This is a genomic window from Hydrogenoanaerobacterium saccharovorans (genome assembly GCF_016901815.1).
Classification (GTDB): domain Bacteria; phylum Bacillota; class Clostridia; order Oscillospirales; family Ruminococcaceae; genus Avimicrobium; species Avimicrobium caecorum.
Genome location: NZ_JACSNR010000002.1, coordinates 1 through 56923, shown reverse-complemented (window position 1 = coordinate 56923; position 56923 = coordinate 1). Strand labels below are relative to the sequence as shown.

The window sequence follows — 56923 nt, the reverse complement described above, 5'->3', positions numbered from 1 at the left end:
AGCGTCCCACCGAGGTGGAGATCGAGGCAGAGGACCGGCATGGCAAGACCTTCCGCATGACCGGACATGACCTGCTGGCCCGTGCCTTCTGCCATGAAACCGACCATCTGGACGGCAAGGTATTCAAGACCATCGCCATCGAGATGCTGGACGAAGAGGATCTGTGAGCATGAAGATCGTATTTATGGGAACCCCGGATTTTGCAGTGCCGTCGCTGCAGGGGCTCATCGACGACGGTCATGAGATCCTGGCGGTCTACACCCAGCCCGATAAGCCGGTGGGCCGCAAGCAGGTACTGACCCCGCCGCCGGTCAAGGCACTGGCGCTGGAACACGGCCTGCCGGTCTACCAGCCCACCAAGATGCGGGACGGCACCGTAGCGGCCCAGCTGCGGGAACTGGCTCCCGATCTCATTGCGGTGGTGGCCTATGGGCGCATCCTCCCCAAGGAGATCCTGGAGATTCCGCCCTATGGCTGCATCAATGTACATGGTTCGCTGCTGCCCAAGTACCGGGGCGCCGGCCCGATCCAGTGGTCGGTGATCAACGGCGAAGCGGAAACCGGCATCACCACCATGTATATGGGCGAGGGGCTGGATACCGGCGATATTCTGCTGGTGCAGCGCACTCCCATCGGCCCGGAGGAAACCGCCGGGGAACTCTTTGACCGGCTGGCTCCCATGGGTGCGGACTGTCTGAAAAAGACCGTCCGGGCGCTGGAGGAAAAGCGCATTACCCCGGTGAAGCAGGACGAACAGAAGGCCACCTATGCCCCCATGCTGGACAAGACCATGGCAGAGCTGGACTTCACCCGTCCGGCAGCCGAACTGCACAACCTGATCCGGGGACTCAACCCCTGGCCCGTGGCCTATACCCACTATGGCGACAAGAAGCTCAAGGTCTTTGCCGCCCGGGTGGAACAGGGCAGCGGGGAACCCGGCACCGTGCTGGACGCCGACCGGTTTGTCATTGCCTGCGGCGAAGGAGCCCTGCGTTTTACCGAAGTACAGCTCGAGGGCAGCCGCCGTATGAGTGCCGAGGAATTTCTCCGGGGCAAGAAAATTTTTGTTGGCAGATCGTTAACAGCCAATTAATATCCGCACGGTATGATGATTCCATTCCCCTGGAACTGGAAATTCCCCGCCCTCTGCGGGACCAGCCATGCGGGAGGAACTATTTTACTGGGAGGAAATCTTCTATATGTTCTGGTACATTGACCCCTATTATTTTATGCTGATTGTTCCGGCTATGCTCATTGCGCTTCTGGCACAGGCCCGGGTCAGCAGCACTTTTAACCGGTACAGCCGGGTATACAGCCACCGCGGCATCACCGCCGCCCAGGTGGCACGCAATATCCTCGATGAAAACGGCCTGTATGATGTACAGGTCCAGCGGGTAGCGGGCAGCCTCACCGACCATTACGATCCCCGTTCCAATGTGGTACGGCTTTCGGATTCGGTGTATACTTCCACTTCCATTGCTGCCATCGGTGTTGCCGCCCATGAGGTGGGCCATGCCATCCAGCATGCAACGGATTATGCCCCGCTTACCCTCCGCAATGCCATTATTCCCGTCACCAATCTCGGCTCCCGGCTGTCCATTCCGCTGATCATTGCGGGTCTGCTCTTCTCGGCACAGCCGCTGGTACAGATCGGAATTCTGGCCTTTTCGCTGATGGTGGTGTTCCAGCTGGTAACACTGCCTGTGGAATTCAATGCAAGCAACCGCGCCATCCGAACTCTGGCTGCGGACGGTTATCTGGATCGGGACGAACTCGCCGGTGCCAAAAGCGTACTGGGAGCTGCTGCCATGACCTATGTGGCTGCCCTGATCACAGCTGTGGCTCAGCTGCTCCGTCTGATCCTGCTGTTCGGCCGGCGGGACAGGGACTGACATGAACGCAAATCAATCAAAGCAACAATCGAATACCCAGGCGAAAGCGACCCGGGGTGCGCGGAAGGAAAAACCATCTGCGCGCCTTGTGGTCGCTTACGCTCTTTTACAGATGATGCGCCAGTCTGCCTACTCCAATCTGGTGGCAGAATCCCGGTTCGATACCCTGGATTCCCCCAGGGACCGGGCCTTTGCCTCCACGCTGTTCTATGGCGTACTGGAACGGCAGATCACCCTGCGGCGCATTGTGGCCTCCTATTGCCGCAAACCCGTGGACAAGCTCGACCCCGAGGTATTGTGTGCCCTTGAGATGGGGCTCTATCAGCTGCTCTTTCTGGACAGTGTGCCCGAACGGGCCGCTGTGAATGAGAGCGTCCTGCTCACCCGCAAGCTGGGCAAGCAGAGCGCCAGCGGCTTTGTCAACGGCGTACTGCGGGCCTTTATCCGGGACGGCAAACCCCTCTGCCCGGGCGCGGAGAAACTCTCGCCCCTGGAGCGGCTCTCGGCGGAGGCTTCGGCTCCCGAGGAGCTCTGCCGGCTGCTCATGGAGCAGTACGGCGAGAAGACAGCCCGGCAGTTCCTGCTGGATTCGCTGGAACCGGCGCCGGTCTTTGTCCGGGCCAATACCACACGCGTCACCCCGGAAAAGCTCCGGTCAGAACTGGAACAGGCCGGCACCGGCGTGGAGGAAACGGTCCTCCCGGCCTGCCTGCGGCTGGAAAAGCCCGGCGATGTCACCGCCTATGCCGCATTCGGCGAGGGACGGTTCCATGTGCAGGATCTTTCCAGCCAGCTCTGCTGCCAGGCACTGGATGTCCGTCCGGGCATGCGGGTGCTGGACGCCTGTTCGGCCCCCGGCGGCAAGACCTTCACCCTGGCGGAACAGATGGAAAACCAGGGCGAAGTGGTGGCCTGCGACCTCTATCCTGTCCGGGTGGGTCTGATCCAGTCGGGTGCGGAACGGCTGGGGCTCTCTATTGTCCATCCCCGGGTGATGGACGCCTCAGCGCCTGATGAGGGCATCGGCACCTTTGACCGGGTGCTGTGTGATGTGCCCTGTTCCGGACTGGGCATTATCCGCCGCAAACCGGAGCTCAAGTACAAGCCGGTGGCGGAGTTTGAAGGGCTGCCCGGAGTGCAGTATGGCATTCTCACCGCCTGTGCCCGGCTGGTAAAGCCCGGAGGTGTGCTGGTCTATTCCACCTGCACCCTCAACCGGAAGGAAAACGAAGAGGTAATCCGGCGCTTCCTGGGGGAGCATCCGGAGTTCGAACCCTATGCAGTGACGAAAGACGGAGGATTTTTCCGCACTCTGCTGCCTGAGACAGACGGCAGTGACGGATTCTTCTTCTCCGCAGTAAGGAGGATCTCGTGAGCGAGGAGCTGCGCATCGACATCAAATCCATGACTTTGCCGGAACTGACTGCCCTGATGAAGGATTGGGGAGAACCGGGGTTCCGGGCCGGGCAGCTCTTTTCCTGGCTGCATGAAAAACGGGTGCGGGACTGGTCGGAGATGACCAACCTCTCGGCAGCCCTGCGTCAGAAGCTGGCGGAGCGCTGCACCCTGACCCAGCTGACCGTACTGCACCGGCTGGTATCGTCCATTGACGGCACCCAGAAGTACCTCTACCGGCTGGCGGACGGCAACTGCATCGAAACGGTGCTGATGAAATATAGGCATGGCAACAGTCTGTGCATCTCCACCCAGGTGGGCTGCCGCATGGGCTGCAACTTCTGTGCCTCCACCCTGGGCGGCCTGGTACGGCATCTCACGCCTTCGGAAATGCTCGAGCAGGTCTATGAAACCGTGCGTCAGAGCGGCGAGCGGGTGGACAGTCTGGTACTTATGGGCATCGGCGAACCCCTGGACAACTATGACAATGTCATCCGGTTCCTGCGGCTGCTCACCGATCCCAAGGGATACAATCTGGGACAGCGGCACATCTCCCTGTCCACCTGCGGACTGGTGGACCGCATCTACGATCTTGCCAAGGAGGATCTGGGCATTACCCTGTCCATTTCCCTGCATGCGCCGGACAACGAAACCCGCAACAAGACCATGCCGGTGAACCGCCGCTGGCCGGTGGAACAGCTCATGCAGGCCTGCCGGGATTACTTCAAAACCACCGGACGGCGTATCTCCTTTGAGTATGCGCTCATCAAGGGGGTCAACGACAGCCCGGCAGATGCCCAGAAGCTGGCAAAGCTGCTGGACGGCATGATCTGCCATGTGAACCTGATCCCGGTGAACCCGGTCAAGGAACGGGGGTATGACCGCACAGCCCAGCAGGATATCCGCCGGTTTGTGGATACGCTGGGACGGCTGGGAGTCAATGCCACAGTGCGCCGGGAGCTGGGAAGCGACATCAATGCCGCCTGCGGACAGCTGCGGCGGCAGTATGAACAGGGAGAGGAGGCAAAGGCGTGAGGGGATTCGGAAAAACAGACCGGGGACTCTGCCGGGAGATCAATCAGGACAGCTTCAGCTTCTGCCAGATCTCGGATACGCTCTGTTATGCAGTGCTCTGTGACGGAATGGGCGGCGAAAATGGAGGCAATGTAGCCAGTGAACTGACTGTTCGGGACATTGGCCGGGAGCTTTCCGCCGCTCTGGGTTCCGATGCAGAGCAGAAGGATCTGCGCACCATTATGGAACAGGCCATCTCCCATGCCAATCTGGTGGTGAACCGGGCTGCCCGGGATACCGAAGCGCTCCGGGGAATGGGGACTACGGTGGTGCTGGCAGTGGCAGAGGGCAATACTGTGACCATTGCCCATGCCGGAGACAGCCGGGCCTATCTGATCCATGGGGAGGAGCTCTCCCAGCTCACCCATGACCACACTGTTGTGCAGATGCTCATGGAACGGGGCGAGATCACCGAAGAGGAGGCGCTCAGCCATCCCCAGCGGCACTATATCACCCGTGCTGTGGGAGTGGACTGCGAGATCCGGGTGGAATTTTCCCAGGCAGAACTGGGCGAAGGGGACGCAGTGCTGCTGTGCAGCGATGGCCTTTACAACTATGCCGACCCGACCGATTTCCCCCGGCTGGTGCGGGAAGCACTGGAATCGGGGGACGCTTCCGGGTTCATAGACGCTGCCAATGCCGGCGGCGGAGGCGACAATATCACCGCCGTGATCCTGTCCGGCGATGCAAAGGAGAAGATCGATGGATAAGTATATCGGCAAGCGTCTGGATGGACGGTACCTGGTGGATGAACTGGTGGGCATCGGCGGCATGGCAAATGTCTACAAGGCCACCGATGTATCCAATGGACGCATTGTGGCGGTGAAGATTCTCCGGGACGAATATGTGCAGAATGGAGAACTGCTCCGCCGCTTCAAGAATGAATCCAAGGCAGTGGCACTGCTCTCCCATCCCAATATTGTCCGGGTGTATGATGTCAACTTCTCTGACCGGGTGAATTACATCGTGATGGAGTATATCGACGGCATCACCCTCAAAGAATATATCGAACACAAGGGTGTGCTGGACTGGAAGGAAGCTGTTTACTTCACCATCCAGATCCTGCGGGCTCTGCAGCATGCCCATGACAACGGCATTGTCCACCGGGACATCAAGCCCCAGAACATCATGCTGCTCAAGGACGGCTCCATCAAGGTGACCGACTTCGGCATTGCACGGTTTGCCCGCAGCGGCATGCACACCATGACCGATAAGGCCATCGGCTCGGTGCACTACATAAGCCCCGAGCAGGCCAAGGGCGATGTCACCGACAACCGGGCGGATCTCTATTCGGTGGGCGTCATGCTCTATGAGATGCTCACAGGCCGGCTTCCCTTTGAAGCGGAATCGGCAGTGGCAGTGGCGATCAAGCACATTGAAGAGGTTCCCAAACCGCCCCGGGAATGGAACCCGGATATTCCGGCGGGCCTGGAATCCATTGTGATGCGGGCCATGCAGAAGGACGCCGCAGACCGGTATGCCTCGGCAGCGGAAATGCTCCGGGACATCGACTCCTTCAAGAAGGACCCGTCCATATCGTTTGAATACAAGTACCGCACTCCTTCGGAATCCGCCCATGAGGCACGGATTGAAAAGGAGGTCAGCGGAGTTCAGCAGGCCAGCCATGAGGAAGGCCGCCATTCGGCCCGGCAGGCCAAAGCAGGAGGGATCGCAGCCGTGTTTTCCAACCGGAAAAAGGATAAAAAATCGGAGCGGAACGGATCTTCCCGTTCCCGGAACAGTTCTTCCCAGCGCCGCAGAGTGGCACGGGAAAATGAGGAACTGACCGAAGAAGCCCGCAAGAATACCACTTCCAAACGGGGCGAGCGCCGGGGTCTGCTCACCACACTGGTGGGTGTAACCTGTGCCTTTGTCATCGGTTCGATGATCTTTGTGGGCACCATGCTGCTGCTCAATAACCCCTTCGAACGGGTGGAGGACATCAAGGTGCCGAACCTGCTGGGTCTGGACTATGAATCCATCAAGGACAGCGCGGAGTATGCGGACTTCAATATCGTCGTCAAGGAGAGCGGCTATAATGCCGAATATCCGGTGGGACAGATCTATGACCAGTCCCCGTCCGAAGGGCGTACCGTCAAGAGCGGCGCGACCATTGAGGTCAAGGTGAGCCAGGGCACCGAACTGGGCACCATTCCGGTGGTGATGGGCAAGGACCCGGATACCGTGGAAAGTGCTCTCCGGGCAGAGGGCTTTACCCAGATCACCCGGTCGGAGGTCTACAACAATGTGGTGCCGTCCGGTCTGGTGTGCGGCATCAATCCCGGCGAGGGCAGTGAGGTAGCCACCTCCACCCCCATCAGCCTGCAGATCAGCCAGGGCCCCGAAACCAAGACAGCTGAAGTCCCGGATCTGGGCGGCCTGTCGCTGGAGAAGGCCAGAACCAAGCTGGAAGAGGCCGGCCTCAAGGTGGGTGAGATCACCTATCGCTCCAGTGAGAGCAGTACCGATACCGTCATCGGACAGGACCCTGTCTTTGGCTCCCAGGTCAGCGAGGGCAGCTATGTCAACCTGACCCTCAGCTCGGGTGACCGGGATATCGGCAGCGTTCAGCTCTATATCACCCTGCCGGAGAACGGCTCTGCCACTATGACCGCCACCGCGGTCCAGGATGGCAATGTGGTGATGGAGCGTCAGGTGCAGCCCAACCTCACCAATGTGTGGAAGCCCACCCTGACCGGCTATGGCACCGCTGAGGTGGAGATCCTGCTGGATGGCGAGCACTACCGCACCTATGAGGTGGACTTCGATGAAGGCACCTCCACCCAGATCGACTGAGGCGGCAGAGTATGACAGAAATGACAGAGAAAACAGAAACAGCCACAGTCCAGGGAAGGATCATCCGGGCCCTGGGCGGGTTCTACTATATCGATACACCGGAGGGTCTGGTGGAGTGCCGGGCCCGGGGTGTGTTCCGCAAGGAGGGCGTCACTCCCTATGTGGGGGATCTGGCCCGGGCGGAACTCACCGGGGAAGGCAAGGGCTATCTGATTGAACTCCTGCCCCGGAAGAACTTCCTGATCCGCCCGCCGGTGGCAAATATCGACCTGCTGGTACTGGTGGTATCCACTGTCAGCCCGGCGCCCAACCGCTTTGTGCTGGATAAGATGCTGGCCGTGGCGGAACACAAGGGCATTGAGCCCATGCTGGCAGTGACCAAGAGCGACCTGCGCCGGGACCCGGAACTTCTTGCGGACTACCGCAAGGCAGGATACCGCTGCCTGGAACTCTCCTCGGCTACCGGGGAGGGCGTGGCAGAACTGCGGGAACAGCTCACCGGAGGCCGTCTGGTGGTGTTCAGCGGCAATACCGGCGCCGGCAAGAGTTCCCTGCTCAACGCGCTGGAACCCGGCCTGAGCCTTGCCACCGGCGAGGTCAGTGAAAAGCTGGGCCGGGGCCGGCACACCACCCGCCATGTGGAGCTCTATCCGGTGGGCGGCGGTTTCCTGGCGGATACACCGGGCTTTTCCTCGGTGGAACTGGAGAAATTCGCTGTGATCCGCAAGGAGGAGCTTGCCGGATGCTTCCGGGAATTCCAGCCCTATGTGGATCAGTGCCGGTTCGGGGACTGTTCCCATACCGGAGAGAAGGGCTGCGCCGTGGTGGAAGCGGTGCAGCGGGGCGAGATTGCCTGCAGCAGGTTTGAAAGCTACTGCACCCTCTATGAGGACGCAAAAAAACTCAACGACTGGGAACTGCCCGGTTATCGTCAGAAAGGGTGAGGAAGATGCCGCGCTGTGTGATTTTTACCGCAGGGGATCAGCATGGAATCGAAAAACATGAGATCGGCCTGCGCCATGATGACTTTGTGATCTGCTGTGATGCCGGTTACCGGCTGGCTCAGTGTCTGGGGGTGCGTCCCGACCTGCTGCTGGGGGATTTTGACTCCTATACCGGCGCGCTGCCCGAGGATATTCCGGTGCAGCGGTACATCCGTGACAAGGACGACACCGACACTGTGATTGCCGTCCGGTATGCGCTGGAACACGGCTATGACAGTATCCTGCTGGTGGCAGCCACCGGCGGGCGGCTGGATCATCTGCTGGGCAACCTGCAGATCCTGGCCTTTATTTCCGAGAAAGCTCCGGGAACAGCGGCAGAGATCCTCGGTTCCCATGAGCGGGTCTGGCTGCTGGATGGCGGGAGCCTGTCCATTCAGGGCAAGCCGGAGAGCACCTTCTCAGTGCTGTGCCACAGTGACCGGGCCGAGGGTGTGACCATCCGGGGCGCCCGGTTCGGGCTGGAAAATGCGGTGATGACCAACCGTTTCCCGCTGGGCATCAGCAACCGCATCGGAGAGGAACGCATCGCCACCATCTCGGTGGAGAAGGGCATTCTCTTTGTGATCTATCCCAAGGAGGTCTGAGCCCATGAAGCGTATGCTCTGCCTTCTTCTGGGGCTTTGCCTGCTGCTGGGCGGCTGTGCTGCCGGCAATGAGGAGAGTTCTTCTTCGGAGCCGGAGAGCCAGGTGTCCGCGGCGGAACCGGCAGCTGAGGGCATCACCGAGGAAGAAGCGGTGGAACGGGTGCGGGAACTGCTCATCTCGAACAGCCAGAAGCTCTGCACCACCGATGAAAACATCGCCATGCTCCAGAACAGCCAGTTTACCTGCGAAGGGACCGTCACAGTGGAGGACACCGAGTGCTGGCTGGTGAAAAAGGGAACCGGCAGCTATGCGGTTTCCAAGGACGGGGAACATCTCTATGAGTGGCAGGAGGTCACCGGGAGCTATGCCCCGATCCAGTGAATTGCAAAAAAGGGAGAGAAACCAGATGGTTTCTCTCCCTTTTTTGTTGTGTGTAAGACAGTCAGCGCAGGCCGGCTTCTCTGACCGCGTCTGCCAGCGAGGGCAGACCGGCAGGGGCATCTGCACGGAAGGCATAGCGGACCTCTCCGTCCGGGGCGATGACAAACAGCCCGGGGTACTGCAGGGGATTGCCCGAGTCCTCTCCATGCACCAGACCGGCTTCCTTGGCCTTGGCAACCGTTTCAGCGACAATGGGATTGCGTCCCAACTCTTCCCGGTCGGCGGCGCTGCCCAGGCCCAGAACCTTGTAGAGTTCGCCCTCCACATCGCAGATCACCGGAACGCCGTCAAAGCGGTCCTGGAGCGAGTGGATGTAGGCGGGATAGGACTGTACGCCCACTACCAGATCAAAGCCGGGGTTTTCCAGAGAGCGGTACTCCCGGATCAGATTGCCCAGCTCATACTGGGAGAGGGTGCAGCCGAAGAACCGGTGTAGTGCCAGAACCAGCGGACGGCTGCCCAGCAGGTCATAGAGATTCGATACATTGTCCCGGCCCACAATCTGGATCGGGAGATTCGGCAGTTTATTCATAATGGGTTCCTCCATTCAAAAAGACTGGGTCAGCAGGGTTTTCCGGGCGGTGCGGCACCGCCGTTTGAGTTGTCCCAAGTATAGGCTTTTTGAAGGGGAAAGTCGGTGACTGAGTCACGGAGGGGGGTCAGATCCCCAGGGTGCCCAGCAGCAGGCCGGAGGCCGCACCGATGCCCCAGAGCAGCAGGAGTACCAGCAGGGTCTGGCGCAGGCTGCGGCTGGTGCGCAGCAGGGTGACCAGTCCCACACCGGTGGCGCTGCACAGCCCTGCCAGGGCAGAGCTGAAGCGCAGGGTCCCCGAGAGATAGAGTTCGGTGAGCAGCACGCTGGAGAAGCAGCCGGGGATCAGTCCCACCAGCGAGGCAATCACCGGCTGGAAGGGGCCGGTCTGCTGCAGGAAGCCGGCAAACTGTTCTTCTCCCACCAGAGCGATGAGGATTCCGATGCCGGCACTGAACAGGAAGATATAGACGAAGATCTGCAGCGTATGGGTGAGGGCTGCCATCCAGATGCCCTGTTCCTCCTCATGTTCCTCGTGGCAGTCCACGGCGGCGGCCTTGCCGGTGAATCCGCCCCGGAGCGGGGCAGGCAGCAGCCGGGTCACCACCAGATCCAGCAGGAGCCCCACTGCCAGCGCAATGCACAGCTTGATAAGGATCAGCATTGCCAGCTCAGGCCAGCGCTCCGGCACAGCCAGCAGCATGGGAATGGCCTCATCGCTGGTGGCAATAAAGACAGCCATCAGGGTTCCCAGCGTGATGACCCCGCTGCCGTAAAGGCTGGCTGCCATGGCAGAGAATCCGCACTGGGGAATGGTGCCCAGCAATGCGCCCACAGCCGCGCCCCAGCGGCTGCCCTCCGCCAGCAGGGCTTCGATCCGGCTGCCCCGGGTGCGTTCGATCCATTCGATGAGCAGATAGGCCAGGTAGAGGAAGGGCAGCATTTTGACGCTGTCCAGCCCGGCATCCAGCAGTATATCCAGCATAGTATCACTTCTCCTGTTGTTTATTCGTGCCATTCCGGCAAAAAGAACACCCCGCGTCAGACAGGGTGTTCTTTCAAGGGTTCATGTTCAGTTTGGGGGAAGTCAGACGGGATTATTCTTCGTCCTCATCGTCGCGGCTGCTGCGGCGATCGTCCTCCTCATCTTCGTCCCTCTTCTCGTCTTCGTCCTGATCCTGATCCTCCTCATCCTCGTCCTTCTTGTTGACATCGTGGTCGCCGTCGCAGACAGGCGGGATATTGGAGGGTTTGTACCAGCCGGTGGCGGTGGTTTCACAGTCGTCGCCAGCCAGGTCACCAGTGATGGTGCAGTACTCCAGAACCTCTACATCCGGGTCATCCTGGAACTGGACCACTGCCAGGTTCTGATGGATCGGGCCCATGATGTTCTTGTAGATGATCGGCGGGGCGTAGGAGTAATAGCGGATCTGTTCGGGAATATCGTAGCCCAGCCAGCAGACGCCTACATAATAGGGGGTTACACCGATGAACCACTGGTTGTTATCGTTATCCGAAGTACCGGTCTTACCGGCTACCGGCATGGCGCTGAACTTCGCAGTGGTACCGGTACCATAGGTGCCGGTGGTAACGCCCTGGAGCAGGTGGTTGAGCACAGTGGCGCTCTCACTGGAGATTACCCGGTTGGAAATGGGGGTGTGTTCCAGGATCACAGTGCCGTCAGCTGTCTCCACACGGGTGTAGGAATAGGGCTCGGTATAGATACCGCCGTTGCCGAAGATCTGATAGGCTCCGGCCATTGCCAGCGGGGTGACGCCATCGGTCATTTCACCCAGTGCCATGGGAGCCAGGTTGATGTCCGAAAGAACCCGGCCGTTTTCCGTACGGCTCTCCACCAGGGTGGAGATGCCCAGCTTGTTCTTCAGGAAGTTGAAGCTCACCTGCGGGGTGATGATCTGCTGCAGCTTGACCGGAATGGTGTTGGTCGAGCGCTGGATCGCGATATTGACGGTGATATTGCCCAGGTAGGAACCATAGAAGTTCACCGGCCAGGTACGCTGTACACCGTTTTCTGTGATGGTAATGGGGGAATCCTCTACCAGCGAGGAGAAATGAATGATGTCATTTTCCACAGCCAGCGAATAGGATGCGATAGGCTTGATGGTAGAACCGGGGTGACGCACCGCGTCACGGGCACGGTTGAAGGTACGGGCACCGGTCTTGGTGCGGTCGGAACCGGCAATGGCCTTGATCTGACCATCCAGTCCCAGCACCACAAAGGCGCCTTCGGGATATTCCTCATTGATGACCGCCGGGAAGATGGTGGAATTGGTATCCACATTGAAGGCCTTTTCCAGATAGTCCTGCATCTCCACATCACAGGTGGTGTAAACACGCAGACCGCTGTTGTAGAGCAGGTCATAGGCTTCCTCTTCGGTATAGCCCTTCTCAGCCCCCAGATCTTCCAGCACATCGCTGATTACCTGTTCGGTGAACCAGCTCCAGTCGGTATAGGTGTTGACCTGACCGCCGGTATTCTCCGCGATCACCAGCTGGTAATTGGAGGCCTCTTCATATTCCTCATCGCTGAGGTATCCCTGTTCATGCATCAGATACAGACAGGTCTGGGTACGCTCTACCAGATTGTCGTAGTTGGTGAAGGGATTGTATTTGGTGGGGTTCTGGGTGATGGAAACAATCGAGGCACATTCTGCCACGTTGAGTTCGCTGACGTTCTTCCCATAATAGAGGTTGGCGGCAGCCTGTACACCGGCAGTATTATTACCAAGGCCGATGGTGTTGAGGTAAACCTCCATAATCTGTTCCTTGGAATAATGCTTTTCCAGCTTCATGGCACGAAGGATTTCCTTGACCTTTCGGATAATGGAGAAATCATCATCGTGTGTGACATTCTTGACCACCTGCTGGGTAATGGTAGAACCGCCGGGGGTACCCTCATAGATGGGGATCACCAGGTTGACAGCCGAGGCAATGGTGCGTTTCCAGTCCACGCCCTGATGTTCCCGGAAGCGCTTGTCCTCCAGGGCAATGGCGGCGTTGACCATATCTTCGGAAATGTCATCATAATCCACCCAGATCCGGTTTACATCGCCATGCAGACGTTCCATTTCAATGTCGTTGCCATTGGCGTCCTTACCATAGAGAATGGTGGTATAGCTCATCTGGGCCGCGTCGAGATCCACCACCGGTTCATCGGCGATATACTTGAATATGTACACAGTCAGCGCACAGCCGATGACACAGGCAGCAATAATTCCCAGACACAGAGCAATTCCCAGATTGTACCATACTTTCGGGAGCCGCTCCAGCCGGTTTGGTCTTGCGGATTTTGCCATGTTCAGAATCTACTCCTTTACAGGGATACCAGACAGGGCCTGCCCGGATATGAAAATACCAGGGATTTCCTGCCTGTACAGACCCGGGCACAACACTTCGGAAAAAGGCCGGAAAACAGCCGGTTCTGCCGGGTCGATCCAATCAACAGCAGACCGCTTTACGGCTCAGGATACCGGGGGTTCCGACTGAAATCCGGCAAAGGGTCATGCTGAAGCTATTATAGCACATAATTACATCAAAATGCTACAAAACTTTGAATATTCCCGGTTTCCGGCTGTATAATCGCCGAAACCAGGCACAAAATACAGAAAAAGGCAGACAGAGCCTGTCCGGTATGGACAGGGGAGAGATCCGCCGGAAAGGGAGGCAAGAGATCCATGGAAACACGCAAGCTCATTCTTTGCTGTGCAGCATCGGCAGCGGTATCGGCTCTGATCGCGGTGACAGCCACTGCCGCAGCCATCCGGGAAGAGGTGCAGCCGCCGCAGCTGCCGGAACAGTCCCAGCCCCCGGCTGTGCAGCCGGAATCCCAGGACCATGAATATATCCTGGGGGAATGGGAAGGACGGCTGGCAGTATACCGGACCGGGGAATCGGAACCGGATTCGGTGCTGGATGTCTATCTTGGTCTGCTGCCGCCGGCAGATGCCCAGGCACTCCGGGAGGGAATCCCGGTGGAAGACCAGACTGAACTGGACCGCCGGCTGGAAGATTTTATGAGCTGAGAGGGAATGTCACCGGACTGTAACCGCTTTTTCATCAAAAAAGGCTGAAATATTTTATACAATATGCTATGATATGCGCAAAGGAGAGAGAATATGGATTTCAAATTCGCGCATAACAGTATCACGGTGCTGGATCTGGAGAGGAGCATCGCATTTTACCGGGAGGCGTTGGGGCTGCGGGAAGTATCCCGCCGGAAATCCCAGGACGGACAGGCTACGCTGGTGAGCCTGAGCGACGGACAGAGTGATGTAAAGCTCGAGCTGGTTGCCCATGAGGACCGGCTGAACCCTTACGACCTCGGCGAAAACGAAACACACATTGCCTTTACCACCGAACATTTTGAAGAGGCCCGGGAACTGCATCAGCAGATGGACTGCATCTGCTATGAGAACCCCAAGAAGAACCTCTACTTCATCAATGATCCGGACGGCTACTGGCTGGAGATCCTGCCCTGCTGCTGAGTTCTGGCATAAAAAGACCAAAGGCGTCTGCCCTGTGTGGGGCGGGCGCTTTTTTGCTGCCCTGAAAAAGGAAAGTCAGCTGTCTGTGCCCTCCTTCTGGAACCAGGGCAGCTTCCCCTGGCAGCCCAGATCCCACAGGAACAGCACCGCTGCCGGGAGCAGCATAGCCCCCAGTGCCCCGCCCAGCCGCAGCCCGGCAAAGAGCGCCGCGGTGAGTACCAGCGGAGGCAGTCCGGCGCCGGCGCCCAGCAGCCGGGGTTCCAGGATGGCCCGGAGCAGTTCGGCAGAGCCGAAGAGCAGCCAGAGCCCCACCCCCAGGGCAGCACGGCCCCGGCAGAGCTCCCAGAGCCCCCAGGGCAGCAGGATCATACCGCTGCCGATGAGCGGAAGCAGGTCCAGCAGGGTGATGGCAAAGGCCGCTGCCAGCGGGTGTGCCACCCCCAGCAGCCACAGCCCGGCGGACAGCACTGCCAGCAATACCAGCGAGAGGATCGCCCAGGCCCGGAGCATCCGCAGCAGCACCCGGCTGCCGAAATAGCGCAGTTCCCCCAGAAGGGCAGTCAGCCCGGGCGGCACTTTGTCCCGGAGGAGCGCACAGAGCCGGGGATAGTCAGCAGCTACGCAGAAGCTGAGGATCACCGTGAATACACTGCCCAGCAATAGAGCGGGAAGCCTGGAGAGCCAGCGGGCGGTCAGGCTGGCAGCCCGGCTGGAAAGCCCCGAGAGCAGGCCGGGCAGGGAGCGCTCCAGCGCGGCGGCAGCCCAGTCCACCAGCGGCGCTGTGACCGGGGCATACCGGGCGGAAAACTCCTCCAGCCGGGGCAGGAGCAGTTCCAGAGCCGGAAGCAGGGAGGAATTCCACAGCTGGGGCAGCTGCCGGAGGAGCTGTGCGCCCTGTCCGGCGGCCCAGGAGCCAGCGGCGGTCAGGGTGAGCCCCAGCAGCAGATAGAACAGCGCCATGGTTCCCACTGCAGCCAGCCGCCGGGGACAGCCGGTGTGCCGGGAGAGGGCTTCAGCCATCGGGGCCATCAGGGCAGCGAGGAGCAGCCCCAGGGTGAGCGGCGCAAAGAGCCCGGTCATCAGCCAGACCAGTCCGGCAGCCACCAGCACGCCGGGCAGGATGCGCCGGAGCTGTCCCGGGGCATGGGTCGTCTGTTCCATCCGCATTCCTCCCTCCTGATAATCTGCTTTCAGTATACGGCAGTCCCCGCCGGGTTATGAGCCTTTCCCCGGGTTTCCGGTTTCAGGGGCTGTTTTTCAGCTGATGACAGTTTTTTGTGCTTTTTCAAAGTTTTGTCTTGCATTCTCTCATTTGTTATGGTATATTTGTGTTCATACGAAGCACAACAGTTTTTTGGAGGTGGACGCAATGGCGGAACAGAACAAGTTCCTGTTGGTAGATCTTTCGGTACTGCCGGAGGTTTTCACAAAGGTCGTGGAGGCCAAGCGCTATATGGCGCAGGGCAAGGCGAAAAGCTATTCCGACGCGGCTAAAATGGCTGGAATTTCCCGCAGCGCCTTTTATAAGTATAAGGATAAGGTATATCCCTACGAGAGCAATTCCCTCACCCGGGTGCTCACCCTTACGGTGACACTGGTGGATGAGCCGGGTATTCTCTCCTCGCTCATCACCGGATTGTATCAGATCGGGGCAAACATCATCACCATCAACCAGAATATCCCTGTGGACGGCGTGGCACCGGTATCGGTATCGCTGCGCATCGACCGGGAACGGGGCGATGAAGATGTGGTCAGCCATGTGCGCCAGATCGCCGGCGTTGTGTCGGTGCGCACTGTCAACGCATAGGGAAGGGGAGTTTTTACCATGAAAATTGCTATCGCAGGTTATGGCGTCGTAGGACGCGGCACCCATGAGCTTCTGCTGATGAACCGGGACAAAATCGCTGCCCGGGCCGGCGAGGAGATCGAAGTGAAGTATGTGCTGGACCCCAAGCCCCTGGAGGGCACTCCGGCAGAGCAGCTCAGGGCATCGGGCATCGAGGAGATCCTGGCTGATCCCGAAGTGAAGCTGCTGGTGGAGGCCATCGGCGGCGTGGGCCCGGCTTATGAATATGTGAAGGCCGCACTGGAATCGGGCCGCAGTGTTGTGACCCCCAACAAGCAGCTGGTGGCAGAAAAGGGCGCCGAGCTCCTTGCCATCGCCAGGGAGAAGAATGCGGGCTTCCTGTTCGAAGCCAGTGTAGCGGGCGGTACTCCGGTGCTGCACCCCATCAGCCAGTGTCTCTGGGCCAATGACCTGGACCTGGCAGCGGGCATTCTCAACGGCACCACCAACTATATCCTCACCAAGATGGTGCAGGAGGGCGCCGGTTTTGAGGAGACTCTCCGGGAGGCCCAGCGTCTGGGCTATGCTGAGGCCGATCCCACCGCCGACATCGAGGGCACCGATGCCTGCCGCAAGGCGTGCATCCTGGCAGATCTGCTCTTTGGCAAGCATACCGATCCGAACAAGGTCTTTACCCAGGGCATTACCAGGATCACAGCCGCCGATGTGGAGGCAGCCGGTCTGGTGGGCTGCAATATCAAGCTCATCGGTCAGGCCCGGCGCATGGCAGACGGCAAGATCCTGTGCATGGTGACTCCGGCTCTGCTCCGGAAGGAACACTGCATGGCAGAGGTCAACGATGTATTCAACGCCGTGATGGTACACGGCAACGGCGTCGGCGATGTGATGTTCTACGGACGGGGCGCCGGTGATCTGCCCACCGCATCGGCTGTGCTCTCGGATGTGATCGAGATCGTCCGGGGCGGCTGCCGGAATGCGGGCATCATTGGTTGGACTGACGAGGGCGACGCCCATCTGGCGGACCGCCGGGACTATGACATTCACGCTCTGGTGCGCATCAAGGGCATGGACTTTGCGGCGGTGGAGAAGCTGTTCAAGGACTGCGAGCCCATTTGGGAGAAAGACGGTGAAACAGCTGCCCTGGTGTACAATGTGAACGAAGGCGAGCTGGAAAAGATCCTGAGCGGACTGGATGCTGCCCCGTATATCCGTATGTTTGACTGCTGACAGGAGGCAAACGGCATGATTTGTGTGAAGGTGCCGGCAACAACGGCAAATTTCGGCGCTGGCTTTGACAGCCTCGGGGCGGCACTGGACTATTATAACTGCATCTGGATGGAGGAGTGGGACGGCTGCTGGATCGAGATCCTGGACGATACCGATGTCCCCACCGATGAAACCAACCTGATCTACCAGACGGCGAAGGCACTGTATGAGCGCTGCGGGCGTCCGTTCCGGGGACTGCATATCCGTCAGGAGAACCGCATTCCCACAGCCCGGGGGCTGGGCAGTTCCTCGGCCTGCATAGCCGGAGGACTGCTGGGCGCCAATGAACTGCTGGGCCGTCCCTGTGAACTGGCTCAGCTGGTGGATCTGGCGGCGGCAATGGAAGGCCATCCGGACAACTCCACCCCGGCGCTGCTGGGCGGCTTCGTGGCGGCAGCCATGGAGGGAGAGCATGTATTCTGGGCCCAGTGCCCCCTCCCCGAGGAACTGGGATTTGTGGCGGTGATCCCCGATTTTGAACTGAAAACCGCCGATGCCCGCCGGGCTCTGCCCGATCAGTATGTCCGGGCGGACGGGGTCTACAACCTGTCCCGGAGCGCCCTGATGGCGATCTCCATGGCCCAGGGCAAGCTGGAAAACCTGCGCATTGCCGCAGAGGACCGGCTGCACCAGCCCTACCGGCTGAAGCTGATCCCCGGTGCGGAGCAGGTTTTTGATTTCTTTGACAAACAGCAGGCGTATGCTGCCTATATCAGCGGCGCCGGTTCCACCCTGATGGGTCTGGTCCCGGCTGACCGTATGAAGGACATCTGTCAGGCTGCCCGGGCATTTCTGGATGCCCAGGGACTGTGCGGCTGGCAGGTGCTGGGACTCCGGGCCGGTGAAGGCGCCCGGATCGTGACCGCAGAGGAGGGAAGATAACATGGCACTTATTGTACAGAAATTCGGAGGAAGCTCGGTGGCAGATGCCCAGCGGGTCTCCCATGTGGCGGGGATCATCGCCAATACCTACCGCCAGGGCAATCAGGTGGTCGTAGTTGTATCCGCACAGGGCAAGACCACGGACCATCTCATCGCCCAGGCCCAGGAAGTCAATCCCAACCCGTCCAAGCGGGAGCTGGATGCCCTGATGGCAACCGGTGAGCTGGCTTCCATGGCTCTGATGGCTCTGGCGCTGGAGCGTCTGGGCATGCCGGCAATTTCCCTGTCCGGCTGGCAGGCGGGCATCCATACCGACAGCACCCATGGAGCTGCCCGGGTGAGCCGCATCGACACCGAACGGCTCCGCAATGAGCTGGATAAGGGCAATATCGTCATTGTGGCGGGATTCCAGGGCGTCAACAAGTATGAGGACATCACCACCCTGGGCCGGGGCGGTTCGGATACCAGTGCTGTGGCACTGGCAGCGGCCCTCAATGCGGATCTCTGTCAGATCTACACCGATGTGGACGGCGTCTATACTGCCGATCCCCGGATCGTGCCCAATGCCATCAAGATCGATGAGATCACCTACGATGAAATGCTGGAGCTGGCTTCGCTGGGCGCCAATGTGCTGCACAACCGCTCGGTGGAGATGGCAAAGAAATACAATGTGAATCTGGAAGTTCTCTCGAGCATGACCGGTGCCGAGGGTACGATTGTCAAGGAGGTTACCGACGTGGAAAAACTGCTGATCAAGGGTGTTACCAAGGATGTGAATATCGCACGGATCTCGGCGATGGGCGTTTCCGACCAGCCGGGTATCGCGTTCCGTCTGTTCTCGCTGCTGGCAAAGCACAAGGTCAGCGTGGACATCATTCTTCAGTCAGTGGGCCGGGACGGTACCCAGGACATCAGCTTCACCGTGGCTGCCAAGGACGCCGATGAGGTAGTCCGCCTGCTGGAGGAGCGCAAGGATACCCTGGGCCTCAAGAGTGTGATCTGCGATCCCAATGTGGCAAAGGTATCCATTGTGGGCGCCGGTATGGAAACCCATGCCGGTGTAGCTTCCAAGATGTTCGAGGCACTGGGCGAGGCCAACATCAACATCCAGATGATCGCCACCAGTGAGATCAAGATCTCGGTGCTCATTGCCGAGGAGGAAGCCAACAAGGCTGTGGCTGCCATCCACCGTGCTTTCTATGGTGAATAAGCCTCCGTATCGTATATTTGTAATATAAATATACGGTTTGGAATATACTGAAGGGCATCTTTGCCCTGTCCCGGGTCGGTCTCTGCAACTGCCGGCCTGGCAATAATCTTTTACCTCTCTCATAGCAAAAACCGTCGGAGCACGCTCCGGCGGTTTTTCTTTTGCCTGTGAACTTTGACGGGAGATAGGTATATTTTGACCCCTCCCCGGACAGAACAGATGCCGTCAGTCGGAGAGACCGGAGCCGGTTTGTTTTCGCCTGATGATGTATGCGGTGAAACCGGCAATAGCCGAGAGCATGGCGGTGATTCCGAACTGGATCAGCATGTCCAGCAGCAGGAAGCCCCGCCATTCGCTGTTGCGGAATACCTCCGCCATGGAAACAGGGCCGAGGGCGACCGTGTAAACGATCAAAGCCAGCGCCGCCGAAATCACCGGGGCGGCCCACAGAAGTTTCCGTTTTACAAGGAATATCGCTGCCACTGTCAGAACGGGGATTCCCCCGAAGATCAAAAGCTCCATACAGACACCTGCCGTTTCCCGTTTGGAATTTGTGTGACCTCTTACATCTATATCATCGCATACTTTGACCTGCCTGTCCCATGTGCGGGCCTTTTCTGTGCTCCCGCAGCGAGAAAACAGGAGCAGACTGGATAGAATTATATCCTGATTGTATATTCCATTCAGATTTATACAGGAACAGGGCGATTCCGGGCACAAAAAAGCCGCCCGGCAAACCGGACGGCTTTGAATGGCATTGGGGAAATCAGATGTGCAGGGGAGCGGTGGCAGCACCCAGCCACTTGCGCTCCTCCGGCTCCAGCATGGGCGAGAGCTGTTCGAACACATAGCTGTGGTACTGGTTGAGCCAGGCAACCTCGCTGCGGGAGAGCATCTTGGTTTCGATGGCCTGGGTGTTGATGGGGCAGAGGGTGAGGGGTTCGAACCGGAAGAACTGACCGAACTCGTCCGAACGCTTATCCCGGACAACGGTAACCAGGTTCTCGGTGCGGACACCCAGCATACCGGCCCGGTAGATTCCCGGCTCGATGCTGATGACCATGCCCTCTTCCATGGGCACACGGGCGTTGGCGAAGTTGGTGGGGCCCTCATGGTCGTTGAGGTAGCAGCCCACGCCATGACCGGTGCCGTGCTTGTAGTCCAGATAGTTCTCCCACATCACCTGACGGGAGAGAACATCCAGGCTCTTGCCGGTGCAGCCCTCCGGGAACCGGGCGGCGTGCAGCCGGATAAAGGCCTGCAGCACCAGGGTGTAATCCCGGCGATAGCTGCCCGGAACCTCACCCAGCGGAATGGTACGGGTAATATCGGTGGTGCCGCCAAGGTACTGGGCACCGCTGTCAACCAGCAGGAAGCTGCCTTCCCGCAGTTCCGCGCAGTGGTCAGCAGAGGGCGCATAGTGGACGATGGCACCGTTGGCTCCATAGCCGGCGATGGTGGCAAAGGAGAGCCCACGGAACTCGGGCTGAGCCGAACGCAGCTCATAGAGCTTCTCGCAGATGCTCCACTCGGTCAGGCGGCTGGTCTTGATGGCCTTTTCCAGCCACATCAGGAAGCGCACCATGGCAACGCCGTCATGCTTGTGGGCAGTGCGGATATGCTGCAGCTCCACATGGTTCTTCACCATCTTGAGATGCTCGACAATGTCGTCCTCCAGCAGGACACGGTCCACCCGTTCGCCCAGGTTATCATAGATGGCAGCATTGACTGTCCGGGCCGAGAAGCCGATCCGGCCCCGTCCGGGCAGTGCTGTAACCTTCGAGTAAATATCATCGCAGGGCAGGATCTGCACGCCTGCCTCTGCCAGCGAAGCCGCCAGGGAATCGGGAATGCGTTCCCGGTCGCCGAACAGGACTGCCTCGTCCTGACAGATCATGGCAAAGCCGGTGAACAGCGGGCTGGTATCCACATCGCTGCCGCGCAGGTTGTAAAGCCAGCAGAGGCTGTCCAGTGCGCCGACTACATAGTAGTCCAGACGCAGTTTTTCCATCTTTTCCCGCACCAGCTGCAGCTTCTTGCGGACCGACAGGCCAGCATAGTCCTCGGGATAGGCAAAGGCCATGCCGGAGGGCAGTGCCGGACGGTCCTCGGTCCAGAGCTGGTCCACCAGACGCAGATCGGTGCGCAGGGTGATGTCATTCACAGCGCACTTTTCCCGCAGTTCCAGCACCATGGCAGTGGAAGCCACCCGTCCGTTGAGGGCAATGGTGCCGCCGGAGGCTACCGATTTGAACAGATAGTCCGTCAGGGAAATCACACCGGCGTCCGAAGCCCGGAACAGGGTGACACCGCTTCCGCTGAGCTGGCTGGCAGCCTGCAGATAATAGCGTCCATCGGTCCAGAGACCGGCCTCCTGCTGGGTTACTACAACCGTGCCCGCCGATCCGGTGAATCCGGAGATCCAGCTGCGCTCCCGATAGTATTCCGGCAGATATTCGCTCATGTGTTCATCGGAATCGAACACGATATATGCATCAATGCCGTTTGCTCTCATCTTATCTCTGAGGGCGGCAATTCTCTCCTTGACAGTCATAAGTCAGACACCTCCATAACACTACTATGGTAGCATAAAAGTCTGTAAAAATCACGAACTTTTTTTGGAACAGACGCATTTTCTGACCGGGGAAAAATCTGTTTACACAGCGGACGGGAGTGTTGTATAATAGAAATTGATTCTGTCAAAACAGGGCAGACAGGTTCCCGGGCGGATTTCCCGCCGGAATCAGAGCAGAGAGAATGATCTTGAACAGGAGTTTTTTATGAGGAATACATCACTTTTGCGGCGGGCTGCGGCACTGGGCTGTGCGGCGCTGCTGACTTTCGGGCTGGCGGCCTGCGGGGAGAAGGAAGAGCCCCAGACTGAAACCCGGCTCTACCGGGACGGCACTTATACAGCGCAGTTTGATACAGCCGGTGCGGATGGCTATACCACCTATGCGGTGGTGGAGATCGCCAGCGACAAGGTGAGCGTCACCGAATTTGACGGAAAGAATGCCTCCGGGGCACTGCGCAGCGCGGATACTGAGCTGGCAGACTCCATGAAGGCGGGGGCTTCGGAGTACCTGACCTTTGAGCCGACCCCGGCGAACCTCTCAAAGAAGGCCATGGAGGGCTTTGCCGCAGCCGGCGGCGATCCGGACAGCATGGCACTGACCGCCGGCGGCCCGGAATATGGTCTGGGGCTGGCAGCGCTGGTGGATGCGGTGCTGGATGGCCCGGCAAAGGCGGATTCGGAGAGCGGGTCCACCCAGGTGGAGGTGCCCTACTATGCGGATGGCAGCTATAAAGTGACCGTCCAGGATTTCGACCTGAGCGGCTATAAGGAATATATCGTGCTGAAGATATCCGGCGGCGTGCCCACAGTGGAGGAATTCGATGCCGTGGACGAGGAGGGCAAGCTCCGCAGTGAGGATACCGAGATCAATCCCAAGGTGCCCTATTCCGAGTCGGTACCGGCCCTGATGGACTCCTTCAACAGCGCCAGGACGGTGGAGGGCATTGAAACCGTCACCGGCGCCACCGAGAGCAGTGACTGCTTCCGTCTGCTGGTGGAGCGGGCATTGGAAAACGCTCACCTGCGGTACAGCACCGATGATACTGTGGATGTGCTCGGCGATGGCAGCGGCCTCAAGGATGGGGTCTACAAGGCGGAGATGAGCGAGTTTGAAAACGGCTGGAAGGATTATGTCATTGCCCAGGTATGGCATGGCAATGTGGTGATCGTGGAGCTGGATTCCCTCAATGAGTCCGGCACCAAGAAGTCGGCGGATTCCTCCTTTGCCCAGTCCCTCAAGGACAATGACAAGGCTCCCGGCGACAGTGTGGCAGTCTATCTGGGCAAGATCGTGTCGGCCTTCAACCGGGCAGACGGGGATCTTCCCGCTATGGAGAATGTAGCGGGCGCCACCATTTCCGCCAATAACTTCAAGATCATGCTCGGCGAGCTGATGGGCGGCAATATGGTCACCGGCGATACTGAAGTGCGTGAGATCGCACCGCTCACCGCCGAGGAGCTCAGCGGGGAGGCCTCCTCCGAAGCAGAGGACAGCTCTTCGTCTGAGAGCAGTTCTTCGGCAGCCTGAGCAATACTGGAAACAACCGACGGGGGGCACAGGCAGCTCCCCGTTTTTAGTGAGAAAGGAAGAGGAATATGGAACAGGCAGCAGTGATTCTGAAAAAGGGCGAAGGCCGGACCCTGAAAGCCGGCGGCGCCTGGATCTTTGACAATGAGATCGACAAGGTGGAGGGCACTCCTGAGGACGGCAGTCTGGTGGAGGTGCGGGACTTCGATGGCTATGGCATGGGTACCGGCTTCTACAACAGCCGCTCCAAGATCCGGGTGCGCATGATGAGCCGCAAGGCCGGTCAGCCCATTGACCGGGACTTCCTGCGGATGCGGGTGCAGAACGCCTGGGATTACCGCAAAAAGACAGTGGATACCTCCAGCTGCCGGATCATCTTCGGCGAGGCGGATTTCCTGCCCGGCCTGGTGGTGGATAAGTTCTCGGATGTGCTGGTGGTGCAGTCGCTGGCTCTGGGCATTGACCGCATGAAGGAGGAGATCCTCAGCCTGCTGGTGGAAGTGCTGCGGGCAGACGGCGTGGAGATCCGGGGCATCTACGAGCGCAGCGATGCCAAGGTGCGGGAGCAGGAGGGTCTGCCCCGGCAGAAGGGCTTTATCGGGGCGGAATTCCCCACCCGGGTGCAGATCGTGGAAAACGGTGTGCGCTATGAGGTGGATGTGGAGGACGGTCAGAAAACCGGCTTCTTCCTGGACCAGAAATACAACCGCCTTGCCATCCAGCGGCTGTGCAGGGATGCCCGGGTACTGGACTGCTTTACCCATACCGGTTCCTTTGCCCTCAATGCCGGTATTGCCGGGGCTTCCAGCGTGCTGGGTGTGGACGCCTCCCAGCTGGCGGTGGATCAGGCCCGCATCAATGCCGAACTCAACGGGCTCTCTGACCGGGTACAGTTCCAGTGCGCCGATGTATTCGACCTGCTGCCCGAGCTGGAACGCCAGGGCGAACAGTTTGATGTGGTGATCCTCGACCCGCCTGCTTTTGCCAAGAGCCGGGCTTCGGTGAAGAATGCTACCCGGGGCTACCGGGACATCAATCTCCGGGGTATGAAGCTGGTGCGGGACGGCGGCTATCTGGCTACCTGTTCGTGTTCTCACTTCATGACCTATGAGCTGTTTACTCAGACCATCGCCCAGGCCGCCCGGAGCGCCCATGTGCGGCTGCGTCAGGTGGAATACCGCACCCAGGCCCCCGACCACCCCATCCTCTGGGCAGCGGATGAGTCCTACTACCTCAAGTTCTACATCTTCCAGGTCTGCCGGGAGAAGTGATCTGCCTTGCAGACCTCACAGGAAAGCTGTATAATAATGAAAGAATCTGTCGATTGGAAAGGTGCGGTGAAACCATGTACAGTCTGAAAAACAGGGCATTTGCCGGTATGCTGGCGCTTCTGATGCTGCTTTCGATGACCGGCTGTGCCGGGACGACCTCCGGGGAGGAATCCTCCGGCAGTACTGTTACACAGGAGGAATATGACGCCCTCAAGGAGCAGAACGAACAGCTCCAGGCGGAACTGGACGAGCTCAAGGGAGAAACCGATGGAGAAGCCGAGGACGGCACCGAACCTGACGCCTCCGGCGAAGGGGAGGATACCAGCGGGAGCAGCGCTTCCGGCAGTACCCCGGCGGACAACGCCTCCAGCTCTGCACCGGCTCAGACCTCCTCTGCCGCGCCGGTCCAGCAGACCGCCCCGGCCCAGACCAGCAATACCAGCAGCGGCAAGGGACCAATGTCCGGCTACAACATTGAGGTTTATGACTGGGAAACTCCCGCAACTACTTGTCTGGGTGAATCCTATAATGGCAAAGCCGGTTATGTACTGCGCGATGCCAGTAGCAATGTCGTAGGCATGGTGCCTTCCGATGTTGTGACTCAGTTGCTTCGTGCCAATGGACTGGGCATGGCCGAGTCGGAGGTTCAGTTCAGTTGGTTCGTTAATGCCTTCAATGAGTACCGTGGTGTAGAGAGTAGCAACGGTTCCAGTGATAGTTCCTCTGGATCCAATTCTTCTGGTTCTGGCTCCAGCAGTGAATATGATGAAGATGAGTACAGAAGTGAACTTTTCCGACTGATTAACGATGCTCGCAAAGATGAAGGTTTGGAGCCACTGAATGAAAACTCTACTGCGATGGAATTCGCACAGATTCGTGCTGAGGAATTGGCAGAAAAATTCTCTCACATACGGCCAGATGGTTCAACCATGACGTACAGTCATTACAATTTTGCTGAAATTATTGCAAAAGGCAGCAAAACTCCTAATGATGCAGTTAAATTGTGGCTTGACTCTTCTGGTCATAGAGCTGCAATTATGGCTGACTATTCTGCGTACGGCAATTATATGGGGGTTGGTGTCTATCGAGATGGAGGAATTAGCTATTGGGTAGTTGAATTTATTGGCTGGGACGCCAATGCCTAACTAAAGATAGAAAGCACCTCTCCGGGGGTGCTTTTTTCATATACAGGCAGCCTGTATGGGGCGGGGGATTTCCCGTCCGCACCGGCTTTGCAATCCACCATGAGAAATACTGCGCTTCCACCTGCCCCAATCCCCGAAAATCCCCTTGCCGGGCGGTTTTTGCAGGGTGGAGCCTGGGTTTTTTCATTGACAATATGGGTGCTATGCGGTATTATTATAAGGTATCGGTATGTCTATTTGCTGGGCATACCCCTGAAAATCAAGTCTGATACCGGCGGACAGCTCCCATAAGTACTGTGCTGCCGATAAATAGAGGAAAAGGTGAGGTTGCTTTCATGATTATCGAAAACAAGTATCGCTCCCGTGCCTGCGGCGAAGTGAGCGAAAGCGATATCGGCAAAGTGATCCGTGTGGCCGGCTGGGTGGAGAACATCCGCGACCATGGCGGCATCCGGTTTGTCGATCTGCGGGACCAGTACGGCATCGTACAGGTAGTCATTCCCGAGGACAGCATGCTCGACGGTGTCCGCAAGGAGACTGTTGTCACCATCGAGGGTGAGGTCACCCGGCGTGATCCCGAAACTGTCAACCCGAAGATCTCCACCGGTACTGTGGAACTGCGTGCCGCAAGCCTGTCCATTCTGGGCAAGGTCATGGAGAATCTGCCCTTTGAAATCAATGCGTCCACCGATACCAAGGAGGAAGTCCGCCTGAAGTACCGGTTCCTGGATCTGCGCAATAAGAAGGTCAAGGATAATATTATCCTGCGCTCCAAGGTGATCTCCTTCCTGCGCAGTGAGATGGAGCGTCTGGGCTTTACTGAGATCCAGACCCCCATCCTGACTGCTTCTTCCCCTGAGGGTGCCCGTGACTATCTGGTACCGTCCCGGAAGCATCCCGGCAAGTTCTATGCGCTGCCCCAGGCTCCCCAGCAGTTCAAGCAGCTGCTGATGGTATCCGGTTTTGACCGTTACTTCCAGATCGCTCCCTGCTTCCGTGACGAGGATTCCCGTGCGGACCGCAGCCCGGGTGAGTTCTATCAGCTGGACTTTGAGATGGCCTTTGCCACTCAGGAAGAAGTATTCGCTGTGGCAGAAGAAGTGCTGTCCAATACCTTCGCCAAGTTCTCGGACAAGAAGGTGGACAAGGCTCCGTTTATGCGTATCTCCTATGATGACGCTATGCTGCAGTTTGGTTCAGATAAGCCCGACCTGCGCAATCCCCTGCGCATCATCGACCTGAGCGACCTGTTTGTGGAGAGCGATTTCAAGCCCTTCCGCGGTCAGACTGTCCGTGCCATTCCGGTGCCGGACTGCGCCCATCAGCCCCGCAGCTTCTTCGAGCAGATGCTGGGGTTTGCTGAGAGCATCGGCATGAAGGGTCTGGGCTATGTAAAGGTCAATGAAGATATGACCTATGCCGGCCCCATTGACAAGTTCCTCAGCGACGAGCAGCGTGCTGAGATTGCCCGCCGCGGCAACCTCAAGCCCGACTATGTGCTCTACTTCATCGCGGACGCCAAGGATACCGCTCCCAAGCTGGCAGGCCAGATCCGCAATGAACTGGGCCGCCGCCTGAACCTCATTGATACCGACAGCTTCCGGATGTGCTTCGTTGTGGACTTCCCCATGTACGAGCTGGATGAGGAAACCGGTGAGATCGGCTTCACCCACAACCCGTTCTCGATGCCCGAGGGCGGTCTGGAAGCACTCAACACCAAGGACCCGCTGACCATCTATGCCCAGCAGTATGATATTGTCTGCAACGGCGTAGAGCTTTCTTCCGGTGCGGTGCGCAACCACGATGTGGATACCCTGATCCGTGCCTTTGAGATTGCCGGCTATCCCAAGGAGGTTATGATCTCCAAGTTCCCGGCTCTCTACAATGCCTTCCATTACGGTGCACCGCCCCATGCCGGTATGGCTCCTGGCGTAGACCGTATGGTGATGCTGCTCACCGGCGAGGAGAATATCCGCGAGGTTATCGCCTTCCCGATGAACTCCAACGCACAGGATCTGCTCATGGGCGCCCCCAATGAGGTAACCGAGCAGCAGCTGCGTGAAGTACACATCAAGCTGCGCAGCCAGCAGTAATTTCCGCTTCTCCAAAAGACCTTCCCGCATTCCGGGGAGGTCTTTTTTGTCGGAAGCGGGGTGAGTATGCTATAATAGACCCATTACATCCAAGGGAGGGCGAAAATATGGAGATCCGACTGGCAGAGAACGGCGACCTGTCCGGCTGGGTACAGCTGGTGGAGGCGATGCGCCATCTTTTCCCGGGGCTGGAAACCCCGGAGAGCGTGGAGGGCTATGCCCGGGACATTGCCGGAGCCATTTCCCGGCAGGAGGCGCTCTGCGCTGTGGAAAACGGAACGGTCTGCGGGGTGCTGGCCTTTTCCCGGGCGGAAAATGAGCTGGCTTTCCTGGCTGTTTCAGCGCAGCATCGCCGTCAGGGAATTGCCCGGAAGCTGGCAGAGCGGATGTTCCGGGAGCTGGACCCGGCCCGTCCGGTGAAGCTCATCACCTATCGGGCAGGGGTGCCCGAGGGGGAAGCCGCCCGGAGCCTGTACCAGCGGCTGGGATTCTGTCCCGGCAGGCTGGTGGAGGTGGACGGCAGTCCGGCACAGGAATTCCTGCGCCCGGCGGAAATTCCCGGTTCTGAAAGGAGTGAGGCAGAGTGAAATTCCTGCATTTAGGGGACCTGCACATCGGCAAACGCCTTAATAATATCTCTCTGCTGGAGGATCAGCGGTATATTCTCGGGCAGATCCTGGATATTGCCCGGGAGGAGCGGCCGGATGCAGTGCTCATTGCCGGGGACGTCTATGACCGCACCCTGCCGCCGGCTGAGGCTGTGACCCTGCTGGACGACTTTCTCACCGCCCTGGCCGGGGAGAAGATCCCGGTCTTTCTCATCAGCGGCAACCACGATTCCGCCGAGCGCCTGGCCTTCGGCGGACGGCTGCTCTCCGAGGGAGGAGTGTATCTTTCACCGGTGTATGACGGTGAGCTGACCCCGCACCTCCTGGAAGACGAGTACGGCACAGTGGCAGTGTGGCTGCTGCCCTTTATCCGTCCGGCTCATGTCCGGGCGGTGTACCCCGATGCGGAGATCACCTCCTATACCCAGGCGGTCCAGACGGCGCTGGCACAGGCTGCCCCTGCGGCGGACCGTCAGGTATTGGTGGCGCATCAGTTTGTCACCGGGGCGGCGCCGGGCGGTTCTGAGGAATTTGCCGTGGGCGGCGTGGAAAATGTGGATGCTTCGGTGTTTGATGCCTTCGACTATGTGGCGCTGGGGCATATCCATTCGGCCCAGGAGATCCGGGGTGCCGGCACCATCCGCTACTGCGGGGCGCCGCTGGCCTATTCGGTATCCGAGGCCGGGCAGGAGAAGAGCGTCACCATCGCCGAGCTGGGCAAAAAGGGTGAGGTGACAGTGCGCACCGTTCCGCTCAGCCCATTGCGGCGGCTGCGGAAGATCCGGGGCAGCTATGAGGAGCTCACCCGGCGCAGCACCTGGCAGGGGACAGCGGTGGAGGACTACCTGCAGGTGACCCTCACCGACGAGCAGGATATTCCCGACGCCATTGCCAAACTGCGGAGCATCTACCCGAATATCCTCGAGCTGCGGTACGACAATGCCCGCACCCGGACGTTCGGGGAGATCACTGCCGAAGCCGAGCCGGAACGCCGTACGCCTATGGAGCTGTTTGCGGCGCTGTATGAGCAGCAGAACGGCGCTCCCCTGAGTCCGGAACAGACCGGGCTGCTGGAGCGGCTGATCCGGGAGATCTGGGAGGAGGAAGAAGCATGAGACCACTCAGTCTGACCCTGTCCGCCTTTGGTCCCTATGCCGGGACAGTGACCCTGCCCATGGCAGACCTGGGCAGAAGCGGGCTCTATCTGGTCACCGGGGATACCGGCGCCGGCAAGACCACCATTTTTGACGCCATCACCTTTGCCCTCTATGGCGAAGCCAGTGGTTCCAACCGGGAGCCGGGAATGCTCCGGAGCAAGTATGCCGAGCCGTCTGCCCGCACCTATGTGGAGCTGGAATTTGCCTATGGCGACAAGACCTACCGGGTGAAGCGCACCCCGGCCTATGAGCGTCCGGCACTGCGGGGCGGCGGTGTCACCAGGGAGACTGCCAAGGCGGAACTCACCGGCACCGGCCTGACCCAGCCGCTGACCAAACCCACCGAAGTCACCCGGAAGATCGTGGAGATCATCGGGCTGACCAAGGAGCAGTTCACCCAGATTGCCATGATCGCCCAGGGGGACTTCCTGCGGGTGCTGCTGGCCTCCACCGAGGAGCGCAAGAAGATCTTCCGGCAGCTGTTCGGCACCGAGCGGTTCGGAAAGCTGCAGGAGCGCCTTGCCGCAGAGAAACGCGCGCTGGAAAACCGCCGCCAGACCGAGCTGACCGGACTGCGGCAGTATCTGGAGGCAGTGGAGTGTCCGCCGGAGAGCCCGTTCTATGGCGATCTGCTGCTGGCCCGGGCGGACGAGCTGCCCGCCGCTGAGATCCCGGGGCTGCTGGATCAGCTCATCGCCGGGGACACAGCGGAGACCGAAGCGCTGGATCAGGAGCTGAAACAGCTGGCAGAGCAGTCCAGCCGGATGGAGCAGCAGCTGGGAGCGGCCCGACAGCGTGCCGAGGCTCAGAAGCAGCTTGCGGCAGAGCAGAAGGCGCTGACCCTTGCCCAGGCGGAGGAGGAAGCGGCGCAGAAGGCCCAGCAGCAGGCCGAGGCGGGAGCGGAGCGGCAGAAAGCCCTCACCGACCGTCTGGCGGTGGCACGGGAAAAACTGCCCCGGTATGCCGAGCTGGAACGGGCCATGCTGGCGGCAGAGGAACGCGGCAGCGCCCTGAACCGGGCGGCGTCCCGGCTGGAGCAGATGCAGGCACTGGCGCAGTCCCTGACCGAGCGCCGGGGCAAGCTGGAAGAGGAGCGGGAATCCCTGCGGGGAACCGGGGAGACGCTGGCCCGTACTGAAGCGGCACTGGCAGAGCAGGACCGGCAGCTGGAGCACCTTGCGGCAGCCCACCGGCTCTGGAAGGCGGCAGCCGGGGCGGAGACCGAGCTCACCGCCGCCCAGCAGGCCTACCTGGACGCCCGGACCGCCTATGAGCAGGAGCGCCAGAGCTATGAGCGGGTTCACCAGGCCTATCTGGATGCCCAGGCCGGTGTGCTGGCGGGGACACTCCGGGAGGGGGAGCCCTGCCCGGTATGCGGCTCCCGGAGCCATCCGGTTCCGGCCCGGCTGCCCGAGCACGCCCCCACCCAGCAGCAGCTCCGCTCCGCCCAGAAGTCGATGAACAGCGCCCAGGAGGAGATGACCCGGGCCAGCACCGAGGCCGGACAGAAAAAGGCCGACCGGGATGCCCGGCGGCGGGAGCTGTTCGCCTGGCTGGGAACAGAGGAGATCCCGCTGGAAGCAGCCCAGGAGGAGATTGTCCGGAGTGGGACAGCCGCCCGGGTGGAACAGACCCGGCTCCGTCAGGAGAAAGCCCGTCTGGAGGCCTCCCGCACCCGGCTGGAAGTACTGGAAAAGCGGGAGCTGCCCCAGTTGGTGAGCCAGCTGGATCAGGCTGCCCGGGAGGAGAAGCCCGCGGCAGAGGAGCGGGTGCGTCTGACCGGGGAACTGGCAGCGGCCCGGGAGGGAGCGGACAAGCTCCGGGCCGGGCTGGAGCATCCGGGACAGAAGGAGGCCCAGGCGGAGATCCGGCGCTGGGAAGAGGAGCTGGAAAGCCTGCGTCAGGCGGCGGAATCCGCCCGGACCCGGCTGGAAACTGCCCGCACCGAGCGCACCGCCTGTCTGAGCCGCATCCAGACGCTGGAACAGCAGCTTGCAGGCAGTGATCCGGAGGAGCTGCCCCGTCTGCTCGAGGGGCAGAAGCAGCTCCGGGAGCAGACAGCGGCGCTCACGGCCCGGAAGGAGGAATGTGCCGGACGGCTGCGCAGCAACCGCCGGGCTTCCGAGGGCTACAAGAAGCACAGTGCCGACCTGGCGGCAGCCGAACAGGAGCTGGGCTGGGTGGGCGCGCTCAGCGATACCGCTTCGGGCACCATCACCGGCAAGGAAAAGGTGATGCTCGAAACCTTTGTGCAGATGACGACCTTTGACCGGGTTACTGCCCGGGCGAATATCCGTCTGATGGCGATGACCGGCGGGCGGTATGAGCTGGCCCGGCGGGAACAGGCCATGAGCCTGCGCAGCCAGAGCGGTCTGGATCTGGATGTGGTGGATCACTACAATGCCACCCGCCGGGATGTGCGTACCCTTTCGGGCGGCGAGAGCTTCCAGGCTTCGCTGGCACTGGCGCTGGGGCTTTCGGACGAGATCCAGTCCGCTGCCGGCGGTGTCCGGCTGGATACCATGTTTGTGGACGAGGGTTTCGGCTCCCTGGACGAGAACAGTCTATCCGAGGCCATCGCTGTACTGGACAGCCTTTCCGAAGGCAGCCGTCTGGTGGGAATCATTTCCCATGTGGATTCCCTCAAGACCCGCATCAGCCGCAAGATCCTGGTCACCAAACTGCCCTCCGGAGGAAGTCAGGCCCGGATCGTCACCGATGATCTCTGATTTCTGCACAGCTCCCTATGGTTGATTTTCATTGTGATTGTGCATAATTCCGAAAATTCGAAAATATATTCAGAAACAGCCGTTTTTGCCGCAGATCTTTGCGTCAGGCGGCTGTTTTTCCGTGTATGGTTGCAGAGGTTCTTCCTCTGACTTTGGCCTGTGCGAAAAGGAGGGAGTTACCCATGCAGCTCAGCACTGAATTCTGGGTCCAGATCCTGGCCTATGCGTGTTCCTTTGCGGCGGTCTACGGACGCCTGATGGTACGCATCCAGTACCTGGAACAGAAGATGGATAAGCACAACAATCTGGTGGAACGGGTCTATCAGCTGGAAGCCAGCGAGAAAAATGCCCATCACCGCATCGATGAACTGAGGGAGGAAATGCTTCGATGAATGAATTCTTTACCTGGGAACTGCTGGCTACCTATTCAGGAGCCTGTGTCGCCACCGGAATCCTGGTGGAATTCCTCAAGGGCCTGCTGCCCGGTCTGCCGCCCCGTCTGCTGAGTTACCTCACCGCGGCGGCAATCCTGCTGGCAGCCCAGCTCTTTACCGGCACACTCACCCTGTCCGGCGGCATGCTCAGCCTGCTCAATGCCGTACTGGTTTCCCTGGCAGCCGGCGGCGGCTATGAACTCTGCAAATCCGCTGTGGCAAGAGGCTGATCCCTTTTTTCTCCCTATGACTGTGTAAATCCTGGCTTTCCGGCCCAGACTGATTCTCGGTGACTTTGTCACGGACGAATCAGCTGCGGATGGATATAATAAAACCATAGACAACGAAACCAAGCCGCAAGGCATACATAGTCGAAAGGAGATAAAGGGTATGAGCGTTATTACCATTACTAAGGATAACTTTGAGTCTGAGGTTCTCAAGAGCCCCGTTCCGGTCCTGCTTGACTTCTGGGCTACCTGGTGCGGTCCGTGCCGTATGGTATCCCCCATCGTGGATGAGATCGCCGAGGAGTCGGACGGCAGTTACAAGGTGGGCAAGATCAATGTAGACGAGCAGCCCGAGCTGGCTTCCCAGTTCCGTGTAATGTCCATTCCCACTCTGGTGGTTATGAAGGATGGCGCAGTTTACAAGTCCTCCATCGGTATGCAGCCCAAGGCTTCCATCCTGGCTCTGCTGGACCGCTAAACAGCATTGCATCTGAAACACCTGTCGGATTTATACCGGCAGGTGTTTTTCTTTTGGGGAGAATGTGTTATACTGGTACACAGAATTTTTGATCTGAAACAGGAGGCTGTCTATGGACGCACGGGATATCAAGGAAATTGACTCGGAACAGCTGGAACTGATCCGGCAGATGGAGCAGTATCTCTCCTGCCCCTGCCAACTGATCCGTCCGGCAGATGAGGACGGCGATATTATGGAAACCTATTGGGAAGCCCGCCGCCGGGGTCAGCAGCAGGGCTTTGTGCCGGTGCTGGTGCGCTGTGACGACCTGCTGCTGGAGGGAATGCTGGAGCAGAGTGACCCGGACAGCGACGGAGAGGAATTCTCCCCCCGGGCAGTGGAGGAATACCGTCAGAGCCTGCTGAGCATGCCGGTAACCGGATCGACCATCGCTGTGATTCCCACGGGAGGACAGGAGCTGCTGACTCCCGGTGAGGCAGATGAGGCTGCCATGGACGAAGGCGGGGAGATCGAAGGCTTTAACTCCTACTGGGACGAACGCACCGGACGCACCGACTATATCCTGCTGGCGGAGATCCCGGTGAAGGAGCCCTGGCAGGCTATGGCCTGGCTGCCCATGGGCGGCTGGAACAACTGTCCGACCCCCTTTGCCATGATGATGACCGCCCGGCGCTGGTATGAGGAGTACGGTGCCTGGCCCGCGGCTGTGAGCCATGACATCCTGGAATTTGCGGTGGAGCAGCCGGTGCCCCGGGAACGCTGCCTGGAGCTGGCTGCCGAGCAGGGAATCTTCTGCCCCGAGCGGGTGCTCACCTGCGGGGAGGATGCCTCTCTGGGACGGCTGGCAGGCGATCTGATGCGTTCGAATATCTGGTTCTTTATCTGGGACTGAGTTCCCATGCAAAAAGAGCGTCCGCACCGACTGCGGACGCTCTTTTTATTATGTACAGGGATAGAGAAGATTGCCGGTCAGGACAGGCTCTGATAGAAGCCCCGGAGCAGTTCTGCCATCACTTCCGGCGAATCCAGGTTGGCTTCATGTCCGGCTCCGGCGATCCAGTGCAGCCGGGCCTGGGGCAGTTGTTCTGCCAGTTCCCGGGCAGCCTTGCGGTTGGCACGGTCCTTGCTGCCGCAGAGCACCAGCACCGGACAGCTCAGCTCCGGCAGCCGGGGACGGAGGTCCAGCTCTGCCATGGAGCCAGCCAGCTGACGCATGGCCTCCCGGCTGAAGCCGCTGCCTGCAAAGGCCCGTTCCGGCATCAGGCGGAACAGGAAATCCTGCAGCCGCAGCAGATTCCGGGGCATGGTGAGCGGAGTGCCGCAGAGCACCAGCGAGGCCACCCGCTCCGGATGGCGGAGGGCGTAGTCCATCGCCAGCACACCGCCCAGGGACAGCCCGCAGAGGTGCAGCGGTCCCGGTATGGAATCCAGGGCAGTTTCCAGGGCGCTCAGCAGGGCCGGATAGCGGGGGTCACCGGCTGCCAGCTCCGGCAGGGAGGGGCAGTGGACGGTGAGCTCCGGTTCCAGGCGGCGCAGTACCGGCTGCCAGGCCGATGGCGCCTGCCCAAGGCCATGGAGAAAGATCCAGGTCATCGCAATACCTCCTGTTTCAGGGGGAGATGGGGAAGTCAGACGGTGAGTTCCCGGAGTTTTTCCTTATCCAGAATGCGGATGCCGCCCCGGGACATTTCGATCATGCCCTCCTTGGCGAAGTACTTGAGCATTCTCGATACCACTTCCCGGGCACTTCCCATATATTTGGCGATCTGTTCATGGGTGAGGCTGATCCGGGGATTGCCGGTCTTGGAGAGCTCGTCCAGCAGGAAGATGGCCAGACGCTTATCAAACCGCATGAAGAGCAGCTGTTCCATAGCCCACATCACATTGGAAAACCGGTCGATCACCAGCGAATAGGTGAAGTTTTCGGCATAGATGTTCTGCTTGATGAGCTTCTGATACTGGGCCGAGGGGATCAGCAGGGCTTCGGTATCCTCCTCCGCCTCCACACAGACATCAAAGGTGATATTCTGCAGGATACAGGAGGCCGACAGCACACATACCTCCTGGGGTCCCAGCCGGTAAAGGGTGATCTCCTTGCCCTCGGACGAGAGCATGAATACCCGCAGTCCGCCGGTCTTGATGAGGACAACGCCGATACAGCTGTACTCCCCGTTGTGTATGATGTCCCCTTTGTGATAGCTCACCGGATAGAGGTTTTCCCAGAGGAACTCCTGCTGTTCCGGTGTGAGTTTATCCCAAAAGGTATAGGTGCATTTTGCGAGTTTCATATCCTGTTCTGAAAGCATGGGAATCACCTCGGTTTCAAAGGATTGGAATCTACCATTATTTTAGTATAATTTAGCGGCGTTTTCAAGAGCTGCCGCTGAATATAAAAACCAGGAGCCGGTTTCCTCGCTGGAAACCGGCTCCTAATTCGATCAAGGCCCGGGAGGCCTTACTTCTTCTTACGGATCTCCGCTACAATGCTGGTACCAGCCTGGGCTCCCTGATAAACCGCCTTGGCAATCTGGAGCATACCGCCGGTGCAGTCGCCTGCGGCATACAGCCCCGGTACATTGGTAGCCATCTTCTCATCCACCAGGATGCGGTTGCCCTCGGTGGCAGCGCCCAGCTTCTTGGCCAGGTCGGTGCTGCCGGCTACGCCTACGGCAACAAATACGCCGCTGATGGCCAGACTCTCGCCATCCTCAAAGGTGACCTTCTCCACAACGCCGTCGCCCTCAAAAGCTGCGATCTTCCGGGTATCCAGCTTGGCGCCTTCGGGCAGGACGCCGGTGAGCTCGGCGCCGTTGGTCAGGATGGTGACGCTGCCCACGACCGGCAGCAGTTCGCCGGCTTCATGCATGGCATATTCGCCGCTGCCCAGCACTGCCACATCCTTGCCGCGGTAGAAGAAGGCATCGCAGACAGCACAGTAGCTGACGCCATGGCCTTCCAGCTCCCGGAGGCCGGGAATGGGAGGAGTGGAGCGGGAAGCACCGGTGGACAGTACGACATAATCCGCCTCATAGGAGTTGGTCTTGGTGGAGACCATCAGCTTCTGACCGAAACCGATGCCCACAACCTCGTCCTCAATGTAGTTGACGCCGGCACGCTTGGCCTGGGCAATGCCCGCAGCCACCAGTTCCTTGGCATCCACCGGCTCTGCAAAGCCGTAGTAGTTCTCGATCTTTTCAGCCTTGCCCAGAGCACCCAGGCCGCTGCCGATGATGGTGGTCTCCACGCCGGCACGGGCAGTGTACAGCGAAGCAGATACACCTGCCGGTCCGTTTCCGATGATGATGACATTGCTCATAAGTCAGTCCCCTTTCTTGTACTGATTGTATTGTACCGCAGCCGGGAAGATTCTTTCCGTGATGCAGTCACATTTTATTTTCTCCCCAATGCCGGACAGCCGGCCCTGCGGGGATCAATCGCAGGAACCGGCTGTCCGAAGGTGTATGGTAAATTTACAGAGGAGATGGGTGTCAGTTACTTGACTTCAGCGCTCCACAGGCCGTGGAGGTTGCAGTACTCATAGGCACGCAGAGCCTTTTCGCCGTCAGCCAGTACAAACTCAGCCTTGGGCTCATCGGTGTGGGAGAGAACTCTCTCGTGACCGCCGAAGTTGGTCTCCAGATAGATCCAGGAGATCAGGTGGGCCTCAGTCATGGGATGAGCTACCTCGCCAACCTTGACAATGACCTTGTTGCCGTTTACTTCCACAACCGGCACATGCTTCTCACCGGCAGCGTCGGTGGAGTTGGCTACCAGCTCCATCATGGGTTCACCGCAGCATACAACCGGTACGCCGGAATCCACATACTTGGAGATGATGTTGCCGCACTTTGCACACTTGTAAAACTTCTTAGCCATAATTGCAACTCCTTTTTCTTGTTTGATGTATGGGTTTGAAAACTTGGTTCGGAATCAATAATGATAATCGTTATCACTGATATCAGTATAGCCCATCGGGGCAGCTTTATCCGTGACTAAGTCACAAAGACACCGACCGGTTCCGTGCGGCATGCCGCCGGGCCAGCAGTCCCGAAAGCGCTGCGCCAATCAGGGCACCCAGGGCATTGAGCAGAATATCATTGCAGTCGAAGCTGCGCCCGAAAAAGGGCTGGAGCAGCTCAATGGCGCAGGAGAGCCCCAGTCCCGCAGATGCCGTCCGCAGCCAGCCGGAGCCGGTGCGGTTCCCGGGGCAGAGAAAGCCGAAGGGCAGGAACATCAGGAGATTGAAGAGGTTTTCGCTGTCGAAGCGGCGATGGAAGTCCAGGCTCAGCCGGAAGCTGAAATTCACCGACCAGCGCAGCCCGGCGCTGGGCAGGCCGAACAGCAGGCGGTACAGTTCCGCAATCACCGGCTGGAACAGGGTCAGGCAGAATAACCCGGTGAGGTAGCAGGCAAAGAGCACCGACCGCAGCCGTTCCGGCAGGGGCAGGGCAGTTTTCCGCAGCCGGAAAGCCCAAAGCCCGCCGGCGAGCAGGGCAGTGGGCAGAGCCTGCAGGAAATAGCCTGGGTAAGTATCAAAGAAAAAATACGCGGCGGTCATATTTTCCGGAAAATACATAGGCGCCCTCCAAAGCAGAATGATCCTGTTTTCATTGTAGCATGAAAATATCATCTGCTACAAGAAACCGAAGATTTGCTCTTGACAGCGGCAGAGGGGATTGTTACTCTAAAAACAGAATTATATAAAGGAAAAGGGGTAGTACCATGGATATTTTTGAGGGAAAAGCAGCCGGATATGACAGCTGGTTCGATGAGAACCCGCTGCTGCTGGAGTCGGAGGCAGAGGCCATCCGTCAGGTGATGCCGGAGTTTCGCAATGGCGTGGAAATCGGCGTGGGAACCGGAATTTTCGCGTCCCGGTTCGGCATCGGCACAGGCGTGGACCCTTCGCCGGATATGGGTTCCTGGGCAGAGCGCCGGGGCATCCGGTTCGTGCAGGGCGAGGCTGAGGCGCTTCCGCTGGAAAATGCAGCCTATGATCTGGCTCTGATGGTGACAGTGGACTGCTTCCTCACCGATCCGGAGGCAGCTTTCCGGGAGATCCATCGGGTGCTCCAGCCGGGCGGAAAGTTTGTCATCGCCTTCCTGGACCGGGAAACCGAGCTGGGTGCCCAGTATGAGCAGTTCAAGATGGAAGACCCCATCTACTGCCATGCCACCTTCCATTCGGCAGCGGAGATTACAGCACTGCTGGAGCGCACCGGCTTCCGTCCGGAGGAGCGCCGTCAGACTGTCTACACCCTGGTCAACGAGAGCCAGCCGGTGAAGGAAGGCAATGGCGGCGGCGTCTTTGCGGTGATCCGTGCCGCCGCGCTGCCTGAGGAGGAATAAGGATGCTGAGCTGTCCGGTAAATGGATGGACCCTGTTCTCCTTGGAGGGCACCGAATCCCAGCTGCTCAGCTATCTGGACGACATTGCGCCCGAATGGCTGGACCAGGCTATCCATGGGCTGAAAACCCTGCAGCCCTTCTGCGTCAAGGGATTTCTGGAGCCCATGCGGATGATCTGTGTGGTCAGCTACTGGAACTGCCATGTCCTTGTGGAGGACGATGACCGTGATCCCCTGAACCCGGAGGAGGTGCTCCATGAGATCTCCCATACCAGCATGCTGGAGTTCTGCCGGCAGCTGCGGGACGATATCCGGGCCAATCTGGAACAGTGGGTCCGCTTTGTGGATTACCATGAGGAGGATCTGGAGGAAAAGCGGCTGCGGCTGGAACAGAAGCTGGCAGAGCTGGACACTCTGATTGCCGCCCGGGAGGAGTCCTTTGACGAGCGGCACTGCTTCCTGTAAGACAGGACAAGACAGAAAAAGAGCGCTTCCATTGGGGGTGGAAGCGCTCCTTTTGTTTTGCAGTATCTGAGTGGCCTGAACCGGGAATGGGGACCGAACTGTTTCCCGTATCAGTTCGGCAGGTCCGGCCCGCACAGACTTCCGGACTGGAGGAAGGAATTATGTACCGGAAGTCTGTGCCTCACTGCTCTGGGAAGCGGACGGGTCAGGAGCCGTACCCTGGTCGGGGCGTTCGCCGGGGTTCCGGCTGCCGCCGCGTCCGCCGCCCATGCCGCCACCGATGCCGTCAGCCCGGTAGCTGATGGTATCGAGGGTGACTTCGGCAGAATTGGAGCCGGCAGTCACCGTATAGGCCGCACCCTGTTCCAGTTCCGGAGAGCTGAACAGTACCGAGGAGAAGTTCTTGGTGCTGTCCCAGGAGAAGAGTTCCGTGCCGTCTGCGTCCAGAACGGTGATGGTACAGGGAGTGGAGTCCGGGCTGAGAGCGATCAGCATCGAGGCTTGGGTGGAGCTGTCTCCGAAGGTCTGCGCCATACCGACTGTGCCGGTAGCGGCAAAGGTACCGCCGGTGATTTCAGCTTCCCCATTGCAGTCCAGAGCCGAGTCAGCACCGCTGGTCGGTCCGGCTACATAGGTTACGCCGCCGGTGATCCGCAGATCGCCGTTGGAATCCAGACCATCGCCGTCCGCATCCACAGTCAGGGCGCCTCCGGAGATGGTGATGCAGGCTCCTTCGGTTACGGCAAAGGCGTCACCGCCCCGTCCGCCAAATCCGCTGGAGTCCGCTCCGCCTGCGGCATTGAGTCCGTCATCACTGGCTTTGACCGAAATGGTACCGCCGGAGATGTCGATGCTCAGGCCTTCGATCCCCTCATAGCTGTCCGCAATGGTGAGATCACAGTCGGTTATGGTAACGGCGTTGTCGGCATGGATGCCGTCGTCGCCGGTGGCGATGGTATAAGTTCCGCCGGAAATGGATATATCTCCATTGGAATGAAGGGCATCATCGGCAGTGTCCAGGGAGAAGGTGCCGCCGGTGATCATCAGCTGTGCCGAGGCTTTCAGACCCTTGGTGCCGGTCTCGTCTGAGCTGGTATCTGTTGTATCGGAAGCGGCGGGATCAGCAGCGGCATCGTCTGTGTTGGAGGGAGAATTGACCGATGCCGATGAAACACTCGTGGGAACATCTGTCCCCGCTTCGGAGCTCAGGTCGTCCGGCTGGTTTTCCGGAGGAGCAGAGGGCTGCGTGCCGGTTTCACGATCTGCGGGCGGCGTTCCGGTTGGACGACCCCCGCCAAAGGACTCTGTGGAAGTGTGTTCCGGCGCGTTGGCACTGCCTCCTCCGGTTTGGAGCGAGAAACTGCCGTTATCGACCTGAAGGATACTGCTGCTGCTGATCCCATCGCCTTCCGACTGTATTGAGAAACTGCCGTTTGCGATGTACACAAAGCCCAGGGAAGAATCATCTGTATTTTCTCCGTGGATGCCGTCCTTGCCGGACTGGATGGTAAGGGTACCATCGGCAATGCGGACGCTGTCCTTGCCGGACAGTCCCTGGCTGGCGGCAGTAATGGTATAGGTGCCGCTGGTTACAGCCAGGTCATCTTTGGATACGACCCCATGACCAGCCGGAGAAGAGATGGTCAGGGTGCCGCTGCCGTTGAGGGTGAGGTCACTCTTGGAAAAGACAGCGGCGTCAATGTTGTTGTCATCTATGGCGACATAACTGTCCCCGCTGGACAGGCTGTTTTCACTGTCCGGGGCAGTGGTGAGGAATACCTTGTCTGCCTCCCGCACATAGAGGGCGGCGGAGGTTTCATTGGTAATGCTGGCATTGTTTAAGACAATCTGCACCTTGTCGGTGTCTTCAGCGTCCACCATCAGCATGCCGTTTTCGAGGGTACCGGAGATTACATAGGTGCCCTCATCGGTGATGGTGATGGTGCTCCCGTCAATGGTGACCGCATCGGAATCACAGGAGGCAGTATCGCCTTCCAGTGTGATCCGGGCAGCGGTTTCAGCATCGTAGCCGGTTTCCAGATCCCGTGCGGTAAAGAGATCGGAAGCTGCCAGGCCAACCTGCAGGGTCTGGGTCTGGGAGGAGGAATCCTCCGCGGTGGTGGTAGTCTGACTGGAACAGCCGCTCAGCAGCAAAGCACAGCAGAGCAGGACTGTCAGGAATTTTTTCTTCATGGGTATCTGCGGCCTCCTTTTTTACAGCTCGCCGATGGCGGTTTCCTGCTTGGATACTGTGATCTCCAGGTTTCCGTTGCGGCAGCGCAGCCGGTCAATGAGTGATTTTTCCGTGCGGCTGTCCCGCAGGGTGATGTTGTAGGTCAGCCGGAACAGGCTGCCCATATTGGTGGTTTTCACCGAGGTCAGTTCATATTCCCGGGTGAATTCCCGCAGCGGCTCGTCAAAGACATCGCTGTAATCCAGATCCTCGGGGATGGTGATGTGCAGGGTCTTGTAGAGGGAAGCGCCGCCGTCGGCTTTGGCGCTCAGCATCCGGAAGAGCAGTTCGGCGCCGCCCAGCACCAGGGTGCAGAGCACGGCATAGCCCAGATAGCCCATGCCGGCGATGAGACCGGCTGCCATTGCCAGGAAGATGGCGCAGATTTCCCGGGCGGTGCCGGGAGCGGAACGGAACCGCACCAGGCTGAAGGTGCCGGCAACCGCCACACCGGTGCCCACATTGCCGTTGACCATCATAATGACCACGCAGACCACAGCAGGCAGCAGGGCCAGAGTGACCACAAAGCTGCGGGTATAGCGGGTATGGTACTGGTAGAGGGCAGCCAGGATCAGGCCGATGCCCAGGGAAACGCCCAGGCAGGTGAGAAACTCCGCCGGGGTAATGATGACGGTCATATCGGTATCGAACAGACCGCGGAACAGATTGTCAATCATGGAAAGAGCCTCCTCGAACAGATTGGTACAGGAACTTCTGATAGGCAGTTCCGTATTTGGAAAATGAAGTCTGGTAGATGTGGAAACGGGTCAGCACCGAGGTGAGCCATAATGGCAGACCGCCGGGGGTCTTGAGTTCCATCAGGGTGCAGCCCTCCGGAAGCAGCGAAACGCCGTAGATCTCCGAACCCAGGGAAAAATCCCGGTTCCGGCAGAGGATATTCTCATCAAAGGTGACCCGGAAATCGCTGCCGTCGGTCATGCGGAAGGCCTCCCGTTCATAGGAGAGGAAGGCAGTGGGCCGCAGGGGCGAATAATAGCTCCGGAAGTATTCGATCTCATCGGCGATCTGGGACTGAAGCGGCAGAGGGGTGTTCTCCCGAAAGCTCTGGAGGGCTTCCTGTTCGGGCAGCACCACCCGCCGTTTGTAGACCACCGACTGGTATTTCTTTTTCAGCTCCACAAACACCGGATCATCCGGACAGGCCGGCTGATAGCTCCGGATTCGCAGTTTTTCCTTATAGGCTGGTTTTTCCAGCGAACGGCGGATCAGACGGAAGGAGTCCGTATCAAAATAGACATTGCGGATGGTGGTGCGTCCATACTCATCCAGTTCCATATAGGGACTCATTGCCTGGAGGATCGCCTCCTTTTCCCGGGCACCGAGCAGGTATTTGATTTCATATCGCTGCATAGTGGTGATGCAGGCCATGGCGGGTCGCCTCCTTGTGTTTTTTGGAATGAGGTTATTATAGATCGCTAACCCTAACCAAACTTAAAATCAGGGCTTAAATTTACTTAAAATTCCAGTTCAGGGACAAAGCGGCCTGCCCAGGGGCAAAAAAACAGCCTGCTGACCAAAGCCAGCAGGCAGATAGATACTATGCAATACAGGATCAGTTCACCGGCAGGGTGACGGTGATCCGCAGGGAATGCCCGTCCTCGGTGGAGGCGGAGATCCGTCCCCGGTGGGCAGCGGTGATGGCTGCGGCAATGGAGAGCCCCAGCCCATAGCCTCCGGTCTGGGAGTTGCGGGAGCTGTCGGTGCGGTAGAACCGGTCAAACAGGTGGGCAAGATGTTCCCTTTCCATCACAGGACAGGTATTGTACACCGAGAGGTGCAGGTTTTTCCCCTGACGCCCCAGCTCCAGCGAAATGGTGCCGCCGGGTTCGGAGTATTTCAGAGCGTTGTCCAGCAGGATGGAGAGAAGCTGCCGCAGGGATTTTTCATCGCCCTTGTAGGAGAGCATCGGCTCGATCCGGCTGGTGAAGGTCTTTTCCTGGGTACGGGCCAGGGCCTGGAAGGAGCGCACCATCTCCTCTGCCAGATCCGAGATGGGGAATTCGATCATGGCAACGGGCGCCCGGTCCTCCTCCATCCGGGAGAGCAGGATCAGGTCGTTGGTGAGTTCTGCCAGCCGCCGGGTCTGGGTCTGGATGTCGGTGAGCCATTCATTCTCCCCCAGATCCATCGACAGGATCTCCGCATCGGCGTCAATGACAGTCAGCGGGGTTTTCAGCTCATGTCCGGCATCGGTGATGAACCGCTTCTGCTTTTCATAGCTTTCCGCCACCGGCTTGATGATCCGCCCCGAGAGCAGGATCAGCAGGAACAGCACCGCCAGCATACCGCCGAAGCAGACTCCAATGCCGGTGAGCATGAAGTTGCGGTAGGAATCCAGATTCCGTCCGCAGTCCAGGAAGATGATCTGATACCCCTGGTCGTTGGCGTGAACCAGGTAGCGGTAATCCCCCAGGAAGCCCCGGGTACTCTGTTTTTCCCAGATGGTGCGGGCGAATTCCATGGCAGTTTCGCTGTCAATGGCGGCGATCCGTCCGGTGTTGGTGGACAGGATCACCCCTTCTTCATTGAGCTGGACGGTGAAATAGCGGGTTTCGTAGGGGAGTTCCGGAGAGAACTGCCGGATCTTGTCCGGCTTGCCGGGAACCCGTCCCTCCAGGATAAAATCCTCGGATTTGGGAAAGACACCGCCGTTATCCTCCAGAATGGAGAGGGTGAAATCGGCATTGTCGGTGAGATTCTGCCAGCTGACCACCGCCATGGTTCCCATGATGACCGTCAGTACAATGAAGAGCGACAGCATGGACACTGCCACCAGCCGGATGCGCAGGCGCCGGATCATGCGATCTCCTCCAGACAGTAGCCCACATTCCGGGTGGCACGGATCTGGATATTGGCGCCCAGGGCCGAGAGCTTCTTGCGCAGGTAGGAGATGTAGACCCATACCACGCTGATCTCGGTTTCGCTGTCATAGCCCCAGATCTTTTCCATCAGCCGTTCAGCGGAGATCAGGTTGCCGGGATTCTGCATCAGCAGCTCCAGGATCTGGAACTCCCGGTTCGCCAGCCGGAAGCTGCCGGTGGGGGACGAGAGCTCGTAGGTGCGCTGATCCAGGGTGATATTGCCCATCTGCAGCACCGAGCTGGTCTGGCTGGACTGGGCCCGGGTCATGGCCCGGATGCGTGCCAGCAGTTCCCGGGAATGGAACGGCTTGGTGAGATAGTCATTGGCACCGCTGTCCAGTCCCAGCACCTTGTCGTCCACCTCCGATTTGGCGGTGAGGATCAGTACCGGGATCTTGCTTCCCCGGCTCCGCAGTTCCTTGAGCACTGTGATGCCGTCCTTTTTGGGCATCATGATGTCCAGGATCACACCGTCATAGTTATCCGCCGCCAGATATTCCAGAGCGGCTTCTCCGTCATATACTGTGTCCACCGAATAATTGCTTCGCTCCAGAATGGTGGCGAGCGCTTTGGACAGGGCTCTTTCATCTTCTGCCAGCAGCAGCCGCATATATATCCCTCCAGTCATCAGCAGTCTCCGGCATGGAGCTGGAATTTCCAGTTTCCAGTATATACCGTCCGCTTTAATTGTAGTTAAAAAGTGGATTTTCGGCTCTGATACCTTATTTTAGCACAGTTTCGCCGGGATGTCATGCGGTGCGGGGACAGCTTTCCTTTTGGGACGATCCGCTGTATAATGGACATAGACAGATGCCGCTGCACGGGCAAGGAGGAAGTACCATGAAACGAAAGCTGTTCTGTGAAATATCCCCGCTGACCTACCGCATCTCCACCAAAAAGGAGATTCTGATGCGGAAAATCCGGGATCTGCCGCTCCGGGGGAAGTTTGCCCGGGTCAAGCAGGAGGAACTGCTGCCGGTGCGGATCAAAAAGCACGCCTCCCTGATCCGGCGGCGGCTGGGAAATGTGGATATGCAGCTGCAGGAGAACAAGGCGGTGAACCTGAGCCTGGCAGCCCCCTGCATCGACCGGGTGCTGATCCGTCCCGGGGAGATCTTCTCCTTCTGGACGCTGGTGGGCGATCCCTCAGCCCGGCGTGGATTCCGGGACGGCCTGGTAATCGCCGGCGGCAAGACCGGCAGCGGCGTGGGCGGCGGCATGTGCCAGTTCACCAACCTGATCCACTGGATGGTGCTGCACAGCGACCTGGACATCATCGAACATCACCACCATGACGGCATGGATCTGTTCCCCGATTACGGACGGCAGATCCCCTTCGGCACCGGCACCTCCATCCTGTACAACTATCTGGACTACCGCTTTCAAAACAATACCGACCGCACCTATCAGCTCACCGTCTGGACGGACGGGGAGTACCTGCATGGGGAACTGCTGGCGGATCGTCCCCAGCAGTACAGCTATCACATTGAGTGCCGCAATGAGTTCTTCTCCCGGGAGGAGGACGGAGTCTACCGCAACAATGAGATCTGGCGGCACAAGATCGATGTCCATACAGGCGAGGAGGCAGAGGCCGTGCTGCTGCGCCGCAACCACGCCAAAATTGCCTATGATCCCGCCGGTCTGACGGTGGTGGATCTCAGAAAGGAGAAGCAGTCATGACCGATCCGCAGAGCTGGCAGAGAGAATGGGCCCGGCAGCTCCGGGAGGAGAACCGCTGGCGCCGTAAGGCGATGCACCGTCAACCCGGGGAATTGCAGGCCCGGATCGCTGAAAAAGTGCCGGAGACGGTGCGTGATACGCTGACTGCCGCCTTTGGGGCAGCGTTTTCCGCCGCGCTGGCGGGAGAACCTCTGCTGCGCCGCACGGCCTCCCCGAAAGCGGAGGTCCGCCGGCTGGCCCGGGCCGAGGAACAGCTCCGGACGCCGGAACGGTTCAGCTCGGTGCGGGGAACCGGACGCTCGGCGGTGCTCTCCGCTGCCGCGGCTTCGGCTGTGCGGGGTTCGGGGCTGGGACTGCTGGGCATCGGCCTGCCGGATATTCCGCTCTTTGCGGCGTCCCTGCTGCGCAGCCTGGGACAGATCGCCCGGGGCTATGGCTACATCACCTCCACCCGTAAGGAGCGCCGGATCATGCTGCTGGTGCTGGACGCCGCTCTCACCGGGGGAATGGAGTACCCGGCGCTTTCCGACCAGCTGGATCAGGTGCTGTCCGGGACAGAGCTGACCGGCCTTTCGGAACAGGAGCTGGCGGACCGGGTGGCCGGCAAGCTGGCGGAAGAACTGCTGGCAGCCAAATTTCTTCAGGGAATCCCGCTGGCAGGCGCTGTGGGCGGTGTGCTGGACAGCCGCCTGACCGCCCGTCTGCTGGACTATGCCGCCCTCAAGTACAATCGCCGGTTCCTGCTGGACCATCGCCCGGCCGGAGCCGCAGAACTGTGATTTTTACTCCGCCTTCCGGCAGGTTTTTCCGCCCCGGAAGGCAGTTTTTTCACCTTTACAAAGAACATATGTTCGTTTATAATAGAGGTAACGAAACGCCGGAAGGGAGGAAAAAGGCTCATGGGAAAGGAACGGGTGATCCTGCACTGTGACCTCAATAATTTCTATGCGTCGGTGGAATGCCGGTACGATCCCCGGCTGCGGGAAGTGCCCATGGCAGTGGGCGGTTCGGAGGAGAACCGGCATGGCATCGTGCTTGCCAAAAACGAGCTGGCAAAGCAGTTCGGCATCAAGACAGCGGAAACCCTCTGGCAGGCCCGGCAGAAATGTCCGGAACTGGTGGTGGTGCCGCCCCACTACGAGCGCTACTATGAGGTATCCCGGGCAGCCCGTGCCATCTATGCCCGGTACACTGACCGCATCGAGCCTTTCGGCATCGACGAATGCTGGCTGGATATGACCGGCAGCACCCTGTTGTTCGGCAGCGGGCGGGAGATTGCCGAACGCCTGCGCCGGGAGGTGCGGGAGGAACTGGGAGTGACCATTTCGGTGGGGGTCTCCTTTAATAAGGTATTTGCCAAGCTGGGCAGTGACCTCAAAAAACCGGACGCGGTTTCGGAGATCCCGCCGGACCGGTTCCGGGAGATTGTCTGGGGGCTGTCGGCCCGGGAGATGATCGGTGTGGGGGATTCCACAGCCCGGCGCCTGGAGTCCATGGGGGTGTACACCATTGGACAGCTGGCCCGGTTTGACCGGAAGCTGCTGGGCAAAAAGCTGGGCAAGCACGGCGATGCCCTGTGGCAGTGCGCCAACGGGGAGGATCGCTCGCCGGTGGCGCTGGAAAACGCCGAAGAGGAAGTGAAGAGCGTGGGCAACTCGGTGACCTGTCCCCGGGATCTGCAGACCGCCGGGGAAGTCTGGTCGGTGCTGCTGCTGGTGGCGGAGTCGGTCTCCCGGCGGCTGCGGGAAAAGCAGCTCTGTGCCGGACTGGTGACGGTCACCATCAAGGATAGCCGCTTTGGCTATACCGAACACAGCCGGCGCCTGGAATACAGCTGCCGGGATTCCACCGATCTGGCCCGGGCGGCGATGGAGGCCTTTCAGGAGCGGTACCGCTGGGATCGTCCGGTGCGGGCGGTGGGACTGCGTGCCACCGAGCTCACCGATGAGGGGGAGGCCGCCCAGATCAGCCTGTACAGCGGATTTTCCGAGGCCTGCCGCCGGGAGGCAGTGGAGAGCCGGGTGGACCAGCTGCGGCAGAAGTACGGCAGGGAGATCATCCGGCGGGCGGTGCATCTGGAGGAGGAACAGCGCAGCCATCGGTTCCATGGCAGCGATCCCGACCCGATGCCCACCTTCCACAGCCGGTAGAAAAATGCAGTCCGGTGCGGACAGCCTTGCAAAAGCGGCCCGGCTATTGTAAGATGGAAGGGTAAGATCCCGGCGGGCAGATCTGCCGGGCACAGGAGGGACAGCGGTATGGACGAGAAGATCTTTATCATCGGGTTCGGATTCATCGGGCGGTATCTGGCGCCCTGTTATGAGGCTCTGCTGGGGCAGCCCGGCCCGGGGAATGTACTGGCGGTCAAGGCCAGCACCCGGGGACTGGAGGAGCTGCGGCAGCAGTATCCCTACGCCATTTCGGTGGGGGATACCGCAGCTGTACTGGAGCGGGAGCATCCCAGCATCCTGGTGCTGTGTCCGCCGCCCACCGAGGTGCCGGGCATTGTCCGGGAGATTCTGGCGCCCTACTTTGAGCGGTGCCGCCGGGAGGGGAGAAAACTCCCGGTGATCTACACCTTTGCCCCCACACCGGCAGCGGACTGGTTCCGGGACGAGCTGGGGGAGGGGACACTGGCAGCCAAGATCCTGCCCAATGTGGTGGACCGCATCGGCTCCATCAACATGGCGCCCATCGGCACCAACTTCATCTCCCTGGACCCCCGGGCTCCTTGGCCGGAGGCGGAGCGGGAAAAGCTCTGCCGGTTCCTCTCGCCTTTCGGGGAGAATATCTTCCTCACCGATGACGATTCCCTGGCGCTGCTGGCAGTGAAGATCACCGCCCACATCTTCTACGAGATCAGCTTCTCGGTGGCGGATGTCTGCGGGAGCCGGGGCATCCCGGTGACACTGGCCCAGCTGGGTTCGGCAGTGCGGGCGGCCCGGTTCTCGATGCCCGACTGTCAGCTGCCCCAGCTCTGTCCCTGCGGCTATGACGGCCTGCCCGACCGGGTGGCGGAGTTCATGCGGCGGCTCACCCTGGCCTGGTATGCCGGCATCGAAGCCTATGCGGGCAGCCTTTCCTACACCATTCCGCTGGAAACGGTGCGGCATATCAACTCCCTGTCCTTTGAGCTGAATGTGCTGCCGGTGCAGCTGGAGACCCGGGAAAAACTCCATGAGAACACCCGCAACCACGGCACCAAGGGCGGTGTGCTGGAAAAGGGGTGCGTCTTCTTTGAACGGTACCTGCGCCATCCGCTGGAGGAGATGACCGCCCGGGTTCTGGACGGGGAGTGGGAGGAGGACTTCTTCGACTTTGTCCAGGGCATGAGCTATACCATTTCGCTGGCGGCATACCGGCAGTCCTACCGGCTCACCGGACGGTAAAATCCCGGGACAAAACGACAGAGGATCTGCTTTGGAAAGCCCGGAATGACAGAGATCCTTCTCTTTTATATTCAAAAGGAACAGCGGAATGCTGTGTTTTTATCCCAAAACCACCGGGAAATTGTCGGGGACGATGAACTTTTCCGGGAGGATTTTCCAGCGGTTTACAAATCGGATGGTTTATGTTAAGATTCAGTTACAGCCCTTCCGCAGCGGCGGAAGCAGCGCTGTGAAAAGTGAAAAAAGATGAGTTCGGCCCTTTTTCCGTTTGACCGATGCCCTTTCGGGCTGCCAACGAAGAGAGGGCCTTTTTGGTGAGAGGAGCGTATATGGGAAAGATCTTTACAAATGACCCGCCCTTCTATCAGCAGCTTCGGGCCATTGCCATTCCGGTGGCGGTACAGAACCTGATCACAGTGGGCGTCAGCATGCTGGATACCCTCATGCTGGGCAGTATGGGTGAAGTACAGCTTTCCGCCTCTTCCCTGGCAAACCAGTGGTTCTTTATGCTCACCGTAATCAACTTCGGACTGGCAGGCGGCGCCAATGTGCTGGTGGCCCAGTACTGGGGCAAGGGCGAACCGGCGGAGATCCGCAAGGTGCTCTCCATTGTCTACCGGATCAGCGTCTGCATTTCGCTGCTCTTCTCCCTGGGAGCCCTCTGCTGTCCCGAGATCATTATGTCCATCTTCACCAATGACGCCGAAGTCATTGCCGCCGGCTGCCGGTACCTCACTGTCATCGGCTGGGTTTACCCCCTCTATGCCCTGGGCAACAACACCATTATGCTGCTGCGGGCCGTGGGAACAGTGCGCATCTCGCTGGTGGTCTACTCCACCTCCTTTGTGGTGAATGCCTTCTTCAACTGGGTATTCATCTTCGGCAACCTTGGCGCGCCCCGTCTGGAGATCCAGGGCGCCGCACTGGCTACTGCCATCGCCCGTGTGGTGGAATTCCTCATTGTGGCCTGGTTCCTGTTCCGGCGGGAGCATAAGATCCAGTTCCACCTCCATGACCTGCGCCGGTTTGACCGGGTGATGTTCGGGGCCTTTGTCCGGGCGGCAACCCCCATTATCTTCAATGATATGATCTGGGCCATCGGCAACTCGATGATCACCATCATCATGGGCCGCATGGGCAAGGAATTTGTAGCTGCCAACTCCATCAACTCGGTGGTGATGCAGTTTGCTTCGGTGGCGCTCATGGGTACCAGCTCAGCGGCGGCTGCCATCATCGGCAATACCATCGGCGCCGGCGAATACGACCGTGCCCGGGACCGTGCCCGCACCCTGATGTACATCGCCGCCATGATCGGCGTGGCAGCCGGTGTGCTCATCTTCACCATCCGGCCCTTTATCCTCGGCTTCTACAATATCACCGAAGTCACCCGCGGCTATGCCATGTCCTTTATGGCGATCACCTCGGTGCTGGTGTTCTTTATGGCGCAGTCCAGTGTCAGCATGATGGGTACCCTCCGGGGCGGCGGGGACGGCAAGTTCGTCATGGTCATCGATGTCATCTTCATGTGGATGATCTGCATTCCCCTGGGTTACATAGCGGGTCTCCGTCTGGGACTGGCTGCTCCCATCGTCTACTTCATCATCAAGTGCGATGAGATGATCAAAAGCGTCATCGGAGCAGTCCGGGTATACCGGGGCCGCTGGATTCGGGATATGACTGTTTGATTTTTATCGAATACTTACAAAAAATAATCTTATTTTTCGACAAAAATAATTCTACTTGACAAAAGTTGGTTTTTGGAATAGAATGAAACCACATCACGAGCATTCACAGACAGCCAAGAGAGCTGCCGGCAGAAAGGCACGGTGCAGGATTTGACCCGGATTTCAGACGAAGCGCTTCTGGAGCGCAGCCAGCACGGTGAATATGCGGCATCGGCTGAACTGATTGTCCGCTATACCCCGGTGGTTCTCTACTATGCTGAGCGGTACTGTTACCTCGGCCTGGAAAAGGAGGATCTGATGCAGGAGGGCATGATTGCGTTGCTTTCGGCCATCCGCACTTACCGCGGGGACAGGGGAGCGGCGTTCCGCACCTATGCTTCCCGGTGCATCTCCAATGGGCTTGCCAAAGTGGCGGCCTCCCAGCTGCGGGCAAGGAATATCCCGCTGGCCCTCACCGCTCCGCTGGATGAGGCGGGGAATGTATCGGCGCCCAGTCAGGACGAACCCGAGGAGATCGTGATCCGGCAGGAACAGAGCCGGGACCGCAGCCACCGCATGAAGGCGGAACTATCGGAATATGAGCTGGCCTGTCTGCAGCTTCTGCTGGACGGCTGCTCCTATGCTCAGATCGCCGGGCGTCTGGGACGCACTGTCAAGTCGGTGGACCGGGCCCTGGGCCGAGCCAGACAGAAACTCCGCCGGGCACTGGCAGAACCGGTGTGAGCCGGGCATTTTCTCAAAGCTTTGTTTTTTGAGTCTTTTTTATATAAAAAGGCTTGCAATAAATCTACCCACGGCATATTCAAAAAGTTCACCTTTTTCGTTTCTCCGGGGTAAAAACCATTTTCTTCAAGAGAGGTAAAAGCTATGTACACAGACAAGACACTGGTATGCAAAGAGTGCGGCAAGGAGTTCGTATTCACCGCTGGTGAGCAGGAGTTCTATGCAGAGAAGGGCTTCCAGAACGAGCCGCAGAGATGCAGAGAGTGCAGAAATGCCCGCAAGAACAATGCCCGCCCCGAGAGAGAGATGTTTGACGCTGTATGCGCCAACTGCGGCAAGCCCTGCAAGGTTCCGTTCCGTCCCCGTGAGGACCGTCCGGTTTACTGCAGCGAGTGCTTCGCTGAGATGAAGGAAGGCCACTAAGGGTTTCTCCCCTCTGAACTGACACGAAACCAAAGCCTGTCCACTCCGGTGGATGGGCTTTTTCGTTTTGCGGTAGGAATTTTCCGGAAGGTGTGGTACAATAGGCAGGAAAGCTGCGAAATTGCCCTCGGGCATTTGAAACAGGAGGGACTGTCTTGATAGAACTGAGCAATCGACTGGGACAGATCGCCCGCATGGTCCAACCGGGCAGTGTGGTGGCGGACATCGGCACCGACCATGGACAGCTGATGGTCTATCTGGCACAGAACGGCACAATCCGCCGGGGCTATGCCTGCGATATCAACGAAAAACCACTGAATAAAGCCCGGCAGATCATTGCGGATTACGGCCTGGAGGACCGGATCGAATGCGTACTGGCTTCGGGACTGGATGGTCTCCAGCCGGGGAGTGTGGATACGGTGGTCATCGCCGGAATGGGCGGGGACCTCACAGCCCGCATCCTGGATGCTGCCCCCTGGGTCCGGGAATATCATACCCGGCTGCTTCTGCAGCCCATGACCAAACCGGATCATCTGCGGGAGTATCTCTGTCGGGAGGGCTTCCGGCTGGAACTGGAAAACGCAGTGATCAGCGGCAAATTTGTCTATACCGTATTTTCTGCGGTCTATGACGGGATACCCCGGGAACTCAGCCTGTTGGAGCGATATATCGGGCGGGTACTGGACGGGGATTCTGCCGATACCGACCGCTATCTCATGCGCATCCGCCGCAACCTGCTGGGACGGATCGCCGGGATTGACCGCTCCCGCAGCGGTGACCCGGTCCGCCGCACCGAATATGAAACCGTGGTACGGATGCTGGAAATGATTTTGGAGGAGCGTGGATATCATGTCGAATGTCTCGATGATCTATGGGAAGCTGAATTCGCTGGCACCCTTTGCAACCCAGGAGAACTGGGATAACAGCGGTCTGCTGGTCGGGGACCCGGATGCGGAAGTAAAGACCGCGCTGGTGGTGCTGGACATCACAGCTGAGGCGGTCCGGGAGGCCCGGGAGATCGGGGCAGAGCTTATCATCAGCCATCATCCGGTGATCTTCCACCCGCTCAAGAAGGTGGAGAGCGGCAGTGTGGTCTGGGAACTGGCTCAGGCGGGGATCTCTGCCATCTGCGCCCATACCAATCTGGACAAGGCACGGGGCGGGGGCAACGACTGCCTGGCAGCGGCACTGGGACTGGAACATGTCACCAACTATGCTGTGGAAGGCCGGGAGAAGCACTATAAGCTGGCTGTCTTTGTACCGGTGAGCCATGCCGAAGCTGTACGCCATGCCATGATCGGGGCTGGAGCCGGGACCATCGGCGGCTATACCGGCTGCACCTTCTCGGTGGAGGGCACCGGACGGTTTGTACCCGGAGAGGGGACAAACCCCTGGTTGGGACAGCCCGGACAGGAGGAATCGGCAGCGGAAGTACGCCTGGAAACAGTCGTGCCCGCCGGAAAACTGGATGCGGTGCTGACAGCCATGCGTCAGGCGCACCCCTATGAGGTGCCCGCCTTTGATGTGGTGGAATCGGTGCGGGAAGGCCAGGAGATCGCCATCGGACGGATCGGCGAACTGCCTGAGCCCCTCTCGCCCCAGGAGTTTGCCCGGCTGTGCGCCGACCGCCTGAATGCCGGGGTGCGCTGGAACCGCAAGGGCCGCACCATCCGGAAGGTGGCAGTGCTGGGCGGTGCCGGCGGGGACTATCTCCAATCGGCAGCGGCTGCCGGTGCGGATGCTCTGGTCACCGGGGAAGCCAAGCACCATGAATATCTGGAAGCAGTCCGCATGGGGATCACCCTGCTGGATGCCACTCATTATGCCACCGAACAGGTGGTACTGCGTCCGCTGGCGGAGTACCTGACCGCCTGCTGTCCGGATGTCCGCTTTGCGGTGGGCTGCGGCGGAGACGCGCTCTGCTTTACCGGTGGCTGCCGTGGCTGATCTGCGCCTGGCAGGAACCGTGGCCTGTGCCGCTCTGGGAGTGCTGTTCTGCCTGCTGGGCGGGGGATTTTTCCTCGCCGGGCCGAAGGCTGCCCTGTTTGTGAGCGGGTTCGGTACTCTGCCGCCCTCGGAGCGTGCCCGGTATGATACCGCCGCTCTGAGCCGGGACTATGCCCGGCGGTTTCTGGGCTGGGGCGTACTGCTCCTGGCAGGGGCCGGAGCCTCCGCTCTCTGGAGCGCATGGGCTGCGCTGCCGGCACTGGCAGTCTGGCAGGTGCTGTTCTGGCGGCAGGTGCGCTGGGACCCCGAGCGGGCATTTGAACGATATGATCTGAAACAGAAATAAGTTTGATTATGATACAGCCCTGCGCTCGGCAGGGCGGGCAGATGCTGCCCATAAGAGTAAGGAGGTGCTGTTATGCCGCTGGACGGAGCGATGCTCAGTCAGGTAAAACAGGAAATTGAAACAGCGGTGGGGGCCCGGGTGGACCGGATCACCCAGCCGGGCCGGGAAGAGCTCATTGTGGCGCTCCGGGGCCGGCAGGGCGCATACCGGCTGCTGATCTTGGTGAATGCCGCCAGTCCCCGGGTGCATTTTACCCGGGCGGCGGTGGAGAACCCCAAGACCCCGCCCATGTTCTGCATGCTCATGCGCAAACTCCTGGGCTCAGCCCAGCTGACTGAGGTGCGTCAGGCAGGACTGGACCGTATTCTGGAGCTGGATTTTGATACCATTGACGAGCTGGGCGACCATGTGACCCTGACTCTCTGCGTGGAGATCATGGGACGGCACAGCAATCTGATTATCCGCCGCCCGGATGGGAAGATCGTGGATTCCATCAAGCGCATCGACACATCCATGTCGTCGGTGCGTCCCATTCTGCCCGGGCTGACCTATACCCTGCCGCCGGCTCCGGCTGAAAAACTCAATCTGCTGGAGGCATCTGCGGATGCAGTCATCGAAAAACTGCGCAGCGAACCCCGGCAGATTGAACTCTCCCGCCGTCTCCAGGAGTGTCTGCAGGGTGTTTCGCCGCTGCTCTGCCGGGAGATCGCCAGCTTTGCGGCCCGGGGCGTGGAAAAGACTGTCTTTGAACTCACCCCCGAGGAAACGGACCGGCTGCGGTTCTACCTGGAAACCCTCACTGACAATATGAAGCAGGGCCGCTGCACCCCCATGATGCTGGTGGATGAGAGCGGCAAGCCCAAAGATTTCTCCTTTGTGGAGATCCGTCAGTACGGGGACCGCTATACCGCCCGGGAGTTTTCCACCTATGGGGAGCTGCTGGACGCCTTCTATTCAGAAAAGGACGCCGCGGACCGGATGCGCCAGCGTTCGCTGGATCTGCAGAAGCTGCTGGCTGCCACTCAGGAGCGTATTGCCCGCCGTCTGGACAACCAGCACCGGGAGCTGGAGGAGAGCGCCGACCGGGAGAAGTACAAGATCTACGGCGATCTGCTGGCGACCAATATGTACTCCATCCAGAAGGGCGACCGTCGGGCTGTGGTGCAGAATTACTATGAGGAGGGGTACCCCGAGGTGGAGATCCAGCTCGATCCCCGTCTGACCCCCAATCAGAATGTACAGAAGTACTATAACGAGTACCGCAAGCGGGATACGGCTGAGAAGAAACTCCGGGAGCAGATTGCCTCGGGCGAGGCGGAGCTGGCCTATATTGAGTCGGTGTCCGACCTGCTGGCCCGGGCCCAGACCGATGCGGACCTCACTGCCATCCGCCGGGAGCTGTCCCAGGAGGGGTATCTCAAGCACTATGCCTTCAAGGGGAAGAAGGAGGAGAAGCTGCCGCCGCTGCGGTTTGAGTCAGATGACGGCTTTACCATTCTGGTGGGACGAAACAATGTCCAGAACGACCGGCTGACCCTGCGGGAGAGCCGTGGCAATGACATCTGGTTCCATACCCAGAAGATTCCGGGTTCCCATGTCATTGTGGTGACCGAGGGCCGGGAGGTGCCCAACCGCACCCTGGAGCAGGCGTGCATTCTGGCGGCGACCCACAGCCAGGCAGCGGAATCGGCAAAGGTACCGGTGGATTACACCCAGGTGCGCTATGTGAAGAAGCCGAACGGAGCCAAGCCGGGCATGGTGATCTATGAAACCTATCAGACCGCCATTGTAAACCCCGACAAGGAGCTATCCGAGCGTTTGAGAGTAAAATGAATCCAGAGTACAGCGGGCCTTTAAGACCCGCTGTATTTGTTTCTGGAAGAGAAAATGAAAAAACTTTGCAAAAAGGTGTTGACATCTGCCGGAAAGCATGATATTATAACTAAGCTGTCCGATGCGGACGGCGCCCGACAAAAAGGGCTTTGAAAAAACCGAAAAAAAGTGTTGACAAAGCTCCTGAGTTGTGGTAAGATAAACAAGCTGTCCCGAGAGGACAGCAAAGAACCTTGAAAATTGAACAGGAACTAACGAGTAAGTAGAACCCTTGAACAATACTTTGAGAGTAATTCAAAGGAACAGATAGACGAAGCGAAAGCCAAGTTTGTTTG

At 59.3% G+C, this 56923-nt stretch carries 56 protein-coding genes (1 of these 56 cut by a window edge); 40 read left to right on the top strand and 16 right to left on the bottom strand.

The window, feature by feature from the left end; genetic code table 11:
* From def to H9X81_RS02545, 10 genes are all read left to right on the top strand, one after another.
* Positions 1–167: the 3' portion of a peptide deformylase gene (gene def, locus H9X81_RS02590; protein ID WP_191393072.1), read on the top strand. The gene continues 295 nt to the left of window position 1, outside the view; 167 of the gene's 462 nt are visible here — the last part of the coding sequence; its start codon lies beyond the left edge, outside the window; the stop codon is at positions 165–167.
* A gap of 2 nt (positions 168–169) precedes the next feature.
* Positions 170–1093 carry a methionyl-tRNA formyltransferase gene (fmt, locus tag H9X81_RS02585; protein ID WP_191393073.1) on the top strand — a complete coding sequence of 308 codons (924 nt, stop codon included), beginning with the start codon at positions 170–172 and terminating at the stop codon, positions 1091–1093.
* A 106-nt stretch (positions 1094–1199) separates the two neighbouring features.
* The gene (locus H9X81_RS02580) at positions 1200–1892 is read left to right on the top strand and encodes a zinc metallopeptidase (protein WP_177502442.1); all 693 of its coding nucleotides are present in this window, start codon (positions 1200–1202) and stop codon (positions 1890–1892) included.
* Between the two features lie 88 nt (positions 1893–1980).
* Positions 1981–3267, top strand: a complete 1287-nt coding sequence (gene rsmB, locus H9X81_RS02575; RefSeq protein ID WP_345941518.1) for a 16S rRNA (cytosine(967)-C(5))-methyltransferase RsmB — start codon at positions 1981–1983, stop codon at positions 3265–3267.
* A complete protein-coding gene (gene rlmN / locus H9X81_RS02570) occupies positions 3264–4322 on the top strand; it encodes a 23S rRNA (adenine(2503)-C(2))-methyltransferase RlmN (protein WP_345941517.1) in 1059 nt (352 codons plus the stop codon). Before rsmB ends, rlmN begins: the two co-directional genes overlap by 4 nt.
* Positions 4319–5071, top strand: coding sequence for a Stp1/IreP family PP2C-type Ser/Thr phosphatase (locus H9X81_RS02565; RefSeq protein ID WP_204719606.1), 753 nt, complete (start codon positions 4319–4321; stop codon positions 5069–5071). Before rlmN ends, H9X81_RS02565 begins: the two co-directional genes overlap by 4 nt.
* A complete protein-coding gene (pknB, locus tag H9X81_RS02560; protein WP_177504069.1) occupies positions 5064–7157 on the top strand; it encodes a Stk1 family PASTA domain-containing Ser/Thr kinase in 2094 nt (697 codons plus the stop codon). Before H9X81_RS02565 ends, pknB begins: the two co-directional genes overlap by 8 nt.
* Before the next feature lie 11 nt (positions 7158–7168).
* Complete coding sequence (rsgA, locus tag H9X81_RS02555) at positions 7169–8101, top strand: ribosome small subunit-dependent GTPase A (protein ID WP_243423949.1); 933 nt, start codon at positions 7169–7171, stop codon at positions 8099–8101.
* 17 nt (positions 8102–8118) lie between these two features.
* Complete coding sequence (locus tag H9X81_RS02550; RefSeq protein ID WP_204719604.1) at positions 8119–8745, top strand: thiamine diphosphokinase; 627 nt, start codon at positions 8119–8121, stop codon at positions 8743–8745.
* A 4-nt stretch (positions 8746–8749) separates the two neighbouring features.
* Positions 8750–9127, top strand: coding sequence for a hypothetical protein (locus tag H9X81_RS02545; RefSeq protein ID WP_204719602.1), 378 nt, complete (start codon positions 8750–8752; stop codon positions 9125–9127).
* Between the two features lie 61 nt (positions 9128–9188).
* Here H9X81_RS02545 and H9X81_RS02540 read toward each other — a convergent pair whose 3' ends face one another.
* The 3 genes from H9X81_RS02540 to H9X81_RS02530 all read right to left on the bottom strand — a co-directional run bounded on the left by H9X81_RS02540 (position 9189) and on the right by H9X81_RS02530 (position 13036).
* Positions 9189–9734: an AhpC/TSA family protein gene (locus H9X81_RS02540; RefSeq protein ID WP_204719600.1), complete on the bottom strand. Its 546-nt coding sequence runs from the start codon at positions 9732–9734 to the stop codon at positions 9189–9191.
* 112 nt (positions 9735–9846) lie between these two features.
* On the bottom strand, positions 9847–10704 hold the full coding sequence (locus H9X81_RS02535; RefSeq protein WP_177504061.1) for a putative manganese transporter: 858 nt from the start codon (positions 10702–10704) through the stop codon (positions 9847–9849).
* Between the two features lie 112 nt (positions 10705–10816).
* On the bottom strand, positions 10817–13036 hold the full coding sequence (locus tag H9X81_RS02530) for a transglycosylase domain-containing protein (protein WP_204719598.1): 2220 nt from the start codon (positions 13034–13036) through the stop codon (positions 10817–10819).
* 378 nt (positions 13037–13414) lie between these two features.
* Between H9X81_RS02530 and H9X81_RS02525 the strand changes: the two genes are divergently transcribed.
* Positions 13415–13762: a hypothetical protein gene (locus H9X81_RS02525; protein WP_204719596.1), complete on the top strand. Its 348-nt coding sequence runs from the start codon at positions 13415–13417 to the stop codon at positions 13760–13762.
* A gap of 93 nt (positions 13763–13855) precedes the next feature.
* Positions 13856–14224 (top strand): VOC family protein, encoded by a 369-nt coding sequence (locus tag H9X81_RS02520; RefSeq protein WP_177504165.1) that lies wholly within the window; start codon positions 13856–13858, stop codon positions 14222–14224.
* A gap of 75 nt (positions 14225–14299) precedes the next feature.
* Here H9X81_RS02520 and H9X81_RS02515 read toward each other — a convergent pair whose 3' ends face one another.
* Entirely contained in the window at positions 14300–15385 is a 1086-nt protein-coding gene (locus H9X81_RS02515) for an AI-2E family transporter (protein WP_204719594.1), read from the bottom strand.
* Between the two features lie 208 nt (positions 15386–15593).
* Between H9X81_RS02515 and H9X81_RS02510 the strand changes: the two genes are divergently transcribed.
* The 4 genes from H9X81_RS02510 to H9X81_RS02495 are packed head-to-tail and all read left to right on the top strand — an operon-like array spanning position 15594 to position 19389.
* Positions 15594–16031 carry an ACT domain-containing protein gene (locus H9X81_RS02510; protein ID WP_177504317.1) on the top strand — a complete coding sequence of 146 codons (438 nt, stop codon included), beginning with the start codon at positions 15594–15596 and terminating at the stop codon, positions 16029–16031.
* Positions 16032–16049: 18 nt separating this feature from the next.
* Positions 16050–17258, top strand: coding sequence for a homoserine dehydrogenase (locus H9X81_RS02505; protein WP_204719592.1), 1209 nt, complete (start codon positions 16050–16052; stop codon positions 17256–17258).
* Between the two features lie 15 nt (positions 17259–17273).
* Positions 17274–18179, top strand: coding sequence for a homoserine kinase (gene thrB, locus H9X81_RS02500; RefSeq protein WP_204719590.1), 906 nt, complete (start codon positions 17274–17276; stop codon positions 18177–18179).
* A gap of 1 nt (position 18180) precedes the next feature.
* Complete coding sequence (locus tag H9X81_RS02495; protein WP_177503082.1) at positions 18181–19389, top strand: aspartate kinase; 1209 nt, start codon at positions 18181–18183, stop codon at positions 19387–19389.
* A 225-nt stretch (positions 19390–19614) separates the two neighbouring features.
* On the opposite strand, the gene H9X81_RS02490 is transcribed toward H9X81_RS02495, so the two are convergent.
* Positions 19615–19911 (bottom strand): hypothetical protein, encoded by a 297-nt coding sequence (locus tag H9X81_RS02490; RefSeq protein WP_204719588.1) that lies wholly within the window; start codon positions 19909–19911, stop codon positions 19615–19617.
* Between the two features lie 244 nt (positions 19912–20155).
* Complete coding sequence (locus H9X81_RS02485; RefSeq protein ID WP_204719586.1) at positions 20156–21943, bottom strand: aminopeptidase P family protein; 1788 nt, start codon at positions 21941–21943, stop codon at positions 20156–20158.
* A 226-nt stretch (positions 21944–22169) separates the two neighbouring features.
* On the opposite strand from H9X81_RS02485, the gene H9X81_RS02480 reads away from it, so the two are divergent.
* The 11 genes from H9X81_RS02480 (at position 22170) to H9X81_RS02430 (ending at position 34526) form a co-directional block, all read left to right on the top strand.
* Positions 22170–23492 (top strand): hypothetical protein, encoded by a 1323-nt coding sequence (locus H9X81_RS02480; RefSeq protein WP_204719584.1) that lies wholly within the window; start codon positions 22170–22172, stop codon positions 23490–23492.
* Between the two features lie 68 nt (positions 23493–23560).
* Complete coding sequence (locus H9X81_RS02475) at positions 23561–24763, top strand: class I SAM-dependent rRNA methyltransferase (RefSeq protein WP_204719582.1); 1203 nt, start codon at positions 23561–23563, stop codon at positions 24761–24763.
* 74 nt (positions 24764–24837) lie between these two features.
* Positions 24838–25908, top strand: coding sequence for a CAP domain-containing protein (locus H9X81_RS02470; RefSeq protein ID WP_204719580.1), 1071 nt, complete (start codon positions 24838–24840; stop codon positions 25906–25908).
* Positions 25909–26243: 335 nt separating this feature from the next.
* Entirely contained in the window at positions 26244–28001 is a 1758-nt protein-coding gene (gene aspS, locus H9X81_RS02465; protein ID WP_204719578.1) for an aspartate--tRNA ligase, read from the top strand.
* A gap of 107 nt (positions 28002–28108) precedes the next feature.
* Positions 28109–28588 (top strand): GNAT family N-acetyltransferase, encoded by a 480-nt coding sequence (locus H9X81_RS02460; protein ID WP_204719576.1) that lies wholly within the window; start codon positions 28109–28111, stop codon positions 28586–28588.
* Positions 28585–29724, top strand: a complete 1140-nt coding sequence (locus H9X81_RS02455) for an exonuclease SbcCD subunit D C-terminal domain-containing protein (RefSeq protein WP_204719573.1) — start codon at positions 28585–28587, stop codon at positions 29722–29724. The genes H9X81_RS02460 and H9X81_RS02455 overlap by 4 nt, the downstream gene beginning before the upstream one ends.
* Positions 29721–32495 (top strand): AAA family ATPase, encoded by a 2775-nt coding sequence (locus H9X81_RS02450; RefSeq protein WP_204719571.1) that lies wholly within the window; start codon positions 29721–29723, stop codon positions 32493–32495. The genes H9X81_RS02455 and H9X81_RS02450 overlap by 4 nt, the downstream gene beginning before the upstream one ends.
* 182 nt (positions 32496–32677) lie before the next feature.
* Positions 32678–32887, top strand: coding sequence for a hypothetical protein (locus H9X81_RS02445; protein ID WP_177503050.1), 210 nt, complete (start codon positions 32678–32680; stop codon positions 32885–32887).
* On the top strand, positions 32884–33159 hold the full coding sequence (locus tag H9X81_RS02440) for a hypothetical protein (protein WP_177503048.1): 276 nt from the start codon (positions 32884–32886) through the stop codon (positions 33157–33159). The genes H9X81_RS02445 and H9X81_RS02440 overlap by 4 nt, the downstream gene beginning before the upstream one ends.
* A gap of 160 nt (positions 33160–33319) precedes the next feature.
* Positions 33320–33634, top strand: coding sequence for a thioredoxin (gene trxA / locus H9X81_RS02435; protein WP_177503046.1), 315 nt, complete (start codon positions 33320–33322; stop codon positions 33632–33634).
* A gap of 112 nt (positions 33635–33746) precedes the next feature.
* Positions 33747–34526 carry a DUF4253 domain-containing protein gene (locus H9X81_RS02430; RefSeq protein ID WP_204719568.1) on the top strand — a complete coding sequence of 260 codons (780 nt, stop codon included), beginning with the start codon at positions 33747–33749 and terminating at the stop codon, positions 34524–34526.
* A 77-nt stretch (positions 34527–34603) separates the two neighbouring features.
* Here the strand turns inward: H9X81_RS02430 and H9X81_RS02425 are convergent, their stop codons facing one another.
* The 5 genes from H9X81_RS02425 to H9X81_RS02405 all read right to left on the bottom strand — a co-directional run bounded on the left by H9X81_RS02425 (position 34604) and on the right by H9X81_RS02405 (position 38210).
* Positions 34604–35227 (bottom strand): alpha/beta fold hydrolase, encoded by a 624-nt coding sequence (locus H9X81_RS02425; RefSeq protein ID WP_204719566.1) that lies wholly within the window; start codon positions 35225–35227, stop codon positions 34604–34606.
* Positions 35228–35262: 35 nt separating this feature from the next.
* Positions 35263–35922, bottom strand: coding sequence for a Crp/Fnr family transcriptional regulator (locus H9X81_RS02420; RefSeq protein ID WP_345941516.1), 660 nt, complete (start codon positions 35920–35922; stop codon positions 35263–35265).
* Between the two features lie 167 nt (positions 35923–36089).
* Positions 36090–36950 (bottom strand): NAD(P)/FAD-dependent oxidoreductase, encoded by an 861-nt coding sequence (locus H9X81_RS02415; RefSeq protein WP_191392441.1) that lies wholly within the window; start codon positions 36948–36950, stop codon positions 36090–36092.
* A 176-nt stretch (positions 36951–37126) separates the two neighbouring features.
* Entirely contained in the window at positions 37127–37510 is a 384-nt protein-coding gene (locus H9X81_RS02410; RefSeq protein WP_191392442.1) for a desulfoferrodoxin family protein, read from the bottom strand.
* A gap of 121 nt (positions 37511–37631) precedes the next feature.
* Positions 37632–38210, bottom strand: coding sequence for a VanZ family protein (locus H9X81_RS02405; RefSeq protein WP_204719561.1), 579 nt, complete (start codon positions 38208–38210; stop codon positions 37632–37634).
* 146 nt (positions 38211–38356) lie between these two features.
* Here H9X81_RS02405 and H9X81_RS02400 point away from each other — a divergent pair, with 146 nt between their 5' ends.
* The gene (locus H9X81_RS02400) at positions 38357–38983 is read left to right on the top strand and encodes a class I SAM-dependent methyltransferase (RefSeq protein WP_204719559.1); all 627 of its coding nucleotides are present in this window, start codon (positions 38357–38359) and stop codon (positions 38981–38983) included.
* A 2-nt stretch (positions 38984–38985) separates the two neighbouring features.
* A complete protein-coding gene (locus H9X81_RS02395; RefSeq protein ID WP_204719557.1) occupies positions 38986–39447 on the top strand; it encodes a hypothetical protein in 462 nt (153 codons plus the stop codon).
* A gap of 159 nt (positions 39448–39606) precedes the next feature.
* On the opposite strand, the gene H9X81_RS02390 is transcribed toward H9X81_RS02395, so the two are convergent.
* The 5 genes from H9X81_RS02390 to H9X81_RS02370 all read right to left on the bottom strand — a co-directional run bounded on the left by H9X81_RS02390 (position 39607) and on the right by H9X81_RS02370 (position 45172).
* A complete protein-coding gene (locus tag H9X81_RS02390) occupies positions 39607–41640 on the bottom strand; it encodes a carbohydrate-binding domain-containing protein (protein WP_204719555.1) in 2034 nt (677 codons plus the stop codon).
* 21 nt (positions 41641–41661) lie between these two features.
* On the bottom strand, positions 41662–42357 hold the full coding sequence (locus H9X81_RS02385; RefSeq protein ID WP_191392446.1) for a DUF4956 domain-containing protein: 696 nt from the start codon (positions 42355–42357) through the stop codon (positions 41662–41664).
* Positions 42350–43069, bottom strand: coding sequence for a polyphosphate polymerase domain-containing protein (locus H9X81_RS02380; protein WP_204719553.1), 720 nt, complete (start codon positions 43067–43069; stop codon positions 42350–42352). Before H9X81_RS02380 ends, H9X81_RS02385 begins: the two co-directional genes overlap by 8 nt.
* Before the next feature lie 184 nt (positions 43070–43253).
* Positions 43254–44501, bottom strand: coding sequence for a sensor histidine kinase (locus tag H9X81_RS02375; protein ID WP_204719551.1), 1248 nt, complete (start codon positions 44499–44501; stop codon positions 43254–43256).
* Positions 44498–45172, bottom strand: coding sequence for a response regulator transcription factor (locus tag H9X81_RS02370; RefSeq protein ID WP_204719549.1), 675 nt, complete (start codon positions 45170–45172; stop codon positions 44498–44500). The genes H9X81_RS02375 and H9X81_RS02370 overlap by 4 nt, the downstream gene beginning before the upstream one ends.
* A gap of 230 nt (positions 45173–45402) precedes the next feature.
* On the opposite strand from H9X81_RS02370, the gene H9X81_RS02365 reads away from it, so the two are divergent.
* The 11 genes from H9X81_RS02365 (at position 45403) to H9X81_RS02315 (ending at position 56588) form a co-directional block, all read left to right on the top strand.
* Positions 45403–46242 (top strand): VanW family protein, encoded by an 840-nt coding sequence (locus tag H9X81_RS02365; RefSeq protein WP_204719547.1) that lies wholly within the window; start codon positions 45403–45405, stop codon positions 46240–46242.
* Positions 46239–47021 (top strand): EcsC family protein, encoded by a 783-nt coding sequence (locus tag H9X81_RS02360; protein WP_204719545.1) that lies wholly within the window; start codon positions 46239–46241, stop codon positions 47019–47021. Before H9X81_RS02365 ends, H9X81_RS02360 begins: the two co-directional genes overlap by 4 nt.
* Before the next feature lie 120 nt (positions 47022–47141).
* Complete coding sequence (gene dinB, locus H9X81_RS02355; RefSeq protein ID WP_191392451.1) at positions 47142–48392, top strand: DNA polymerase IV; 1251 nt, start codon at positions 47142–47144, stop codon at positions 48390–48392.
* 108 nt (positions 48393–48500) lie between these two features.
* Entirely contained in the window at positions 48501–49631 is a 1131-nt protein-coding gene (locus tag H9X81_RS02350; protein ID WP_204719543.1) for a hypothetical protein, read from the top strand.
* Positions 49632–49960: 329 nt separating this feature from the next.
* Entirely contained in the window at positions 49961–51316 is a 1356-nt protein-coding gene (locus H9X81_RS02345; RefSeq protein ID WP_204719541.1) for an MATE family efflux transporter, read from the top strand.
* 150 nt (positions 51317–51466) lie between these two features.
* Complete coding sequence (locus tag H9X81_RS02340; protein ID WP_204719539.1) at positions 51467–52039, top strand: sigma-70 family RNA polymerase sigma factor; 573 nt, start codon at positions 51467–51469, stop codon at positions 52037–52039.
* Between the two features lie 144 nt (positions 52040–52183).
* Positions 52184–52462, top strand: a complete 279-nt coding sequence (locus tag H9X81_RS02335) for a zinc-ribbon domain containing protein (protein WP_177502842.1) — start codon at positions 52184–52186, stop codon at positions 52460–52462.
* A gap of 155 nt (positions 52463–52617) precedes the next feature.
* Positions 52618–53385, top strand: coding sequence for a tRNA (adenine(22)-N(1))-methyltransferase (locus tag H9X81_RS02330; protein ID WP_177502843.1), 768 nt, complete (start codon positions 52618–52620; stop codon positions 53383–53385).
* On the top strand, positions 53312–54409 hold the full coding sequence (locus H9X81_RS02325; protein ID WP_204719536.1) for a Nif3-like dinuclear metal center hexameric protein: 1098 nt from the start codon (positions 53312–53314) through the stop codon (positions 54407–54409). The genes H9X81_RS02330 and H9X81_RS02325 overlap by 74 nt, the downstream gene beginning before the upstream one ends.
* Entirely contained in the window at positions 54402–54755 is a 354-nt protein-coding gene (locus H9X81_RS02320; protein WP_204719534.1) for a DUF3784 domain-containing protein, read from the top strand. Before H9X81_RS02325 ends, H9X81_RS02320 begins: the two co-directional genes overlap by 8 nt.
* Before the next feature lie 72 nt (positions 54756–54827).
* A complete protein-coding gene (locus tag H9X81_RS02315) occupies positions 54828–56588 on the top strand; it encodes an Rqc2 family fibronectin-binding protein (protein WP_204719532.1) in 1761 nt (586 codons plus the stop codon).
* Positions 56589–56923: the final 335 nt, after the last annotated feature.

Bases quoted from the DNA above. Each gene is read 5' to 3' on its own strand.
- fmt (WP_191393073.1), top strand. From the start codon at position 170: ATGAAGATCGTATTTATGGGAACCCCGGATTTTGCAGTGCCGTCGCTG.
- H9X81_RS02580 (WP_177502442.1), top strand. From the start codon at position 1,200: ATGTTCTGGTACATTGACCCCTATTATTTTATGCTGATTGTTCCGGCT.
- pknB (WP_177504069.1), top strand. From the start codon at position 5,064: ATGGATAAGTATATCGGCAAGCGTCTGGATGGACGGTACCTGGTGGAT.
- rsgA (WP_243423949.1), top strand. From the start codon at position 7,169: ATGACAGAAATGACAGAGAAAACAGAAACAGCCACAGTCCAGGGAAGG.
- H9X81_RS02545 (WP_204719602.1), top strand. From the start codon at position 8,750: ATGAAGCGTATGCTCTGCCTTCTTCTGGGGCTTTGCCTGCTGCTGGGC.
- H9X81_RS02540 (WP_204719600.1), bottom strand. From the start codon at position 9,734: ATGGAGGAACCCATTATGAATAAACTGCCGAATCTCCCGATCCAGATT.
- H9X81_RS02535 (WP_177504061.1), bottom strand. From the start codon at position 10,704: ATGCTGGATATACTGCTGGATGCCGGGCTGGACAGCGTCAAAATGCTG.
- H9X81_RS02530 (WP_204719598.1), bottom strand. From the start codon at position 13,036: ATGGCAAAATCCGCAAGACCAAACCGGCTGGAGCGGCTCCCGAAAGTA.
- H9X81_RS02525 (WP_204719596.1), top strand. From the start codon at position 13,415: ATGGAAACACGCAAGCTCATTCTTTGCTGTGCAGCATCGGCAGCGGTA.
- H9X81_RS02520 (WP_177504165.1), top strand. From the start codon at position 13,856: ATGGATTTCAAATTCGCGCATAACAGTATCACGGTGCTGGATCTGGAG.
- H9X81_RS02515 (WP_204719594.1), bottom strand. From the start codon at position 15,385: ATGGAACAGACGACCCATGCCCCGGGACAGCTCCGGCGCATCCTGCCC.
- H9X81_RS02510 (WP_177504317.1), top strand. From the start codon at position 15,594: ATGGCGGAACAGAACAAGTTCCTGTTGGTAGATCTTTCGGTACTGCCG.
- H9X81_RS02505 (WP_204719592.1), top strand. From the start codon at position 16,050: ATGAAAATTGCTATCGCAGGTTATGGCGTCGTAGGACGCGGCACCCAT.
- thrB (WP_204719590.1), top strand. From the start codon at position 17,274: ATGATTTGTGTGAAGGTGCCGGCAACAACGGCAAATTTCGGCGCTGGC.
- H9X81_RS02495 (WP_177503082.1), top strand. From the start codon at position 18,181: ATGGCACTTATTGTACAGAAATTCGGAGGAAGCTCGGTGGCAGATGCC.
- H9X81_RS02490 (WP_204719588.1), bottom strand. From the start codon at position 19,911: ATGGAGCTTTTGATCTTCGGGGGAATCCCCGTTCTGACAGTGGCAGCG.
- H9X81_RS02485 (WP_204719586.1), bottom strand. From the start codon at position 21,943: ATGACTGTCAAGGAGAGAATTGCCGCCCTCAGAGATAAGATGAGAGCA.
- H9X81_RS02480 (WP_204719584.1), top strand. From the start codon at position 22,170: ATGAGGAATACATCACTTTTGCGGCGGGCTGCGGCACTGGGCTGTGCG.
- H9X81_RS02475 (WP_204719582.1), top strand. From the start codon at position 23,561: ATGGAACAGGCAGCAGTGATTCTGAAAAAGGGCGAAGGCCGGACCCTG.
- H9X81_RS02470 (WP_204719580.1), top strand. From the start codon at position 24,838: ATGTACAGTCTGAAAAACAGGGCATTTGCCGGTATGCTGGCGCTTCTG.
- aspS (WP_204719578.1), top strand. From the start codon at position 26,244: ATGATTATCGAAAACAAGTATCGCTCCCGTGCCTGCGGCGAAGTGAGC.
- H9X81_RS02460 (WP_204719576.1), top strand. From the start codon at position 28,109: ATGGAGATCCGACTGGCAGAGAACGGCGACCTGTCCGGCTGGGTACAG.
- H9X81_RS02450 (WP_204719571.1), top strand. From the start codon at position 29,721: ATGAGACCACTCAGTCTGACCCTGTCCGCCTTTGGTCCCTATGCCGGG.
- H9X81_RS02445 (WP_177503050.1), top strand. From the start codon at position 32,678: ATGCAGCTCAGCACTGAATTCTGGGTCCAGATCCTGGCCTATGCGTGT.
- H9X81_RS02440 (WP_177503048.1), top strand. From the start codon at position 32,884: ATGAATGAATTCTTTACCTGGGAACTGCTGGCTACCTATTCAGGAGCC.
- trxA (WP_177503046.1), top strand. From the start codon at position 33,320: ATGAGCGTTATTACCATTACTAAGGATAACTTTGAGTCTGAGGTTCTC.
- H9X81_RS02430 (WP_204719568.1), top strand. From the start codon at position 33,747: ATGGACGCACGGGATATCAAGGAAATTGACTCGGAACAGCTGGAACTG.
- H9X81_RS02425 (WP_204719566.1), bottom strand. From the start codon at position 35,227: ATGACCTGGATCTTTCTCCATGGCCTTGGGCAGGCGCCATCGGCCTGG.
- H9X81_RS02420 (WP_345941516.1), bottom strand. From the start codon at position 35,922: ATGAAACTCGCAAAATGCACCTATACCTTTTGGGATAAACTCACACCG.
- H9X81_RS02415 (WP_191392441.1), bottom strand. From the start codon at position 36,950: ATGAGCAATGTCATCATCATCGGAAACGGACCGGCAGGTGTATCTGCT.
- H9X81_RS02410 (WP_191392442.1), bottom strand. From the start codon at position 37,510: ATGGCTAAGAAGTTTTACAAGTGTGCAAAGTGCGGCAACATCATCTCC.
- H9X81_RS02405 (WP_204719561.1), bottom strand. From the start codon at position 38,210: ATGTATTTTCCGGAAAATATGACCGCCGCGTATTTTTTCTTTGATACT.
- H9X81_RS02400 (WP_204719559.1), top strand. From the start codon at position 38,357: ATGGATATTTTTGAGGGAAAAGCAGCCGGATATGACAGCTGGTTCGAT.
- H9X81_RS02395 (WP_204719557.1), top strand. From the start codon at position 38,986: ATGCTGAGCTGTCCGGTAAATGGATGGACCCTGTTCTCCTTGGAGGGC.
- H9X81_RS02390 (WP_204719555.1), bottom strand. From the start codon at position 41,640: ATGAAGAAAAAATTCCTGACAGTCCTGCTCTGCTGTGCTTTGCTGCTG.
- H9X81_RS02385 (WP_191392446.1), bottom strand. From the start codon at position 42,357: ATGATTGACAATCTGTTCCGCGGTCTGTTCGATACCGATATGACCGTC.
- H9X81_RS02380 (WP_204719553.1), bottom strand. From the start codon at position 43,069: ATGGCCTGCATCACCACTATGCAGCGATATGAAATCAAATACCTGCTC.
- H9X81_RS02375 (WP_204719551.1), bottom strand. From the start codon at position 44,501: ATGATCCGGCGCCTGCGCATCCGGCTGGTGGCAGTGTCCATGCTGTCG.
- H9X81_RS02370 (WP_204719549.1), bottom strand. From the start codon at position 45,172: ATGCGGCTGCTGCTGGCAGAAGATGAAAGAGCCCTGTCCAAAGCGCTC.
- H9X81_RS02365 (WP_204719547.1), top strand. From the start codon at position 45,403: ATGAAACGAAAGCTGTTCTGTGAAATATCCCCGCTGACCTACCGCATC.
- H9X81_RS02360 (WP_204719545.1), top strand. From the start codon at position 46,239: ATGACCGATCCGCAGAGCTGGCAGAGAGAATGGGCCCGGCAGCTCCGG.
- dinB (WP_191392451.1), top strand. From the start codon at position 47,142: ATGGGAAAGGAACGGGTGATCCTGCACTGTGACCTCAATAATTTCTAT.
- H9X81_RS02350 (WP_204719543.1), top strand. From the start codon at position 48,501: ATGGACGAGAAGATCTTTATCATCGGGTTCGGATTCATCGGGCGGTAT.
- H9X81_RS02345 (WP_204719541.1), top strand. From the start codon at position 49,961: ATGGGAAAGATCTTTACAAATGACCCGCCCTTCTATCAGCAGCTTCGG.
- H9X81_RS02335 (WP_177502842.1), top strand. From the start codon at position 52,184: ATGTACACAGACAAGACACTGGTATGCAAAGAGTGCGGCAAGGAGTTC.
- H9X81_RS02325 (WP_204719536.1), top strand. From the start codon at position 53,312: ATGTCGAATGTCTCGATGATCTATGGGAAGCTGAATTCGCTGGCACCC.
- H9X81_RS02315 (WP_204719532.1), top strand. From the start codon at position 54,828: ATGCCGCTGGACGGAGCGATGCTCAGTCAGGTAAAACAGGAAATTGAA.